Below are 56,870 nucleotides of genomic sequence, written 5' to 3'. Positions count from 1 at the left end.
AATTAAAAACCTTTAAAAGCATAAACAGCATAGTTATTACTAATAAAGTCACCATACTACTTATAATGCTAGAAATTAATATATTTCTTTTTGGAAGATCAAAAAGTGTAGAACCATACTTCAATTCATTCCCTCGTTTCTATGTCTTAATTTCCCCCGCATCGAAAGAACTATTTCTATTAAAATAACATATATGACATATTTCGTCTGCATAGTTGATTCTATCATAAATGTATTGTCTTAATATTCCCTTAGTAAACAGTTAAATTATGGCATACAAATTACTCATTCTTGAAAAACTTAATTTCAGCATTCCACTTTATGATATAATAACTATGTTTTGGAAATCCTTAATACTATTAAAGATTTCACATGAAAATACGAAAGAATTAATAAAAAAGGAGTTGCTCATTTTTGCTTACTAAGTTTAAGAGTTTGCCTAAAGCGGTATATGCAATTTTGGCGCTTTCTTTCCTGTTGCACGTTTTTTGTTTAGTAAAACAGCCAGGATTAGATGGAGAGTTAGTCAAAGTAACATATGGTGCAAATGATGCCTTTAACTATTCGTTAACAGCTGAACAACTATTAAAACATGGTGTATTTGGTTATGTGTATTTAGAACCTAGTGAAGTTCCAGGGAAAAATGCATATATCACACCAGGTCAGCCATTACTATTAGCTGGCGCTATGATTATTTCTGATATTACATCAATTCCTTACTATTACGTAGCAACTGTTATTAACATGATTATGAACCTATGCACAGTGCTATTAGTATTCTTAATAGGAAAAGAATTGTTCGAAAAAAACATTTATGGAATTGTTGCAAGTATTTTATATGCTATTTATCCAAGTAACTATACATACTTCCGTACATTGCTAACAGAAGTTCCATCCATATTCTTATTAGCGTTATGTGTATATGTATTTGTTCTCGCATGGAAATACAATAAAGTGAAATTCCATATATGGTTTGGAATTGTCGTTTCAATTTTACTTATGTTCCGTCCAAATCCAGCTCCAATGATGCTCATTCCTGTTCTTGTTGTGTTATTTACATATGGATTTAAAGACTCCATTCGAATCGGATTGTTATGGTTTATCGGACCTTTCTTTATTATTGGTGCATGGGTTGTTCGTAACTATTTAGCACTCAACCAATTTATTTTATTCTCAACCCAAGGTGCTGATCCACTAATTGCGGGTGCTGATCCATTTAATAAAATTGGATATGAAAATATAGTAAATGAAATGAGAGCCAAAGGCTTAGATGACAAAGGGGCATACGCAAAAGAATTAATCAAGAACGGCTTTAAGACGGACTTCACTTATTGGTTCTCTTGGTTCACTGTCGGTAAAACAATTGAATTATTCAAAACAGCTCCTGCTGTAGACCAATACCGTATTCACAACTTTATGCAACTATGTCATAGAGTGTTTATCATCGGTACATTCTTGAGCAGCTTCTGCTTCATGCTAAATTCATTTAAACATAAACGCGTTATGATGCTAGTAGCAAGTTCTATTATTTACATTATCTTCTCAAACTTATTCTTAGCAATTAATCGCTATGGATTTTTCATTAATCCTCTTATGTGCTTAATTCTTGCATACGGATTAATTCACATTGTGCAGAAGCTTCCATTCTTCCGCACGAACCAAGCATAATAAGAAAGAGGTCGTCCAACGGTGGACGACCTCTTTCTTATTACCCCACACTTTGCACACAGCCAATTTGTCCATTCTGTAATCACACTTTAATTCCGTATGTATATGTTTCTGTATTTGTCAAAATATCTTTCACAATACTACTCACTATTTCACTTATAAATGCAAGTTTTTTACAACTATTACTATAACGAAAAGAACCCGCCACAAGACAGGTTCTTTTCGTTATTTTATGATAAAAGAAAAAATCATTAGCATGTGTATTATATAAAAGGAAACAGCCATATTTTCCATACGATACATACGAGTACAATAACTACAAAATCAAAAAAATCTAATCTCGGACCCTTTTTCATATTCATCTCTAGCCACATATGAATCCATTTTGTTTTTGTATATTTTTGGATGTTTTTCTTTGCAAATCGGTAAATGAGCACTTGCATAATAAAAAATCCCACTACAAAAATGAATAAGAAAATGAGAAAATCGACCACAAAATTCCTCCTTATTTTTGCAGCGATTTTTCTACTATATGATTTTTCAAAACCCACTCTTCAAATTGAGCACTTCCAAATTCCCAACTAAGATCACGAGCATGTACAGAAAAAACGTAATAACCAGCATATTCGTCCATAAATTTCCCCGTCTCAATCCCATCTTTCTGAAGACCATATGCTCCAAAATTAAAATATACATCCCACACGTCTTCATTCTTCCGTTTATAAGCAATCGATTCCATATCACATTCTGTTCCGAAATAGTCAAGATGTAAATGTACGCTATCATCATATTCGTACTCCATTTTATCACCCCTTATATTTGTACTTCTTTATCACCAAAAAAATTCCTGCTATCTACACTCACATGTGGGCACTTACCTACATATCATGCTTGTAGAGTGACTTCTAGGAGGTGTTATATAGTGAAAAAATTAATAGCTTTTTTTTGTATCATGTTACTAGCTGTCTTCACACTTGTTGCTTGCAGTAGTAAAAAAGAAGATACGAAAGAACAAACTCAAAATGTTCGAGTCGGCGAAGTTACCCACTCTCTCTTCTATGCCCCGTTATATGTCGGGATTGAAAAAGGATTTTTTAAAGATGAGGGATTACATGTTGACCTCCAAACAACAGCTGGAGGAGATAAAACGATGACTGCCTTATTATCTGGCGGGATTGATATTGCCCTCGTCGGTTCTGAAACGTCCATTTACGTTCATCAACAAGGCGCAAAAGACCCCGTCATTAACTTCGCACAACTTACACAAACAGATGGAACATTTTTAGTTTCACGTAAAAAATTAGACTCTTTTAATTGGAATGACGTAAAAGGTGTTACGTTTTTAGGACAGCGTAAAGGCGGTATGCCGCAAATGGTTGGAGAATACGTTTTAAAGAAAAATGGCATTGATCCTCACAAAGATACAAACTTAATTCAAAACATTGAATTTGCTAATATTGCAAATGCCTACGCATCTGGTACGGGAGAATTTGTCCAGCTCTTTGAACCGACTGCAAGTATATTTGAAAAAGAAGGTAAAGGTTATATCGTCGCTTCGTTCGGAAATGAATCTGGTACTGTTCCGTATACATCGTTCATGGCAAAAGAAAGTTTCTTAAAGAAAGATAAAGCTGCTGCTGAAAAGTTCACACGTGCTCTCTATAAAGCGCAGCAATGGGTTGATACTCATAGTCCAGAAGAGATTGCTGATGCCGTTTCTCCGGTATTTAAAGACACTTCAAAAGACATTACAGTAAAAGTAATTGAACGGTATAAAAAGCAACATTCTTATGCGACAAATCCGCTATTAGATGCTGAAGAATGGAAACAGCTCCAAACGATTATGAAAGACGCTGGCGAATTACAAAAAGAAGTTCCACATGAAGCGCTCGTCAATACAAAAATTGCCGAGAGCGTTATTAAGAAATAGAGGCGAAGTGTATGAGCTTTTTACAAATACGTAACGTTTCTCACTGCTTTTTCGCAAAAGAGAATGCCAAATTGATTCTCGAAGATATGAGTTTACAAGTGGAAGAAGGCGAATTCATTTCGATACTCGGTCCAAGTGGTTGCGGCAAAACGACACTCCTCTCCATTATTGCCGGGCTGCTTGATCCAATTGAAGGTATCGTCTTTTTAGATGGTGAGCCCATTACAACGAAAACTTCATCTATGGGGTATATGTTGCAGCAAGACTACTTGTTCCCTTGGAAGACAATTGAAGAAAATATTATGCTTGGACTTCATATCCGAAACATTTACGATGAACAGACGAAAGAACATACTTTACAGCTTTTAAAGCAAGTCGGTCTACATGATGTAGAGCAGCAATACCCTCGTGAACTATCCGGTGGTATGCGTCAACGTGCCGCCCTCGTTCGAACGTTAGCGACCGATCCAAAAATTTTATTGCTAGATGAACCTTTTTCGGCGCTCGATTATCAAACGAAATTGAAACTAGAAAATCTCGTTTTCAGCTTACTACACAAATATAAGAAAACTTCACTACTCGTAACACATGATATTGAAGAAGCAATTGCGATGAGTGATCGTATTTATTTACTACAAGCGAATCCTGGAAAAATTGCAAAAACATTTATCGTCCCAGAAAGCATCCGTTCCTTATCACCGTTAGAATCACGCCACCACCATGACTTCCCATCCCTCTTCCAAAATATATGGAAGGAGTTGGAGCGCCTTGGATAATATAAAGCAACTACATGAACAATTTCGGAAAAAAGAACGCAGGCGCGCATGGTTAGCACGCTCTTTGCAGCTTTTACTGCTCATTCTTTTCTTTGCACTATGGGAAATCGCTAGCAAAAAAGAATGGATTGATCCTTTACTCTTTAGCTCTCCTTCAAGCATTTGGGATCTCTTCCTTAATAAATGGATGGACGGTTCGCTTTGGGTCCACATATGGACGACATTACTTGAAACGGGAGTAGGCTTCATTCTTGGAACAGTGCTCGGAGCCATTATCGCTACTTTCCTTTGGTGGCTACCACTTCTCGCCCGCGTACTTGATCCATATCTCGTCGTCCTAAACGCCATGCCAAAAGTGGCACTTGGGCCAATTATCATTGTAATCTTCGGTCCAAATATTTCTTCGTCAATTGCAATGGGGGTAATCATTTCCATCATCATTACCATTCTCGTTATTTACAGCGCATTCCAAGAAGTCGATTCTAACTATATAAAAGTGATGGACACATTTGGTGCAAATAAATGGCAATGTTATAAACAAGTCGTTCTCCCTGCATCTTTCCCAGCCATTATTTCAACGTTAAAAGTGAACGTTGGTTTATCATGGGTCGGTGTTATATTCGGCGAACTTCTCGTCTCTAAACAAGGTCTTGGCTACTTAATTAGCTACGGATTCCAAGTATTTAATTTCACACTTGTCTTACTAAGCGTACTACTCACATGCGTCCTCGCAACACTTATGTATGTGTTTGTTGAGACATTTGAAAAACTTCTAATTGGGAAACGAAAAAGAAGCTGACTTAGAGCGATAGACTATAGTCAGCTTCTTTCTTTTACTTTTTATCACACATCTTTGTTTCATTTTTAACGTTTCCATCCGCAACCGTAACTGTATGGAAACAATCTTTCACACGTACTGTAACGACATTATCTTTTCGATCTATCACATGATAATCATTAAACTTTTTATCCAATGCACTACGAATTTGCTCCCCTTCAAAAATCGGAAAACCGTGAGACATTACCCAAATGAGACCAGCGACAGCAAGAATCGTTTTCATACGTTTCATTACCTCCTCGAGAGTAAACTTATAGTCCCTATAACACGCGCATTATAATTGTGTCTAAATTGTGACATTTTTATACTAATTCTATTTTATAATGGTAGTTCCTTCTTCTTTTTAATGAAAATACAGAATTTTCAATTTTATCAACATAAAAAACGTAAAGAACTACAATTCTTTACGTTTTCTTAGCTAACATATATAACTCGCATTAGTTTCCACTTCGTTGTTCTATCGTTTTCGAAACATCATATAATCCTGCCAACACTTCCGCCCTCATTTTTACAAGCTCAGGGAATTGATAGAAAAAGGCAATTTTTTTATACTTTAACTCCGATCCTTCTTTCACCTTTTTTGAATCTTGCAAAATAAATGCTGTAAATGTATCTGCAATATCTTCTGCTACATTTGTCGTTCCATACTGTGAGACAAACTCATCATGCTTTTCTTTAAAAAATTCAATTTGCGTTTCTTCACTTTCTTCTACTTTCTTTTCTGTCCACTCCTGCTCAATAGGCTTCCAGAAAGAATTATAAAATTGATTAATATAAGAGTTTTCCTTCGCACATCCCTCTTGTAAGAAAAGATTTCCGCATTTATTTCGGTACGTCGAAATATCTTTATCCTCTTCAAAATCCTTTACATAGTTTTCATCTACTGGTATTTGCTTATGCCCGAGCGTCAACACGTGAGCCGTCTCATGAATTAATGTTTTCATCACTTCATCAATATTTACCGCGGAATCAAGCGTATCTAAGCTAAGAGTCCATTCTTTCGGATTCTCTATACTAGGCATAACGTGAGCAACAACACCATCATAACCATCCGTTATTAAATCAAATTCTGTTATATTCCCGCGATATTTAGCTGGAATAAGCGTGCGATACATATCCCATAAATCCTTATGATACTCTCTATCTTGACGTTGTTGTAGCACCTCTTCTTTCGCTTCTTTCTCTTCAGCAAATACTTTATTTAAACGTTTCCGTTCTATTTTTTCAAAATAAGGATCTACAATTTCATCACCATCAATATAATAAGAAGCTAAAAAGAAATAATTTTCATCATCATCTTCTTTTTTCTGCTCTGCCTCTTTCATATCCGCACTTTCATGCTCTTCTATTTCATAATCTTCTACTGCTTCAAGCTCAGATAATCCATCTATTTTTTCATATACTTTTTGAAGTTTCTTATCTCCTATTTCCACACATTCTTCGTCTGTTTTACACACTTCTTTTTCTTTCACACTCTTCATAGAACTTTCACACCCTGCTAGTAAGCCGATTGCAACGATAACCCCTACTAACTTGCCATACAGTCTCTTCATACAATCCTCCATTATTCCATTCTACAAAATATCATAATCATTTTTTAACGAATATGCGATAATGAATTATAAAAAATGTAAGGAGGTTTCCTATGATTCGGGCAGTCTTATTCGACTTAGATGGAACACTATTAGATCGTCGTCAATCTTTAGAACAATTTATTCATGATCAATATAATCGCTTTGCCTCTCATTTAATGAACATAGAAAAATCCGAGTATTGTTCTCGATTTCTCGAACTAGATAATAATGGCTATACGTGGAAAGATAAAGTATATGCTACTCTCCTTTCCGAATACAACATTACTACTTTAACGCAAGAGCAACTGCTGCACGACTACATTACAAATTTTCAACATCATTGTATCCCTTTCCAAAACATGCATGAATTACTTCAACGTTTAACACAACAAAATATTAAAATTGGTATTATTACAAACGGCTTTACTGACTTTCAGATAAATAATCTTCGCGCACTAAACATACATACGTATACAAATACAATTCTCGTTTCAGAAGCGGAAGGAATTAAAAAACCGCATCCTGAAATTTTCGAAAGAGCTTTAAAAAAGCTAGATGTGAAGGCAGAAGAATGTCTTTACGTTGGGGATCATCCTGAAAATGATGTACTGGGTTCTGAACAAGTAGGGATTCTTGGTGTTTGGAAAAGAGATTCATTTTGGGGTAATTTTGAGCATTCGCGTGTGGTGGATGATTTGTTGGAGGTGCTTTCGTTTTTAGAGATAGAGACAAAAACAAGACAATAGTAAAAGGAGGCTTCGTTTCCCGGACGCCTCCTCTTCCTTTATAATTCATATACTGTAAACTGCGGTTTACTCGGATGATCTTTAACTAGCGCATCATCTGGAAACTTTGAAACTTTTTGATATAAGGCAATGTCACCCATCCAACCTGCTGTTAGTAGAATTCCTAAAAATGAGAGTGGCTCCAGATTCATAGCTAACCCCAATACAATTGGCAAAATTCCAGTCGGTAAAAACGGCAGCATTAACACTTTCTTCATTTGCTTTACTGTAATTTCTTTTTTAGAATGAGCGTATGCAGCACCTAATTTCCAATTGACGCCCCATGTTAGTTCACTCCATGGAACACCTCCGATATAACGAAATCCAATTAAATGTATTGCCTCATGAATACAAACGAAAACAATCATTCCAATAATCAAAAGAAACATAACGGGCAATGTAAATTCAAATTGAACCCCGCCTGAAAGAAATATATGCAAATAACCAATTCCAAACGCCAACGCAAATATTATAAGTAATGAATAGATATTTAACTTAACCATCGAAACAGTAACAGTCGTTTCTTTTCTGTTATCCATCTTCCTCCTCCTAAAATATAAAAAAAGAAATCGGCCACTTTACTTCGTAAAACAGCCGATTTCTTCTATATGTTTCATCGTACGCGCCAATACATCGTCGCGCATTATAAAGCTAAATTTTCTATCCGTTTTAATGTTGTCAGGAATGTCTGTTAATAAAACAGATCCTTTCGTTTCTTCGTAATGCGTATGTTCTTCTACCGCACTAATTGTTGCAAAATAAATGTTTTTAATGATTATTTTGTCTTTTCCAGATACTTTATATTGTCCTAAGTAAGTTAAATCAGAAACTATGCCGCCGGTTTCTTCATGAACCTCTCGAACTGCCGCTTCTTCCGGTGTTTCCCCTAGTTCTACTTTTCCACCTGGAAATTCAAGACCGCGACGTAAATGATGCGTTAATAACCATTGATCCCCGTACCGGCATACAACCCAAACATGCTTTGGCTCAGGAGAAAATGGATAACGTTCAAACGATAATTGTACAGTGTTGTGGTAATAATCTTTAAATTTGTACATGCCATTACTCCCCTATTGATGGTTACAAGTTTTTCCTACCACAAATTGTAGCATATTCTCGCTTTTCTGCATAATATTATCCAATTATAATCCATTGATTATTCCCATTTGCGCGACTAATTCTTTCGTCTCATGATTTCCTAAATCGTAAATCATTTTATATGCTTTTTGTAGTTGTTCATCATATCGGTCATTATTTGAATCATGATGATACTCAACAAATGGAACGTGGGAGCGTACAAATGAACCTAAATCCTCTACATACGCTTGATCAAAGTACTCTCTTAACTCCGTAATTTCCTCATCATTTGCGGAAATCTCAAAATTATACGTATCCGCTGTCTTCACTTGTGAAATTTGACCGTTTGCTATTGATATATAATATGTTTTTTTCTGCTCCATGTAACACCCTTCTTTCATCCTTTTTATTTCTATTGTTTTCATCAATTACAAAATTATGTAAAATAAAGAAAAGGAGGGATTCCATGTTTAAAATATTAATTATCGGTATTATAATTGTCCTAGTCATATTAGTACTCTCCGTCATGACGATTAATAAAGGCTACGCTTATAAACATTCCGTCGATAAACCAGAAGATAACCCGTATACAAAAAACAGCAAGAAGAATTCATAATACGCTTCGTATACTACTACTTATTTTAGGCCACATCATATCCAGTATTCGTTTACTAGCAGGTCAACATAACTTTCTACCACTTTCACAATTTCTATTAGGAGCTTTACTATTCCTTATTGCCCTTGAACAAATAAAGAAAAAAGATTCAGGAACCGGATTTATTTAGATTTTCCTCATCATTAGCTATATAAAATAACAAGGGGGATATATATGCTAAAGGGATTACAGATTATTTTTGCACTCATTGCATTATGTATAGTAATTTACGGATATTTTACTGGTAATAGAGAAATGATGCCTTATATGTTCATTTTCTTAGGATTAATGGCTTTCACTATAGGACTAGGAGAAATAAAACAAGACAGAAAATCTAGTGGTATATTTGCTTTCATAGCTGGAGCTGGTGCTTTATTTCTTAGCTTCTCAGAAATATTCCGATAAATAATCTATTTAAGGGGGAATTACATGCTAATTGGATTACGGATTGCTTTAGGACTTTTCACGCTTCTCATACTCTTTCTTTGCACTTATATCCAGATTACCGATCATTTCTCACTTCTCCCATACGTACAATTTATTCTCAGTTTTTTCTTTATTCTTGTCGGAATTAACGAATTTATATCCGGACGAAAATCAATGAGCATTCCGTTTTTTTTTCGTTTCTATTCTTACACTCTTCGTTCTCATATCAAACTACCTTCGCTACATATAGAATGAAATCTTGAGCAATTTCGCATTTACAAGCACGTAATAAAATAGGGATGATTTTTTTGTCAGTTTTTGTCGGTAAGTCGATATCCAGTGTCGAAACGTCGATATATTAAAAAAATCGTTGATATATTTCAAGTTACGGTCGATATATTCGAAAAATCGTCGATATAATTTTATTTATTATCATGACAAAAAAAACTGCCCTTTTACAGGCAGTTTTCTTTCTATCCAAATACTTTCTCAAGTTCATCTTTATCTTGGCTTAACCAGAAGTTCATTAAGCGTTTTGCTCCTTCTAAATCGTGAAGCTTCGCTTGACCACATTGCGTTTCATTTGCAGCTGGAATTTCTGTAATTTGAACCGCATCTTTTAATGTTAGTTCTAATAAATCAATGATTTCTCGAACTGTCGGTGTTCCGCTTACTACAAGGTAATATCCTGTTTGGCAGCCCATTGGTGAAATATCGATAATATCGAAATGCGGATAACGATCAATATATTTACGTAAATTAAATGCTAATAAATGTTCTAACGTATGAATAACATCTGGTTTCATCGCTTGTTTATTCGGTTGGCAAAAACGAATATCAAATTTATTTACAATACCGTCACTACCTACATTGTGAACTCCGCAATGTCTTACATAAGGTGCCTTTACAATCGTATGATCTAATTCAAAGCTTTCTACTGATGGCATACAACATCTCTCCCGCTTTTAATTTAATTCCGTTATATCCAATATGATATAACGGAAATGCACATTAGTAAAGTATTATGTACAGTCGTGCTATAATACTTTAAGAATATGCTGAAAAGGAGATCGTTATGAAACAGATTTTTATTGGGATTATACGCTTTTATCAAAAGTTCATTTCTCCGATGACACCACCCACTTGCCGCTTTTATCCGACTTGTTCTCATTACGGATTAGAGGCGTTTCAAAAGCATGGTGCACTCAAAGGCTTTTGGCTTACTTGTAAGCGTATATTAAAATGTCACCCTTTCCACCCAGGAGGATTTGATCCTGTCCCAGATAAAAAGGATGACAAAGTACATTCTTAATTATCGTAACCATTCACAACTAAATCTAATTTTCCTGTATCAGGATCGATAACAAGACCGTGAACAGGTACTTCTTCCGGAAGTAATGGGTGGTTGCGAAGTACTGATACGCTATGTTCTACACTTTCTTCTACACTAGAGAAACCGCGCAAGAATTGTTCTAAATCAATTCCAGAATAACGAAGCATATCTAATTTCTCTTCTGTTATACCGCGCTCTTTCATTTTCTCAATCGTACTACTTGCTTGAATTTTTGCCATACCACAATCATGGTGACCAACTACACATACTTCATCAGCGCCAAGTTCGTATACAGCGACTAAAATACTACGCATAATACTTCCAAATGGATGTGAAATAACAGCGCCTGCTACTTTAATAATTTTCACATCGCCGTTACGCATATTCATCGCTTTCGGCAATAGTTCAACAAGTCTTGTATCCATACAAGAAATAATTACCATCTTTTTGTTTGGAAATTTCCCCGCTACAAACTCTTCATACTTTTTCTCTTCCACAAATTTCTCATTGTATTGCAAAATCTCTTCTAATGACTTCATAGTAAAAGGCCCTCTTTTCTCTCGTTTACACTACATAATTAGTGTACCAAAATATGAAAAACTCAAAAAGGATATCGCTTTATAGTAAAAATAAGATATTTTCAGATAATCGACATAATTCTTTCAAAATATACACACAGCTTTGTAACAAGTCTCACATACTTTAAACGCATTTTCACTATAAACTGATTGTAGATAATGTAAAAAAGGAGTGAATATTTATTATGTCCGACGTTCTGTTACTGAGTCGTTTTCAATTTGCAATTACTGTTTTTTATCATTTTTTATTTGTACCTTTGACAATCGGACTTGTTATTTTAGTAGCGTGTATGGAGACTCAATACGCCCGCACATTGAATCCAACATACCGCAAAATGGCAAATTTCTGGGGTAAATTATTTACAATTAACTTCGTAATGGGGATTATAACCGGGATTACGATGGAATTCCAATTTGGAACAAACTGGTCTGAGTACTCCAAATATATGGGAGATATTTTCGGATCACCTCTCGCAATCGAAGCACTCGTTGCCTTCTTCTTAGAATCTACTTTCATGGGAATATGGTTATTCGGTAAAGACAAAATTTCACCAAAGTTCCGTGCCTTCTGTATGTGGATGGTTGCACTTGGAACAAATATTTCCGCCCTTTGGATTATTACAGCAAACGGCTTTATGCAAAACCCTGTTGGCTACGTCGTACGTAACGGCCGCGCTGAATTAAATGATTTCTGGGCACTCGTTACGAATCCATACGCTTGGAATATGTTCTTCCATACTGTAGTTAGTTGTTATATTGTTGGTGCTTTCTTCGTTATGGCAATTAGTGCCTATCACTTATTACGTAAAAATGAAGTTGAATTCTTCAAAAAATCATTTAAGTTTGGCTTAATGTTAGGCTTATTTGCCGCAACAATTACACCGTTTATGGGACATCAATCTGGTGTATCCGCGGCTAAATATCAACCTGCTAAAGGTGCTGCAATGGAAGCTGTTTGGGAAACTGGGAAAGGACAAGGCTTCTCGATTGTTCAAATTCCTGATGTGGAAAATGAAAAGAACTTTGAATTCCTTACGATTCCAAAGTTAGGAAGTTTCTTCTATACAAATTCATTTGATGGCGAAATTGTTGGTTTAAAAGATATTCCGAAAGAAGATCGTCCAAACGTTAACCTTGTGTACTATAGCTTCCGCTTAATGGTTGCACTTGGTATGTTCTTTATGGCATTAACTTGGTACGGTTTCTACTTAAACCGAAAAGGAAAACTGGAAAACTCAAAACGTTACTTAAAAATTACAATATGGTCTGTTTTACTACCATATATCGCAATTAATGCTGGTTGGATTGTTGCCGAAGTAGGTCGTCAACCATGGACAGTATATAAACTCATGCGTACCGCAGAATCTGTATCACCTATATCTGTCCCGCAAATTTGGTTCTCATTAATTAGTTTAATCTTGTTCTACACTTTACTTTTAATCGCAGACGTATACTTAATGCTGAAGTTCGCCAAAAAAGGACCAGCAGCATTAGAGGAACCTGCTACTGAGGGAGGCGTGGCTCATGTCTCATGATATGCTTGCGATTATCTGGTTTGGTTTATGGGGCGTGATTTGGACAGTTTACTTTATTCTTGATGGATACGCACTTGGTAACGGAATGATTTTTCCTTTCGTTACGAAAGACCGACAAGAACGAAATCAATTACAAGAAGCAATTGGCCCGTTCTGGGGCGGTAATGAAGTGTGGTTAATTACAGCTGGTGGCGCAACATTTGCTGCCTTCCCAGTCACATATGCAAATATGTTTAGTTATTTATATACACCGTTATTCTTAGTATTACTTGCACTATTTGCTCGTGCTGCTGGACTTGAGTTCATGCATAAAGATGATTCACCAATTTGGCAAAAAACTTGTAAATGGGCATTTGCAATTGGTAGTTTCTTAATTGCTTTCCTATTCGGTGTTACATTTGCTAATCTTTATTACGGACTACAAATTGGGAAAAATGGCTATGAAGGAAATTTACTTAGCTTACTAAATCATTACGGTATTTTAGGAGGGCTGTTCTTCACTACTATATTCGTCGTATCTGGTGCCCTTTGGGTTATGATTAAAACGACTGGTGAAGTATCTGACCGTGCTTATAAAATCGCAAGACCATTTTCAATGGCAGCTGCTATCATTTTAGCTATTTTCTATGTAGCAACTGCAAATCGTACAAATTTATTCCAAAACTTCACAGAGTACCCGGTACTATTCATTCTTCCAGTACTTGCAATGTTAATGAGTGTACTCGCACTTATTATGGTGTACAAACATAAAATCGGTCTTGCATTCACATTCGTTTGCTTAACAATCGCAATGTTTATGACAACTGGCTTTGCGGGTATGTTCCCAAGAATGTTACCATCTCGTATTAATGATGCTTATAGTACAACGTTATACAACGCAGCTGGTAGTCAATTAAACTTAAAAATTATGTTCTTCGTTGCAATGGTTATGGTACCAATTGTTATTGGATATCAACTTTGGAGTTACAGTATCTTTAAAAATAAAATTCATAAAGACTCTGCTAAAGGGTATCACTAAAATGAAAAAAGACACTTCGTTTGAAGTGTCTTTTTATACGTATGATTTTCGATAAGATGTTATATTTCTAATCTAACAACTATAATACAGAAGAATCATTAACAGCTCACAGCTAGATTGTAGCACAGGACAAGTTCATCATTTTATGCAATTTTACATATTTCTCTATAAAGTAAACTGTATTCCTTGATCATTCACATCGCTATCCCCTACATCTGATGTACTAATCCCGCTAAATGTTTGTACTTTAATCCCCGTATTCGATGATCCCGATCCATTATAAGCTTTCGTTTTTTCAATCGGCTGCACGTTATATTTATCTCCTAAATTAATCGTTCCATTGCAGTTTTCAATAATAACGCCTTCCACAACTGACGGCATTTTGTCACCTACTTTCATTTCCTTACTTTCATTTTATGAAAAGCGCCTAAAAAAATAGCATGTTTCCATAAGAAAAAAGCACTCAGACTGAGTGCTTTTTTCTTATTTACCTTTTTTCTTTTTCTCACAAGCAATTCCATCGCCATCACGGTCTAAATGCTTACCATAATACGGGCTATCTCTTGTAATGTCATAATATCCCGCATCGTTTGCTTCTTTACAGTTCGCAAAACGTTTCGGATCTGGCTTTACTTCTGGTTTCGGTTCTGGTTTCGGCTGTGGTTGTTTTGCTCCTGGTCTTTCTTCAAATGGTAACGTTGCATTATATAAGAACTGAACGTATTGCTCACGACTTACATGCATTTTAGGTGCGAATGTACCATCACCAGTTCCAGCCGTAATATAATTTGATTTAATTGCAGTAATCGCAGGATTCGCCCATCCATTTCTATCTACATCCGGGAAATTATGATCCCCTCTAATTTGCAATTGGAATCCTCTTGTCAAAATTTGTGCCATTTCTTCACGAGTTAACGAATCTTTCGGTCTAAATTTTCCTGTGTTATCTCCAACAAATATACCCATCTCTGTTAAAGCAAGAATCTCTTTTTTAAACATAGTTGAACGATCCGTAATATCTTTATATGGATTGTTATACTGTTCTTTTACTGTCGGTTTTAAATGGCGGAACATAAGAGCTGCAACTTGCTCACGCGTTACATCATCACCAAATCCAAAAACCCCATTTCCGTATCCAGCAACAACGTTTTTATTTGCTAAATCCATAATTGCTTTATAAGACCAATGATCGTTTGGAACATCTTTAAAACCTGCGCTTGCCTCCGCTGTTCCAATTGAAGTAAATGCTGTAGTTGCAACAAGTGCACCTGTTAAAATTAATTTTTTAAATCTCATACTTAAGTCTCCTTCTCTTTCCATAATAACCATTTAACAATATAACAAATTATTCAAATGTACTTTATTATATTCTGTCGAACACAAAAAAGAATCCTGCAGGATTCTTTTTTGCTAAGCATGAATGGCAATTTTGGAGACAGTTGACTTCTTCAAAAATTTATTAGGGGTAATATTTTGAAAAAGAAAGCCTTTCATATGTAGGTTAACACTACTGGAATATATAGTAAATTGATAATATTTATACGGAAGATTGCTAATGTTTAGTATAGATACTTTCCACTATACCAACAGTGAAAAGCATCTACATGAAACAACAAAAAAGGCGCCTTCAAAGAAGATGCCTTTCATAAACAGACACTATAAAACAGAATTATTTATTGTTATACGATTGTTAGATACAAAAAGTAGAGGGAAATGTTTGTATTACATTCTGTTTTATAAAGTATGTCTACCACTTATATTTTAATCCTCTTCACTTGAAAATAAATATAATATGCATAATTACATATGAAAAAGAAAAGACACTCCATAGAGTGCCTCTTCAACCATTTTACTTTTAATATATCGCTTTACATACATTGTAACATATGTATCCATATATTTTATTGAGAAAATTCAAAATCCTTTTTTTTTCATTTTCAATTATAAAATCATGTAATATAAAAGGTATGTCAAATTCTTATACAAGTTGAGGTGTACTATATTTATGTCTTTCGGAATCATTCCTCTTATATTGTTTATTATTTTTCTTATCTCCTATTTAAAAGATCCACGAAAAATAATAAATGGGTTTTTATTTAATACTTTTATCTGTTTTTTCCTTCTGTTTTGTATACTTGTCTCTTGGAACTCAAGTAATACTATCCTAGGCTACATAATAGTCTTACCTATTTTAGCACTTATCGTTATGATTCCTTTTGGTATTGTTGCTTTAATGTTTGGACTATTTCTGAATGCGAGAATTTTAATGAAACGAGAAGGCCGACGTTTTACTAACTGTTTAACACTTATTGCTGCTTTAGGTATTTTATTCTGTATATTATTCCTTTTCATAAGTCCAGCAAGTTTCTTCTCATCACATTTCCAGCCTATTTTCGCTGGTATTTCTCTTATAACCGTATATTTCTTTATACACTTATCTAACTTCTTAAGCGCTTATTTTCTATATCAATTCAACAGACCAAGGCGTAATCAAGATTTCATTATCGTTCTCGGTAGCGGCTTAATTAATGATAAAGTACCACCTTTACTTGCAAGTCGTATTCATAAAGCGATCGACTTTTACTGGAAACAAGCCGCTGTGAATACGCCACCAACAATTATTTTCTCTGGTGGACAAGGTCCAGATGAAGGCCTTCCTGAAGCAGAAGCGATGCAAAAGTACGCTGTTGAAAAAGGAATTCCGCTTGAACATACAGTGCAAGAAAATCGCTCTGTAAACACATATCAAAATATGTTGTTCTCTAAAGAAATTATGGATTCTTTAAAACCAGACGGTAAGTATAAAAGTATTTTTACAACGAATAATTTCCACCTTTTCCGCGCTGGTATATATGCAAGACAAGCTGGTCTTAATAGCCAAGGAATTGGATCAAAGACAGCCTTTTATTATTGGCCTAATGCAATGATTCGTGAGTATGTTGCAATCGTTGTGATGGGACGTAAGCGCCATATGAAAGTTTGCGGAGTTATTTTAGGATTTTCTTTATTCCTATCCTTACTTAGTTTTATCATTTCTTAATAGCATCCCATCCTTTGAAAGGATGGGATTTCTTATACTCATTTCAAAAATATTTTAAAGTTAATATGGTCATAATATTTCCTGCATACATCCATTAAAGGAGAATTTTTTCAAATAAAATGTTAAAATAAAATTTAAGTGTGAATGACGTAACAAATAAGAAACTAGTTTGAAACGAGGAAATCATATGGAGAAAATTATCAAAAACAAGCCCAATAAGCTTAAAATCGCTTCAAAAGCTTTGATGATTATTATTGGGGCATTTATTACAGCGTACGGATTAGAGGCAGTATTAATTCCAAATAACGTATCAGACGGTGGTGTAACTGGTTTAAGTATCGTTAGTTCAAGATTGTTTGGATTACCATTAGGAGCTCTAATCGCAGTTATTAACATTCCTTTCGTTTGGTTAGGGTATAAGCAAATCGGTAAAAGCTTTGCTATTTATTCCATTATCGGGATTGCTTCATTAGCAATCGGTACCGTTGTCATGCACGGAATACCAGCTATTATTGAAGGCGATACATTATTAGTTACAGTTGTTGGTGGTATTATCATCGGTTTTGGTATGGGACTAGCATTACGTAACGGCGGAGCATTAGATGGAATCGATATGCTAGCCGTATTGCTTTCTCGTAAGTTACCATTTGGAACGAGTGACCTTATTTTATTCTTAAACATGTTCGTATTTATTTTCGTATCAACCGTATTCGGTCTTCAAGGAGCTATCCTTTCGGCAATTGCTTACTTTATTGCTTCGAAAGTGATTCATATCGTTGAAGTTGGTTTAAGTGGTTCGAAAGCATTTAAAATCATTACGAAAGAGCCTGAATTGATGGTAGAAACAATTCGTGATCGTTTAGGCCGAAGTGCAACATATAACGAAGTATACGGCGGTTATTCTAGAGAGAAATTCAAAGAAATTTCTTGTGTAATTAACCGTTTAGAAGAAAGTAAAATGAAAGAACTTATTAATGAAATCGATCCACATGCCTTTATTACAGTTTATGACGTAGCAGAAGTAAAAGGCGGTAACTTTAAGAAACGTGATATTCATTAATCATTATGAAAGAAGAGGGTGTGCCAATATGTTGGCACACCCTCTTCTTATTATCTGTCAGTAAGTCGATATATTCCAATAATCGTTGATATATTTTTACTCGCCCCATCTTCCTCCGTTTTTAATCCATGCTACATACTTTTGAAAAGCCGGCACTTCTTGTTGAAAACGTAGCGGAACATATAGAAAGAGCGTACATGTACATAGTATCCATAGAATACCTACTACAAAGTGAAATTTCATCGTTGTGCTAATAAACAAACTTAAGAATAATACGAGGAACATCATTACACTAAATCTTTTATACATAGTCATACTATCCCCTCCTTATAACTTAATTGTACCAGTTACAAGGAATTAATTTCCAGAATAAAAAAAGACCGAAAAGCCACTTCCACTTTTCGGTCTCTACACTATCTTCTCTTCGTAATCTTTCCTGAACCACCGACCCTCGTTTTCGGAGGAGATGTATTCCTTGGTGGCGTTTTAATAGATGATTTCGGCTTCACATCTGATCCGCTCGAACCACCTGGTGTTTTCGTTATTTTCCCTTTGCTTCCAGTAGAAGGCGGAGGCGTGCTGCTTCCTTTTTTCGTAATACTTCCTGTATCTCCTACAGAAGATTTCGAATCTACATTATCGCCACGCTTAATGATAGACCCTTTCCCTTCCTTCGTAATTGGAGGCGGGGTTTTCTTTTCTTCTTTCGTAGGCGGTCTCTCTGGAATAACTGGTTTATGATTTTGTCTGTCATTATATCCGCGATAATCACCGTACGATGATTTTCGTGAACCGAATATATCATTTAATATACTACCCATAATATATCCTTGCAGGAAGGACGGTTGGTAATTTTGACGGACAAACTCTTTATTACTTATTTCAATTAACGTATCAGATGGCTTCTCTTTATCCTTTTGCAGATTATAAATCTTATCAGAATAAACGAGGAACATTTGATTTTCATCTTCTTTAGATGCTTGCTTCGGTTCTCTTTCATTCATGAGTTCCTTCGCGACTTCAGGAACTGACCGATTGGCGGCCCTATACACGTAAGATTCTTGTTTACCTTCTTTTGCGACAGATTCAAGTGGATAGCGGTCTTGAATCGACTTTGTCTGTCCGCCTTGGCAACCTGATAAGGCATATCCAGCAACAACAAGTAATGTAACGATAGCAAGTATAGGGATCACGAACGATTTAATCATGGTAAACAATCGGTTTGACATGATTACGCCCCCTTACGTTGCTCTTATAATTTGTACATCAGCAGGAATAATTGCTTCTCCCTCATACATCATTGTGCGACCATTTTGCCATTCAATACGTAATAATTTTCGATTATCCGATTGGAACTCCCATACATACTGTTCTTCTGAAGCTGAGAATGGTGTTTTCCCCATCACAACAACACGTCCGTTATATTGCTCTTCCATATGGTACTCTGTATCATCCATCTCAATTGTCGTCGGAATTTCATCAATCGAATCTAAACGACCATCAATTGGTGTATATAATTTGTAATACTTATTCTCACGGTCTTCAATTTTTAAATAACGAATATCTTTCCCGTCTTGCAGTGTTAAAACAATTTCTTTACGAGAATGCATACTCGTTTTCCCAATTAATTCATACATGACTAATGAAACTTCAACCATATCGCCAGGAGCTAACGTTAACAAACTTTTCTCTGGTTTCGGCGGTTCTGGGCTTTTCATTATATTTTTAATTCGTTTAAATAAACTCATGAGCTACCCCTCCTTCTCTCTTTATAAACAAGCACCTAAAATAAGTGCACCCACAATATGTAATGATCCGGCCAACATCGCGTGCGCAACACTGCCTTCTTTCGTACCTTCTTCTAAATCTAAACCAGCCATTTTCTTTAACACAAATTCGATAAACATTTCTACCACTAATAAAATAACGAAAGAAACTGCTGATGCAAGTAGCGCTTGCCATAAGTCATTTGCTTTCGTTATCGATTGAGATAAAATGTACCCTTGTGCGAATAATTTCATAACGAAACGAGTTGTTACAGCTGTATTCCCATTTTTTATTTCTTTTAAATCATTGTATTTTGTAAAAATCGAATCAACCCACATAATTGCAAATAAAAGTACTGCACTCGCTCCAGTCCATACAAGCATGGCTAATACATTTGTCCATGTCATTGCAAAACCTCCTCTAAAAAGTAATAGAAAACCGACATGAATTTGTTTAGACATGTCGGTTCATTTGTCTCTATTCTATATTATTTCTCATACTGCTTCATAATACGAGCTAATTCATCGTCAACAGCAGAGTTTTTGTTTAAGCTTGCGAATTCATCATCTAATGATTTTTCTTTTTTGTACACTTCACCGCTTGCTTCTGCTTCAGCCTCTAATTGAAGAGCTTTCTCTTCCATACGGCTTAAACCAGCTTTCGCTGAGTTTGAATCAAATCCAGACATCGCCTGATTAATATTCTTTTGTGCTTTCGCCGCATTTACACGTGCTACAAGTGTCTCACGTTTATTTTTCAGCTCAGTTAATTGCTTGCGCATTTCTTCTAGCTTCAGGCGAAGATTATCAGCAGCAACTTTATTTTGCTCATAGCTTGCTTTATATTCATTCATCTTTTGCTCTGCGCTTTGTTTTTCTTCAAGAGCACGGCGCGCAAGATCTAAGTTGTTAGCTTGAACAGCCATATGAGCTTGCTCTTCACGTTTTTTCACAAGTGCTTCTTGCTCTTCAAATAATATTTTGAATTTCTTCTCAAGTGCGATTTGAGCTGCTACACTTTTCTCAGCTTCTTGTACATCCGCTTGCATATCGCGTAAATATTGATCCGTCATCTTAACTGGATCTTCCGCTTTTTCAATTAATGAATATACATTCGACATTGTTAAATCTCTTAATCGTTTAAATACAGACATCTAAATTCCTCCTATGATATACCTCATATTTCAAATTCACTACTTGGAAAACTGAAAAATCTCCCTTTACAGTAAAGAATATTCATTTTTAAAGCCTATGTGTTTATTATAACAAAACTAATATGTCCTTACATGTTATTTCCAAAATACATCCATTATAATATGACATTCTATATATAACATTGTATTTCTAATATATTCTCATTATCCCTCTTTGAAATTAACTTACTTTTGTGCGATTTCACTAAATTACATAAGTGTAATGTTACTGTAAGCTAACTCGATAGTTGCGTCTCCCTATTTCTTATACACTAATACCAGAAGCAACAAACAAGCTTCTCATCATTTCAAAACTAATACAAAAATTGTATTTACTATAAAACATATAAAAGGAGAAATCATCATGAAAAAATTAGTAGGAATCGGTTTAGCAGCAGCAATTTCACTTGGAGCATTATCAGGTTGTTCTTTATTAGGAGAGAAAGCGAACGGTTTTGTACTTTATGGATCAGAAGAACAAGTTCAGCAAATTACAGATAAAAACAAAAAAGAAGTGAAAGAAAAAGACTTCTATAAAATGAAAATGACAACATTAGAAGGTAAAAAAGTTCTTGTCATGGATAAGAAAACTGGTGAAGAACTGGTGAAGAAAGAATTACTTAACAAAGTGGATGCAAAAGACAACACGAAGCCACTTGATAAATTACCAGCTGTAACAGCAGAACAAGGTGTATTATTTGCTAAAGAAAAAGTAGAAAATGCTACACTTGATGGAGCAAAATTAAAATATGAAGGCAACACAATTATCGGAAGTGGCCGTGCATATGCCGACATGTTCGCAATTGTTGATGATGCAACTTACGGAAATGTAAAAGGTGAAGAAAAATCTGTAGGTGTATTAAAATTTGATAAAGATCCAAGTAAAGAATTCCCTGGAAAGAATGGTGTAGAATCATCACAACTTGTAAAAATTAAAAAGTAAAAAAAGCTTTGCGACATTCGCAAAGCTTTTTTCTATTTATGAGCAATTTGCTCCATATCCGGACTACAAGTATTCGACTGACATGACTTATTTAAAGAACATGCCGCGCATTTTCCTTTTTTACTTCTCTTTACAAAATTAACTAACGTGTATGCTGCATAACCAAAAATGATAGCTCCAATTATAATATTGACCATCATCACAATACATCTCCTTCTAGAATCCGAGTAGGGATCCAACTTGGTATATAATGAGCGTTAATACATAAGCAACTACGAGTGGATACACGACTGAGAAAATCGTCCATTTCGCTGATCCTGTTTCACGTTTAATAACAGCTACCGTCGCTAAACACGGAACATATAATAAAATAAAGAACATAAATGCATAAGCTGATAATGCTGTATAATGTGCTCCCATTACATTTCCAAGCACATCTTCTTTCACCGCATAAATAATGGCCATTGTAGAAACGACAACTTCCTTCGCTAAAAATCCTGTTAAAAGGGAAGCTGCAGCTTGCCACGTTCCAAAACCAAGCGGTGCAAATAGTGGTGCGATAAATCCACCAATCATTGCTAAGAAACTGTCTCCCATATCAACACCAAATCCTGATGGCCCTGCATAATTTAATAGCCAAATGACAACAGAACCACCAAAGATAAATGTACCTGCTTTACGAACAAATCCTTTCCCTTTCTCCCACGTACTTAGCCATAACGTTTTCGCTTGCGGCACGCGGTAAGGCGGTAGTTCAATAACGAAAATAGATTTTTCCGCTTTTAAAATGGTAAGAGACATAATTTTTGTAACTAATAACGCAAGGACAATCCCTGCAACATATAGGGAGAACACAACAGTTGCCTGACTATGAGGGAAGAATACTCCCGCAAATAACGCATATACAGGTAAACGTGCCGAACAAGACATAAATGGTGTTACAAGAACTGTAAGTAAACGTTCTTTTTCTTGTTCAATCGTTCTCGCTGCCATAATACCTGGAACATTACATCCAAAACCGATAATCATCGGAATAAACGCTTTTCCATTTAAACCGAAGAACTCCATAATTCTATCCATAACAACTGCAATTCGCGCCATATATCCTGAGTCTTCTAATAATGAAATGAAAAAGAATAGTGCAAAGATTTGTGGAACGAATACTAATACGGCACCAACACCAGCAATAATACCTTCCGTAACGAGTGCTTGAATAAAATCAGAAGCTCCAACACTTGTAAGCCCAGCTGTCACCCAATCCGTAAGCTGTCCAGCAAAAAACTCATCTAACATATCCGATAAAGGTGTCCCAATCCACGTAAACGTAACCTGAAAAATAAAAAACATAACTGCTAAAAAGATTGGAAGTCCTAAAATTTTATGTGTAATTAATCTATCAATTTTTTCTGAAAAAGGAATTTTTCCTTCTTTCTCATGCTTCATAACATTTGTTTTTAACTTTTCAATATACGCTTCACGAGTTTTGTAAATGTGCTCTTCCAACGTACAATCAAGTTTTTCTTCTAAGCGAGATCGAATGGCTATGAGTTCCTTATAGATTGGTAATGCTTTCATTTCTTTTTCTACTACTTCGTTATTACTTAAAAATTGAAGAGCTAACCATCTCGGATGCTCATAATTCGCTTTCTCTAAAAGAGAAATTACTTCTCCAATTCCTTCATCCATTCGTACACCATATGAAATAATGAATGGCTTTTTCTCGTTTTTGTCATTTTCTTTAAGAGTCGCAAGTAATTCTTCACAGCCTTTTCCACTTCTTGCAACGACAGGAACGACTGTTACACCTAATAGTTCTGATAATCGTTTTACATCAATGACAATTCCTCTTTGCTTCGCCACATCAATCATATTTAAACCAATTGAGACCGGCTTACCAAATTCAAGTAATTGCAACGTTAAATGCATATTTCGTTCGAACTGCGAAGAATCTACAATATTTAACATATGCTGAAATTCTTCTGTTAATAGAAAGTTTGTTACAACACCTTCATCACGCGAAACTGGATTTAAATCATACACACCTGGTAAATCAATTAATGTTCCTTGCTTATCTTTTAATTTACCAACCTTCTTTTCTACTGTTACACCGCTCCAGTTTCCTACGTATTCATAAGAACCAGTAAGCGCATTAAATAATGATGTCTTTCCTGTATTCGGATTCCCTAGCAAAGCTACCTTATTCACGCTAATTCCACCTTTATCATTTTCGCGTCACAATGACGAATGCTAATTAACTGTCCACGACACTCCAATGTACAAGGACCTTTGAACATCGCTTTCTGCTTCATACGAAGTTCGCTTCCTTCAGAAAGACCAAAAGCAGCCAGTCTTCTCTTTAATAATTGATCTAACGACTGAACGCTTTTTACTAACACTTTCTCACCAATTTTAATATCTACTAAGCTCATAACCTTCCCCCTCAGAAGAGAATGATAATTATTTTCAAAAAAAATTATAGCACACTCTATTTCTCTTGTACTATACCCTTTCGCTTCATATTTATTAACATTTCGCTACAATTCTATTTCAATTATTGTCATACTGTATTCGTTTGCCATTCTCATCCATTTCGCTTACAATAAACAGTAGCAAATAAAGAATCTCATTATCACAGGGGGAGCCATGCCGCTGAGAGGGAACACTTCGTTCCGACCCTTCGAACCTGTTAGTTAATGCTAACGCAGGGATTGTGCAAACGTCCGAAATACATACCTCTTTTTTTATTTACGTATTTCGTATCCTCCTATGATATCTATTCTTTTTTGTACAACTTGGATTTAGGGGGAGACAACATGCGTAACACCAATTTACAAGCGATGATCGAATCTGCTATTCTTGCAGCCTTCGCCATGGTCATCGACATTTTACCATTATCAATCAAACTTCCAACAGGCGGTTCCATTTCATTTGCTATGATTCCTATTTTTATTATTGCATACCGCTGGGGCTTTAAATCAGCTTTCTTAGGTGGTTTAGTTTGGGGACTATTACAAATAGTCGTGGGAGATGCTTACATTTTAACACCTGTTCAAGCATTCATTGAGTACTTCATTGCCTTTGCTTTTATCGGATTTGCTGGCTTATTCTATCGTCCAATTCAAAAAGCACTTTTAACTTCTAATGAAAATAACTTAGAACAATCAAATTTAGGTAGCCGTAAAGACAAACCTTCATCAAAACAAAACGAAGGAAAGAAAGTCCTTGCTTATATTATTCTTGCTACATTTATCGGTAGCTTTGCTCGCTACTTCTGTCACTTTATTGCCGGTATTATTTTCTGGGGACAATATGCGCCGAAAGGTCAATCAGCTGTGCTTTATTCATTAATCGTAAATGGTAGTACAATGATTGGGTCTTATATTTTGTGTACCGTTTTACTTATATTTTTATTCCTTACTTCACCACGCTTATTCAAGAGCATCAATGCTTATCAAATAAATGCAAACAAAAAGGGCGCTTAATAAGCGCTCTTTTTTTCATATCGTAATATCAATTAAAAATACAATAAATGCGCAAAGAAAAATAAATACTACCATACCTAGTAAATTGCTATTCACGGCTAATCTACTCCTTACATAACCTCATTTTCTAACCAGATTATATCGTTTAAAAATAAAGATTAAGTAAAGATAATATGAAAATAAATTAAAAAAGCGTAGATTATATTGTCTACGCTTTTTTCTGTAAATAAAAATAAAATAACACACCATCTTCTGTATTCTTTACTCCATATTCAGCATCATGTAGTTCTAAAATATTCTTTGAAATGGCAAGTCCAAGACCTGTTCCTCCTTGCGAACGCTGGCGAGCTGCATCCACGCGATAAAAACGATCCCAAATTTTATCTAATTGCTCTTCTTCAATATGAGTACCTTTATTTTCAATACATACTTTTATACAATCTTTTTCATCTATTGTAGAAATAATAATATCTTCTTTATTTGGTGTATAACGTATGGCATTCGTAATGAAGTTCACGATGACTTGTTCAATCCGGCCTTGATTTGCGACTATTTCAAATGGACCTATATGTTTATGAACACGAAGTTCTTTTTTCTCTATTTCTACAGAAAGGTGTTCACATATATCTTCAATTACTGCATCAATATAAAATGAATCCTTTTTCATTTTATATGTGCCTGACTCAAATTTAGCTAACTCCAGCATATCCAAAATTAACGTATCCATTTTGTCTACTTCTCGTTCCATCGCTTGAAAATAATACTCCTTTTTATGCTCAGCTACTCCATCTTTTAAAATAGAAATACAGCTTTTCATAATACTCAGCGGTGTTTTTAGTTCATGTGAAACACCAGAAATAAATTCTTTCCGCGTCTTTTCTAACTTTCTTTCCTTTTCAATATCTTGTTCTAGCTGTCCAATATGTGAATTGAGTTTATTCGATAGCACATTAATATTTTTCGATAAATCACCAATTTCATCTTTTGAAGTAATCGGTATTTGTTCTGTGAAATCTAAATGCGCTATTTTCTTCGTTGTATCATTTATTTTTAATAACGGCTTTGCGATTTGTTTAGAGTAATAGAACGAAGCTAGAAAAATAAGAACAACTACAAATGCAATGATGTAAATGTAGTAATCTTGCACCATTTGTACAGCTTCATCTACAGGCTGTAAAGAAGCCATCGCATATATATATGTGACGGATCCATCTTTTTCTTTTATTGGTTTGATTAATAATTTATATTTAATATCATTTTTTTCATAGTCCATTGTTTGTATAGTAGATTGTATGGGCTTGCTCTCTTTTAATAATAAATCCGTTTGAAATTCTTTTATGTTATCTAAAAATATACTATTTTTATAAATTGGATTTACAAGACCTTTTACATCGGGAAATTGGACTTTCGTAACACGCCCTCTTATGTAAACATCTGATTCTTGGGCAGCTGGCTCCTGAACGACCGGCTTCTTTTCCTTACCATCTTGTTCCCCAGCTGCTTTCTTTTTCTCCTGATCTAATTTACTCATTTTTTCTTTAAATGCTTTTTCTAACGGTTTATTAAATCCATTCAAATTTTGCTTACCTAGCGAAAAAGAGAATGGAATAAAACTTTCTTCTTTTTTCACTCCAGAAAAATAAATTTCTTGTCCTAAAAATGGATCTGATGATTTATTATCAATCTCTTCTATATTGACGAGATTGTATAAGGGAATTTTGAATATTTGTTGTCCAAAGCTCTTTTGTTGCCTACGATCTATCGTTACCTCAAAATAAAAATCATCCGCATGTTTTAAATTCCCATTTTGATCTAATGTCGTAATCCACGTATTATTTTCTCTTAAAAAGTCTTGCTCTAGCTTCTGAATTCCTTCTGCACTTCCTACATAGTTCAAATAATTCTTTTCGAAGGAATTTAAATTCACTTTAATATCTTCCACTTTTCGATTCGCATAATATTGTTTAAAAAATATCGTTTGTCCAATAAATATCGTCGCTAAAATTAACATACATAATGCTGTTGTGAGGGTAAATAATTTTAGTACAATCCCTTTTCTCATACATTCCCCTCAAATTTATAACCCGTTCGTACTACAGTTGTAATGTACTTTGCTTTCTCTCCTAATTTATTTCGCAAATTACGAATATGACTATTAACCGTTCGATCGTCACCAGCAAATTCATATCCCCAAATTTTTGAAATGAGTTGCTCTCGTGTTAAAACAATCCCCTGATTTTTCATCAAGTACGCTAATATTTCAAATTCTGTATGAGTTAAATTAATGTCTGTTTTATCTACCGTAACAGTACGCGATGGAAAATGGACATGAATACCATGAATTGATAATATATCATCTTCATTCTCTAAAAGTTGTTTTGTTATTTTTCTACTTTCTAACAACCGTTTTGCTCTTGCTAATAAAATTGGTGGACTATACGGCTTCGTCACATAGTCATCTGCCCCAAGTTCAAAACCAAGTAACGTATCATCTTCATCAACACGTGCCGTCAGCATAATGATAGGAACCTCGGATGTTTTACGGATTCTTCGGCAAACAGACCATCCATCAAGTTCCGGCAACATAATATCTAAAATAACTAAATCAACCTCTTCTTCCTCAAATACAACTAAAGCTTCTTTCCCGTCCCTTGCTTCAAACACTACATATTGCTCACTTAAAAAATAATCTTTTAATATTTCACGTAATATATCTTCATCTTCTACAATTAAAATGTTTTTTGCCATAACTTATATCCCCCTCTCGCTTTCAGAAACTATAATTTCATTTTGAATAACTACCAGTTAACTTCGCCTCGATAATATATCTATCTGGCGCATCCCCTATATAATCAAATGGGTAACAAGTCGTCAGTGTTAGTATCGGTTCTTCTTTTTTTATAATAACAGTACGATCATCCGCATGGGTAATCCATATTTTTTGAATTTCATATGTGTACGTTTTATTATCATACTCTAAAACAAGAGTGTCTTTTTCTTTCAACTGTCCTAAATCTGTAAAGACAGTATCCCTATGCCCACTTAGTACAGTATGTCCTCCTCCAGATGGCGTTGTCGTTACATCACTAACGAACATTCCAACTCCTTTTTTCAAAGTTGCATCATCCGCTCCCCAATATATAGAAAATTTCTTCTTTAATTTCGGTATATTTAACATCGCTACCTTTTCTCCTTCTTTATGTTCTGTTTGAGAAGAAGGCACTTGAGAAGTTACCAGTGTTTCATAAGGAAGTTGATTATGTTGTATATTTTTAAAGCTCTTTATTTCCTCATTCGTTAATTCTTGCGCAGAACTTTTTCCTTTATACCATTCCACAGCGTAATAAGATCCCATAAATAGTCCTATAGCCATCAATATGATACCGATATAATTGAGTAACTTCATTCTTCATTCCTCCATGTCAAAAATGGTAGGAATAACCTACCATTTTTAATATATGAAATTATTCCATTCTTTATAGGAGAATATTTTATTTACGCCTTAACTTTATTGCGACGATTCAAACCAAATAATGTCCCTACCCCTACAAGGCATGCGCTTAGTGCCATCATTGCTACATTATTAGAAGCTGTATTTGGTAATTTTTCACCTTGTACAACTGGCTTTGCTACTTCTTTTTTAGTTGCAGCATTTTTTTGTTGTACTTGTGCTGCTTCCTTTTTCCCTTCCTCACTCTTTTGCTGAGCCTTTATTGCTTCTTCTTTTTTTACCATATCATTTTTCAGCTGTTCTTGTGCTATTCTCTTTTTCTCTTCTTCATTTTTTTGCTGTTCCTTAATCGCTGCTTCTTTTTTCGCCTTATCTTGTTGCAGTTGCGTTGCTTCTTCCTTCGTTACTGTTCCAGTATCCGCACTTGCTACTGAAGAATAGCCTACTGTTAAAAGTGCTATTGCACAAATCGGTAATAGTTTCTTTTTCATTTTATTTCTCTCCTTTTATACGTTTTACATCACTTCGCATCGGATGTATCACTAGAATAAACAAGAGATATAAATATGAAATGCAGATGAAATATATTTTATTTAAAGATTTCATTGTAAAAAATAAAAAAACATCGCAATATATACGATGTTTTTTCGGGTGTGTGTCTCAATATTTACATGTTACTTTCGCGTGATTTAGAAGTAGAACGGGCCGGAGCGATAACTAATTGTCTCGGCTCAGTTTTCTTTAAGTGATTTTTGACGTTACACTTACGACGTTGAACAACCCACGCTTTAATAGGGTTTGTCAAAATAATTTTTTGCTCTTCGTTAGGGGCCTCTTCTTCCAACCTACAACTTTCGCTCCATTTATTCCATTTCATTGTAAATTTAGAAGAAGAATGATCGTCTTCTCGATCAAACAAGTGCAAAAAATCCATCTCGCCAGCTAGCATTACGGTGTTGCTAGTTGCTAAAAAAGAAAAGGTCGTCCAACGTTTCTCCATGCCCTCCTACTCCTTTTTCACATATAGAGTGCCTAAAACTTAATTTACCTAAAATATGCTTGCCTTTTACCTTACACCCATAGTTTATCCAAAACACTACTATGCAACTATCGATTTCCCTTACAACTACCTTACATTTTTGTAAGAAACAAAAAAACCTTCACTATGCCTATGTGAAGGTCTCTTATTTCTTATCTATATGATCTTTCATATCATCAAGTCCAGCTTCTTGTAGCTGCGACATCATACCATGAGAAATTGCGCCTAATACTAAAGTCATTCCAATTAGTGAAATCCGAATCGCTGGTACATCAATTATATAAGCCAACAATCCAAGAACAATTGTTAATAGTAATGCTTTTATAAATGTTACAGTTGTGTACTGTTTCTTCTTCATTATCATCACCCTTTATGGAAGCGTTTTCTTAATATAATTAGTATATCATATCATCAGACGATTTTGTTCGTATTTTGTAAAAAATTACTATCTCCTTTGACTTTTTCCTTTCTATCCTTTACAGTCGAAATGTTCACAAGTTTTACACTGTAGGAGGACTCCAATGAATATTGAAATAAAAGACACTTTAATTTCTGAAGAACAATTACAAGAAAAAGTAAAAGAACTAGCACTTCAAATCGAACGTGATTTTGAAGGAGAAGAAATTGTAGTAATCGCTGTATTAAAAGGATCTTTCGTATTTGCTGCTGATTTAATTCGTCACATTAAAAACGATGTAACAATCGACTTTATTTCTGCATCTAGCTACGGAAATCAAACAGAAACAACTGGCAAAGTAAAACTATTAAAAGATATCGATGTAAACATTACTGGCAAAAACGTAATTGTCGTAGAAGACATTATCGATTCTGGCTTAACACTTCACTTCTTAAAAGACCACTTCTTTATGCATAAACCAAAAGCGTTAAAATTCTGTACGCTACTTGATAAACCTGAGCGTCGTAAAGTGGACTTAAAAGCTGAATATGTTGGCTTCCAAATTCCAGACGAATTTATCGTTGGCTACGGCATCGACTGCGCAGAAAAATATCGTAACTTACCATTTATTGCTTCGGTTGTAACGGAATAATCGTATAACTTAAAAAATCGATAGTACATGAAATTTATATCGGCGATTTGCAAAATATATCGACTTACCGACAATAACCGACAATCTTAGCACCCTATTAATAGGAAGAAGCTGTTCTGAAATACATCGGAACAGCTCCTTCTTTCCATTACAAAAAAACAGGGAGAGATGAAAAATGACAAAGACAAAATTTGAAAAAGTACTCCTCATCGTAAATCCAAAAGCTGGACAAGGCGACTTACATACAAATTTAACGAAAATCGTACCACCTCTTGCCGCAGCTTTTCCTGACTTACATATCCTTCATACGAAAAAGCAAGGTGATGCAACGAAATATTGCCAAGAGTTTGCTAGTAAAGTAGATTTAATTATCGTCTTTGGTGGTGACGGCACTGTATTTGAATGCACAAACGGCTTAGCACCTCTTGAAACTAGACCTACACTTGCGATCATTCCAGGCGGAACTTGCAATGACTTCTCTCGCACACTAGGCGTTCCGCAAAACATTGCAGAAGCAGCAAAACTTATCACAAAAGAACACGTAAAACCAGTTGACGTTGCAAAAGCAAATGGACAACATTTCTTAAACTTCTGGGGCATTGGACTCGTATCTGAAGTATCAAACAATATTGATGCAGAGGAGAAAGCAAAGCTTGGTAAAATTGGTTACTACTTAAGCACAATCCGAACTGTAAAAAATGCTGAAACATTCCCAGTTAAAATCACTTATGACGGACAAGTATATGAAGATGAAGCTGTCCTTGTTATGGTTGGAAACGGTGAATATCTTGGCGGCATCCCGTCCTTTATTCCGAACGTAAAATGCGACGACGGAACACTTGATATTTTCGTAGTCAAATCAACAGGTATTCAAGCATTTAAAGATTACATCGGAAAGAAACTATTTGAAGACTCAAACGAAAATGACATCTTCCACGTAAAAGCGAAATCCATTCATATTGAAACAGAAGAAGAAAAAGAAGTAGATACAGATGGAGAAAGTTCGCTTCATACACCTTGTAACATTGAATTATTACCAGGACACTTTACGATGATTTATAATCCTGCGGTTGTGTAATACAAAAAGACGAGCTAAAGTTTTAACATTTTAGCGCGTCTTTTTTATTACAAAGATATTTCAATATGAATTTTCGTAATCAAACTCCACCCAATTTTTCCAGTGGGTATTAGCATCCTTCTTCACAATAATACTTGGATCTTTCTTCTCTATTGCAGCGGCTACTGATTGGAAGAATTCATTTTCACTTACTTTTTCATCTTCAACATGTTTCCATTCTTCCGTTTCATACGCTACTTCCCAGTCGCCTTCTAAATCAAACTCTTCTAAAATCTCTTCTTTACTCCACCACAATAAATTTCGTGCTTCATTATTAGTAGCAAGCATACGCATGAAGTATGTTGGATAAGAATCTGTCGTTTTTACTTCTATTCCATTATTCACATAATCCTCTTCTGTAAATTCATACTCAAAATGATGATTACGAATTTTCACACTGTCATTATAAATATTTGGCATAAATTCACCTTCATCATCAAACAACTCATACTCTCCATCATTTAATTGTAAAATACCATCATCACCAATTGAATGATTTATTCTATCACCGTATACTTGAATATCATTACATACACCTAATGATCCTACACCGACAACCTGAAATACCATTAACCAATCTTTATTATCTTTAAAGAAAAGAGAGAATTTCACTTGTGAAATATCCATATATTCATTATCAAAGGCAGGAAATTCATAGTTACTTTGCTTTTTATCTAATAGTTTCAAAATATCTTTTTGCATCTGTAGCATCTTCACCTCTATATAAACTTTTCAAATTTACTAGAGTATAACATAGCTATACTTACCTCTGACATTATAATAATCCTACTTAAAAATAGCAGAATGGTCTATTTGCATCCTCTAGTTATTTTTAGATACAATTAAGAAAAGAAGCACCTTCATATAAGGGAGAGGACAACCTTTGTTCAACCAACAATTAGTGAATTTACGCATTGATTTTGCATTTAAAAAATTGTTTGGTACGAATGGTAGTGAAGATATTCTCATTGCCTTTTTAAACGCGATGTTACAAGAGTCTTTAGAGTCACCTATTGCTTCTCTACAATTAGAAGATCCACATTTACACCGAGAACACGCAAATGATAAATTATCAATTCTAGACATTTCAGCAACATTAGACACAGGGAAAAAGGTAAATGTAGAAATACAGCTTAATAATAATCACGATATGATGAAACGCAGTTTATATTATTGGGGAAAATTATACACATCCCAGTTACAAAAAGGTATGCCCTACAGTGCACTTCGTAAAACCATCACCATTAATTTATTGAACTTCATAATGTTTTTAGATCACAAAGAATTTCATACAAAGGGCACATTGTGGAATACACAACAACAGAAACTCTTGAGTGATGACATAGAAATTCACATTGTAGAAATTCCAAAGTTAACAGAACAGTGGCATGAAGAAAAAGTAAATCCGTGGAAAGACCCATTTGCTCGTTGGCTTTTATTGCTTTCAGCAAATGAGGATGAGCACTTAACTAAACTATTGGAGGATATTGCTATGAACCAAGACCCTATTTTACAAAAAGCAATAAACAAATGGGAACGTATGAGTCAAGATTCCTCTTTCCGACAAGCCTATGACGCAAGGGAGAAAGTTTTAATGGATGAAGCAGCAAAATTCGCCCACGCAGAGACAGAAGGTATGAAAAGAGGCATGGAAAAGGGTATGGAAAAAGGTATGGAAAAAGGTATGGAAAAAGGCTTAGAACAAGGTATAGAAAAAGGTCGAAAAGAAGGAGTTCAACAGGGAAAAATCCAAATGATTAAAAGTATGTATGATCTTGGTATACCACTTGAGACGATTGCTAAGGCAAGTAAATTAAGTGTACATGATGTTGAACGAATTTTAGAAAATAAATAATGATAAAAAGCGAAAGAGAACATAATTTTCACTATGCTCTCTTTCTCTCTTTTCTATTTACTAACGATCCCAAAATAAGCACGAACCGTCAACAAATAATAACCAATATAAATAACACTATACACGCCGATGCTAATTAACAACGGAACTGCAATTTCATACGGAAGTACTGTCGCTAATCCTGTTAATGCAAATAAAGTGTGTAATATGCCAACTACTAAAGGAATGAAGAAAATAAATCTCATTTGTTTTGCGATTGCCCTTTTCATTTCTTTTTTCGTGACACCTAGTTTTCGAAGAACGATGTAACGCTCACGATCTGCATGTGCTTCTGTTAATTGCTTGAAGTAAATGATAGACCCTGTTGCGAGTAAAAATACAAGTCCTAAGAACATACCACTAAACATCATTAAACCTGATACCTCAATACCATCACGGAAAATAGTATAGAAATCACTGAATTGTTCTTTACCTTCTGCATCTTCTTCCGGTATTACTTTCTTTAAATTCTCCGTTAATACTTTACTATTTCTTTCATCTTTCACATCAATATTTTTTACAGTATGAGAGCCAATTGTCTTCTTTGCTTGCTCATACACTTCGTCCGGAACGACAACTAGAAGTTCATATAAGTTCGTAATGTTTTGCGCTTGTACTGCTTTCACTTGTAATGGTGCTACTTCTCCAATAGGGAATATAGCTTTTCGATTTTTATATACGCCACTATCTCTCTTACCTTTACTGTACATGCCATCAAATGCATACAATTCGTTCTTCTTTAAATCTAAAGTTTCTTCATTTAAATATTTTGCAATTTTATTAAATGATGATTGTGCGATAAGTTCTGTTGTTCTTGATTGTAATGAAGTTCCATCATCGTATTCTCCTACTACTTTTACTGTCTCTAATTCATATTGATGAATGACTTCATTCTTTCCTTCTTTTAAAATCCCACTCACTTTACGATCCAATTCTATATCTTTCTTTTCATATGAATAACTAACTGGGTGATATTTCTTCGCCTGCATATATGTGTTGTAATACATCGTAACAGACATTCCAACCGCTGTTAACGTTACTGCGCTTAATACAGCAATTGTCGCTAACGATTTTGCATTTCCTTTAATGCGGTATAGTAATTGAGATGTCGTCACCATTTTCATTCCATTATAAAATGAAGATTTTATATCTCGCGCTCTTTTTAATGCAAAAACAGTAAAGAACCTAAATAATAAATACGTTCCAAGTACTGTTGCTAATACAATATAAAGCGCAAGTGGCATAAAGTTATCGCTGCTTGCATTTTTAATAGCCGTTACTGAAAAGAAATAACCTGATCCAATTAATAATAAAGAAATGATAGCCATTATTTTAGAATCTTTTGGCATAACTTCGCCTTCGTTATCTGCACGAAATAGCTCGATTAACTTAAATTGATAAATAACGCGGTATCCTTTAAATGACGTATATAAAATAATGAAACAAAAAATAACTGCTGTATCTATAATAGCTCCAATTGGTACTTCAAAATGAACATTTACATGTAGCTCTAACATATTTACAAGTAGCTTTAGGAATCCTTTTGAAAGTAAGCTACCAATTACAATTCCGATTACTAACGATAATAAACCCATTAACATATTTTCATAAAAAAGCATTTTACCTATTTCTTTCTTTCGAATACCGAGTAAAGAATAAAGACCTATTTCCTTCTTACGCTTTCGTGTAAAGAAACCATTCGAATATATAATAAATACCGCAACGAAAATAATGAGCATAACACTCGCGAGCTGGAATCCTCGTCCGATGTTATCTCCAGCTTCACTTATTTGTGAATTGTATTGCAACGCCTTAAACGTAAAATAAATGACGATGCTAAAAATCATAGAGGCAAAGTATATAAAATAATCTTTAAAATTTCGTTTTATATTACGAAGTGCAATGCTAGATAAGCTCATTTGTCGTGCCTCCAGATATGGAAGACATCATATCAATAATTTGCTGGAAGAACTGTTTTCGTGTCATCCCTTTACGATGTAATTCTTTATATAACTTTCCATCTTTAATAAATACAACACGTTTACAATAACTTGCCGCAAACGCATCATGCGTTACCATTAAAATCGTTACAAGATCTTTTTCATTTAATGTCTTCATACTTTCTAATAAATCCGTCGCTGACTTTGAATCAAGCGCACCAGTTGGCTCATCTCCAAAAATCATACTTGGACTTGTTACAATTGCCCTTGATGCTGCGCAGCGTTGTTTTTGTCCACCGGATACTTCATACGGATACTGATTTAAAATATGATCTATTCCAAACTTCTTCGCAATCTTCTCAACGCGAGATTCTACTTCTTTCGCCTTCACTTTTGACAAAGCAAGTGGCAATGCAATATTTTCTCGTACCGTTAACGTATCTAATAAGTTATAATCTTGAAAAATAAACCCTAAATGATTACGTCGGAATAACGCCAATTCATCATCATTCATCTTCACAATATTTTTTCCATCAATTAAAATCTCACCCTTCGAAACTGTATCAATAGTAGAAAGGACATTCAAAAGTGTCGTCTTACCAGAACCAGACGGTCCCATAATGCCAACAAATTCTCCCTCTTTCACCTGTAAATGAATATCCTTCAACGCTTCAAACGTATTACCGCCCGTATCATATATTTTCGAAATCCCTTTCGCTTCTAACATTGTTTTCATCTATTTGTACCTCCTGTTATAATTCGTGATGTTCTCTTTAAGCAACAGAATTCAGTATAGATACATTTTCTTAACAAATAGTGCTAGGGTTTCTTAATATTTTCTTAAAAAGAAATTCCATAATCAAAAAAGTCTGCAGTTGTTACACTGCAGACTTTCAAATGTTTAATAAATTGATTAAGCTAAATATGTTTGTTGTAACGCCTCTAAACCATCTTTATAAATGCCATGGAATAGATTAATTGCCTCTTCATCAGTAACCGCTACAGGAGTGAAGCTACCAGACCATTCAACTAATGATGTGTTAGCATCTTTACCTTCTTTAACACGGATTGTAGATAAATAATTCGTCACAGGGAATGGTGCTTGCATAATTGAATATGTGTAGTAACGTTCTTTCTCATTAAATGCTTCTAAGCGCTCTACGATTGCATCGCCATCAGGATTAGCTAAATGACGTACACGTCCACCTTCCGTTACTTTACTGCTAGGGATATATGGTAACCAATCTGGAAGTGCATCAAAACCTCCGATTAATTGCCATACTTGGGCAGGTGAAGCTGGAATTTCAATAGATGTAATAGTATTTGCCATTTTCATTACTCTCCTTTTTATTTAACGTTAATTGGTAGTGGTGCATTAACTGCAACTAATTTTTGTTCACGCATTTCTTCCCAGAACGCTGCTGGAATCACTGTTTTCAATGCAGCTTGGTCTTCTGCAATTCGTTCCGGTTTACTTGCACCTGGAATAACAGCAGCAACCGCTGGGTTAGCCAGTGAAAACTGTAAAGCAGCAGCTTTAATACTGATTCCATGACGATCGGCAAGGTTTTTCATTTTATTAACTTTTTCAATGATTTCTGGTGACGCTTTTTGGTATTCAAAGTGAGTACCTCCAGCAAGAACACCTGAGCTATATGGTCCACCAACAACAATGTCCATATTGTTTTTTACAGCCGCAGGCATTACGCGTTCTAACGCATGCTCGTGGTCTAATAATGAATAGCGACCAGCTAATAAAGATACATTTGGTTTTGCTTCTTCTAAGTCCAGCATAAGTTCAATAGCTTCTACTTTATTTACTCCAAGGCCCCAGCCTTTAATTACACCTTCATCACGCAATTGAGTAAGTGCACGGAATGCTCCTGTTCGAGCAATCTCAAATTGTGAAATCCACTCATCTCCATAAAAATCTTGTGCTACGTCATGAATATAAACAAAATCTAGACGATCTGTTTTTAAACGTTTTAAACTATCTTCAATAGAACGAAGAGTTGCATCCGCACTGTAGTCGTTGATGATTTTATTTTTACGACCAAATTCGAAAAGTCCGCCTTTTTCACCTAAATCACGTGTAGATGGATCTTCCAATTCATCTGAAATAATTCGACCTACTTTTGTACTTAAGAAGTACTCATCACGATTTCTTTTCGATAGTGCTTCACCAAGACGAATCTCTGCTAAACCAGATCCATACAGTGGAGCTGTATCAAAGTAACGAACACCATTATCCCAAGCAGCATCCACTGTTGCGATTGCTTCTTCCTCTGGAATATTACGGTACATATTACCTAGTGGTGCCGTACCAAAACCAAGTGTACCTTTTAATAAATCTTTCATTTAAAAACTCCTCCTAAAATCTATTTAAAAATGATGAATGAATATCAATTAATGTGACAAGGGCTGACCGATTAAAGCACGATAGTTATGAAAAATAACGTATATGCTTTTTAGTTCTACACTACTCATTTCCCTCTCACGTATGTAATTATGTCTTATCTACAACACAATAAAAAGTACGCACTTTAAAGTGTTATAGATACTAATAAGTAACAATTTTATGTTTCAACGTCTGTAGCTCCAAAATAAAATGATTTTATAAAAAAAAACTATTTTTGCGGAGATAACCGTAGAAATTATGAGTGGAACATAGAAAGTTGTTATTACTCTTCATTCAAAAAAGGCCAAAACGAACTGAAATATGTTCGTTTTGGCCTTTTTATCTTCTTTAAAAGATTACATTACATTTTGAACAAAAAGGAGCAGCATTCCCACTTCTAATTTTCGCATCACATTTTGGACAATATACGTATCGTTCTTCTATCTTTTCTCGTTCTATCATATGTAATGATACTATTCTCATACTACACATGATTCCAATTAAAATAAGGCTAACAATGAGTAGCATTCCTCTCACTCCTCCCCTTTAAATTTTACCATAAAATAACAAACCCGATTCTCTCATCGAGAATCGGGTTTATATTTACAATCCTAACTTTGCCTTTGCACCGTCAGGAATTATTTCTTCTTCTATTTGTACCTTATCGTGTACAGACTTTCCTCTCGTAATTACATGCCAGTATGAACCTTTTTGCAATGTATCCACTCCATCAATTGTTATCTCTTTTTTATTTCCATCCTTGTCATATGTGTTCACTGTGTATGCACGGCCTTTATTTCCACCTAAATCTTTTCCATCATTATCAATTACCGCATAACGATATTCTAATTTAAGAAATGGGTTCATGGAATCTACTGTAGCACTCCCATTTAATAAATATGCCGCTCCTGCGACAATAACAAGTAATGATCCAAAAATAAATCTTTTCATCTATATTCCGCCTTTCATTATGTTTTCTTGAGAACATTTCTAAGTATAGAGCGCATTTCTTAATAAAAACTCGTACTGTTTCTTAACTTTTTCTTAATGTAGAAGAAATGTGGCGTTACATCTAGGTACATGAAATTATATCGACGATTTTTCAAATATATCGAACACAACTCAAAATATATCAACGATTTTTCGAATATATCGACGTTTCGACAAGGAATATCGACTTACCGACAAAAACTGACAGTAGAAACAACAAAAAAGGCTGTCCAAAATGTATTTTGGAACAGCCTCCGCTACTTACTCACTACTGCACTTCTTTTTACATAAAACAAACTACCAATTAAAACGACAATTACGCCAAAATACACACCATACTCTATCGCAACTGCTACAATTCTTTCAATATGTTGTCCGAATAAAGAACCGAGCACAAAATAAATGAGCGTCCAAACAAATCCTGTCGTATAGGAATACAAAGCATATACCCGAAATGACATGTTATTCATTCCAACTACATACGGTACAATATGTCTTACAACTGGTATGAAGTAACTTGTAACTAACGCATAATGACCATATTTCTCTACCATTTGTTGAGATTTCAAAAGATATTTTGCCTTTTTCTTTTTCATTAGTTTATGAAGTACTTTTGTACCAAATATTTTCCCTAGTATATAACCTAAAGAAAGTCCGGATACAACTCCTAAATATGTTAATAAAAATGCAGGAATGATACTTAATATCCCTAGTGAAGAGACAAATCCGCCACTCATTACAATCATTTCGTCTGGAATTGGCATACCGATAATACCCAACCATAAACAGAAAAATAACGCCCAATAACCATACTGCTCAATATAGGATAATAATTCATGCAATTCCATTATGCATATACTCTCCTTAGCTCTTTTTTACAGCTAAAGACGTACGCTGGCGGGAAATTGAGCCACACTTTTTCTAATGTAATTTGAGGAAAGAAATGCTGTATAAATCCTTTTTTCACAAGTGAATATTGAAATGTTATGAATTCCCCATTCTCATGTATTGCTTCCATTGCATTATTTAAAATGCGTTTTGAAACTTCTTCTGGTAAAGAGGTAAAAGGTAATCCCGATAAGACATAATCCACGCATTCTATATGGAACTCTTCCATATACTTCTTTATATTTTCAGCTGAACCGTGTACAACAATAACGTTCTGCTCATCTTTATATTTTCTCTTTAACTCATTGCAGAACACTTCATTAATTTCAATAAGAAGAAATATTGTTCCCTTCTTTTTTCTCTTCATAATCTCCTTCGTAAAAACCCCTGTACCAGGCCCTAACTCTACGATGCATTTTGCTTTATTAAAATCAATTACATCTACCATTTTCTTTGCTAATATTTTTGAACTTGGCGCAACTGCACCAGTATGTTTCGGATGTTTAATAAATTCATGTAAGAATGTTATGAGCTGCATGTAAACCTCTCCTCATTCGTTCAATAGTTTTTAACTTGTTTTTAAGTATAACTATCGTTTCTTAACAAAAATTGAGGAGATTTCTTAAGATTTTATGAAGAATATATCATTTGTTCTTATATATAAACATCTCTCTTATATTTATTAATTCGGTATAATGGATATAAAAAAAGAACTTTATGGAAGGTACTATCACTACGTCTATTTTCATACAACATCTGTAGAAATAAATCTGTCAATTACCTTTCATTATTATCCAACATATGTAATTATTTTGTATGAGCAAAGAAATTCAAATAATAAGAAATTTATATTTTGTAGAAACGAATATAGGTTCAAATATATTTCAAAACGATTTAAAAGGAGAAGATTATGAATAATTATATCGACATACAGCACTTATGCGACCTTGTACATAGCACTTTTCATGTACCTGTTCAATTTTTAGCTACTAATAAAAAAATTGTATATGAATCTACTTCTCATACGATTGGTAGTCCTTTTTATACTTCTAAAGAAGAACATCTGAATGAACTTTATCAAGAAAATGCTCCTTGTAATTTTCCAATTTTCAAAGGGAATAAATATCTTGAGAATTTCATTAGCATTCATATAACAAATCATGAACATATAAAAGGAACGATTATAATCGGCCCTACCACTTACCCAAAAGTATCAGATGAAATGGCTATTAAACTTATGAAGTATTTCAACTGTAATGATAAAACGCAGCAAGGAATAGACTACTATCAATTTCTACCCGAGATGAAAAAAAGTACGCTAATTGATATAAGTATTTGGTTACATTACGTCATTTTCAATGAAAAATTAGATCGCGATATTGTTTGGAAAAAAAATAAATTGCTCGAAGATGTTTCTTATAAAATCGTAAATCCTGATCTATACATTTCAAAACGTCTTCGGCATGATCCGCAACATTATGACATATCATTGGAACGTAAATTTTTTTCTGCAATTAAAGAAGGCAATAAAGAAAAAGTCATACAATATGCATATTCCTTCCCGCAAGAAGATTCAGCAATTTCATCCAAAGGAGATCAACTAAGAAACCAAAAAAATAATGGCATTATCGCCATTACGCTAGCTATTCGATATGCGATAGATGGTAATCTTCCATCACATGTTGCTTTTTCACTCGGTACTTTATATATCCAAACCATCGAAAAACTAGATAACATGTATTCCGTAAACAGATTAATTGAAGATGCATTATGTACTTTCGCAGAACGTGTGAAGGAATATAATAATCAAGCATATTCTAATTCCATTACTACATGCCTAAATCATATTCACAAACATATTTACGATGAAATAACTCTCAATGATCTTGCTAACCTTTTACATATTTCCCCTACTTATTTATCAAAGCTATTTAAAAAAGAAGTGGGAATTCCTTTAAGTGAATACATCCAGAGGGAACGAGTAGAAGAAGCCAAAAAGTTATTAACATTAACGACCTACCCACTATCAGATATTTGTGCCTGGCTCAACTTTAATGATCAAAGCTATTTCACGAGAGTCTTCAAAAAAATTACTAACATGACTCCTAGACAATATCGTGAAAATCATACCGTTATATAAAAACGCTTTCTTAATAGAGGGTGAGATAGTTGTCATACTTGCTCACCTTCCTCCATTTGATTTCCTCTTCTTCATCCAAAATAAAGTTTTAATCCTCTTCAAAAAAGTACAAAAATGACAAATAAATTACTATAAATAAGTGAATGAATTTGATAATTTTTTAGTACTAAGCAAATTCGGTTCCCAATCAGACATAATAAAACTAACACAAGGTACTTCGGAATGATCAGCAGTAGTTACTTCCATAGTGATTAACCTTCCTATATAGAAAATATATTGTTAGGAGAATAGAAAGCATGAGTAGTACAAATATATCAAAATCGGTTCAATTGACTAGTATGTCTAAACAATCTGCTCACATGAAAGAATCGGGAAAAGTATCACCATACGATGATAGAGAAAGAATTGAAGACACTTTATTACGCTCATTCATTTCAGAAAAACAAATATTGGTCACTTATTATAAAGATAATTATTTCCCTACAATGTATATGACTGTAATTGAATTAAACCCTTTGAAACGTTCTTTAATATGTATAGATACCTTTGGCCGTAAACATACCTTTAGTTTCATCGACATAATTGATGCACGTTAATTATTTCTATACAAAAAAGCCACTCACCTATAAAAATTAGGTAAATGGCTTTTTCCTTCCTCACAGCTTCACTTATTATTTCGCACTCACAATCTTATAATAAGAACGAACTGTTAAGAAGTAATATCCGATATAAATAGCGCCGTATACTCCAATACTAATTAGGAGTGGGATCATGATTTCATACGGTAATATGTTCCCTAAACCTTTTAGTGCAAACAAGCTGTGCAAAATTCCGATTACTAACGGAATAGCGAAGATAAAGCTTACTTGTTTTGCGATAGCTTTCTTCATTTCTTGCTTCGTTACACCAACTTTATGAAGGACAATGTAACGATCACGGTCAGCACTTGCTTCTGTTAATTGTTTAAAGTAAATGATTGAGCCTGTCGCTAATAGGAAGACTAATCCTAAGAATAACCCAATAAACATCATTAAGCCTGTCGTTTCAAGCCCCATTTGGAATCCTGTATAGAAATCGTTAAATGGTTTTAAAATTTCTGATTCACCAGCTGGCATAACGCTTGCTAATTTCGCTGTTAACTCTTTACTATTTCGCTCACCTTTTACATCAATATTTTTTACAGTGCGCGTTTCGTTTACTTGTTTCGCCTGCTCATATGTTTGATCAGGAACGATTACAAATAGTTCATTTAAGTTTGTAACACTTCTACTATTTACACCTTTAATCTTTAACTCTTTCGATTCATTTCCAACAGGGAATACAGCTGTATTTCCTGTGTAAAGAGGACCAAAATCAAGTGTTTCAATATATAAGCTATCATATACAAAAGCTTCATTCGCACTTAAATTTACAGGTTCTATATCTAAATGTTTCGCGATTGTATTAAAGTTTGATTGAGAAATAAGCTGGTACTGCTTCGTCACATTATAGTGTGTGTTCAGAACTTGATCCGCTCTTTCACCTTTAAATGTTCCTTTCACAGGAATCATTTCAACTTCTGATTCATATGTGACTGGATGATTATTCTTTTCTCCAGCAAGTATTTCATTTACTTTTTTATCTAATGCTGCATCTTTTTTCTCATATGAATAACTATACGGCGCAGCAACTTTTGATTGCGTAAATGTGTTGTAATACATCGTAACTGACGTACCAACCGCCGTTAATGTTACTGCACTTAAAATAGCGATTGTCGCCAGTGATTTCGCATTTCCTTTAATGCGATAGAGTAACTGTGATGTCGTTACCATATTCATACCGTTATAAAACGCTGATTTATTATTTCTCGCACGTTTCAATATAAATACTGTGAAGAACATGAACAATAAATAAGTTCCTGCTACTGTCGCTAATAAAATGTATAATGCAACGACCATAAAGTCTGCATACATAACTGCTTTCATGTACATTAGCGCTAAGAAATAACCTGAACCGATTAAGAAAACTGAAATGAATGCCATAATAACAGATCCTTTTGGCATTGCTTCTCCTTCACGTTCTGCACGGAAAAGTTCAATTAGCTTGAATCGATAAATTAAACGATATCCTTGAAGTGATGTATATAAAATAATCACAAAGAAAATAATTGCTGTATCAATAATGGCAGCCATCGGTACTTCAAAATGAACATTTAAATTTAATCCCATCATATTTACTAATAACTCAAGGAATAATTTTGAAAGGACACTACCAATCGCAATCCCGATAATTAAAGACATTAACCCCATTAACATATTTTCATAAAAGAGCATTTTACCAATTTGTCTTTTACGAATACCTAATAAGGAATAGAGTCCAACTTCTTTTTTACGTTTTCTTGTAAAGAAACCGTTCGAATATATAATAAACACCGCTACGAAAATAATAAGCATCACACTGAAAACTTGGAATGCCCCGCTAATTTTTTTAGAAGCTTCCGCTGCTTTTTCCATTTGTGAATTATATTGCAGTGCTTTAAATGTAAAGTAAATAACGATACTAAAAATCATAGATGCAAAATATACAAAGTAGTCTTTAAAGTTCCGCTGTATGTTGCGGAGGGCAATGCTAGATAAGGTCATCAGCCATACCTCCGGAAATAGAAGACATTACATCAACGACTTGTTGGAAGAACTGTTTACGCGTTAACTCGCCGCGGTGCAATTCTTTATATAACTCACCATCTTTAATGAAAATAACTCGTTTACAGTAACTTGCCGCAAACGCATCGTGCGTTACCATTAAAATTGTAGAATTATCATATTCATTTAGCGACTTCATACTTTCAAGTAAATCTGTCGCTGATTTCGAATCAAGTGCTCCCGTTGGCTCGTCCCCGAAAATCATACTTGGATTTGTAACGATTGCACGTGATGCCGCACATCTTTGCTTCTGTCCACCAGATACTTGATATGGGAACTGACTTAAAATATGATCAATACCGAATTTCTTTGAGATTTCAAGAACGCGGCGATCAATCTCACTCGCTTTCACCTTTGATAACGCAAGAGGTAACGCAATGTTCTCTTTTACAGTTAACGTATCTAATAAGTTATAATCTTGGAAAATGAAACCTAAATGATCGCGGCGGAATAACGCTAACTTATCATCATTCATTTTCACAATATCTTTTCCATCAATTAAAATTTCACCGTTCGTCGCATTATCAATTGTAGAAAGAACGTTTAGTAAAGTCGTCTTTCCAGAACCAGAAGGTCCCATAATTCCAACGAACTCACCTTCTTTTACTTGTAAGTTAATACCTTTTAACGCTGCAAATTTATTACCACCCGTGTCATACACTTTTTCAATATTTTTTGCTTCTAACACTGTTTTCATCTCGACATCCCTCATTTCATCTATTCTCTATTTTCACTATATACATTCTCTACTTTTTCCACTATCGATGTTTCTTACACAAACATGACAGTTATGTAAGACCAGTAAGCAAAGAAATCAAAATTTAACCTAATGAATCAAAGTACTTTGTTACTATAACATTGGGATATCATGCCATCCATTCATTCTCCTTACAGGAACATTACAATTTTGTAAGGTACAAAATGTACCCTACAAATTTGTGCACGAAATGTCGGATGGAGCTATTTCGTTCCTGCTATTCTATGTACAGAGGAGGTCATCATATGGATTCACTTAAAAATATGAATGCTGCAATGCACTATATTGAAAACAACCTAACAAATGAAATTAATTTTAAAGAAGTTGCGAAGCTAGCTTACTGCTCGGAATATCATTTCAAAAGAATGTTTTCTTTTCTAGCTGGCATATCACTATCAGAATATATTCGTTGTAGACGTCTGACTCTCGCTGCTTTTGAACTAAAAAATAGCGATGCAAAAGTCATTGATGTAGCTATCAAATATGGGTACAACTCACCAGATTCTTTTGCGCGTGCCTTTCAGAACTTGCACGGCATAACACCTTCAGAGGCCCGAAATAGTAGTCATTCCTTAAAAGCCTATTCACCAATGACCTTCCAATTATCCATTCAAGGAGGAAATGAAATGAATTATCGAATTGAAGAAAAAGAGCCATTTCAAATTATAGGTATTACAAAACGCGTACCGATTGTATTTAACGGTGTAAATGAAGAAATTGCTTCTATGTGGAAAAGTTTAAATCCAGATGTTATTCAAACTTTAAAGTCACTTTCAAATATGGAACCTACTGGAATTATTAGTGCTTCTACTAACTTTTCTGAAGGAAGAATGGAGGAAAAAGGAGAACTTGATCACTATATTGGCGTAGCCACAATGAAAGATTGCCCAGAGCAATTTGCGCAACTTGAAGTTGCAGCTTCAACGTGGGCTATATTTGAAGCTGTTGGTCCATTTCCGGATGCACTACAAAATGTATGGGGACGCATTTATTCCGAATGGTTTCCTTCCTCAAACTATGAACTAGCGGAAGGACCGGAAATATTATGGAATGAACAGAAAGATATATCTTCTCCAAACTTTAAAAGTGAAATTTGGATACCGGTTTTGAAGAAATAAAAAACAAAGCTGCTCTTCCCTAAAAGGAAAAGCAGCTTTGTTTTACATTTTTAGTTCTTTTTTATAAGCAACATATGAATATCCCATCGTTAATCCTACTGCACCAATAATAACTACAACCATTACGAAAGATTTCCACGTTACTGGTACAAAAACACTTAGAATCATAATAATTCCTAATACAACAAACACCTTTCCGCTAAAACGGTGCGTTTTTCTCCATACTTCTTCGTTGCTTAACGTCCACGGTGTTTTTATACCGACAAAATAGTTTGGTTTGCACTGTGGTAAATAGTTTCCGATGACTATAAATAAAATACCAACTAATAATTCCGGCACACGGTTAATGAATAAGTTGTATCCTAATCCACTTGTAATAATATCTATATTCCCTACAAATAGTAGCAGTAGTATCCCGTTATTCATCATCATAAAAGCTTTAGAGAACTTCTCGTAATTTGCTTTCTTTGGGTCAATCTTTGGTAACACGTTTAAAAAAATATATAAAACAATCATAATTCCAACCATAGAAAGCATTCCATATAATTTAGAAGAATATCCATCTACCTTACCTCCGCTCCAATGCGTTGCAATTGTATCCGGCAAATGTGGCCAAGCAAACGCCCAAGCTAAACAAGTTATAACAGTTAATAAGATTGCAAAAAGATGTTTTTTCATTTCCCCTCTTCCCCCTTATTCGTAAATGTAAACACCCAAGTCAATAAATCTTGAAAGACCGTTGTGTTTAAAGAGTACATAACGAATTGACCTTTCTTCTCATCTTGAATAAGTTCAGCATTTTTAAGTGCGTTTAAGTGGTGTGAAATACTTGGTTTTGTCATATTGAAATGTTCAGCAATCTCACCAGCGGTTAGATCACCTTCTTTTAATAAGTCTAAAATTTTTCGCCTTGTTGGATCTGCTAATGCTTTGAACGCTTGATTCAATGTCTTTCTTCCTTTCACTAATTAGACATTTAGATATTTATCTAAATGTTAAAATGTTTTCAGTTAATTGTCAATTATATACGAGGCCCTTTTTACTTTCTCCGCTTTTGACCTATACTGTTTATTAGCTTATCTTTCAACATAATGAAAAGACTTGAAACACATGATACACTATATCTACAATTGTTTTTTAGGAGGAATATACATATGTATAAAATTTTAATCGTTGAAGACGATCCAAATATTTCATCATTACTACAATCTCACATTCAAAAATATGGCTATGAAGCTGTTGTTGCAGAGAACTTCGATGATATTATGGAGTCTTTTAACGCTGTAAAGCCACATCTTGTTTTACTTGATGTAAACTTACCAAAATTCGATGGATTTTACTGGTGCCGCCAAATTCGTCATGAATCTACTTGTCCTATTATTTTCATTTCAGCTCGTGCTGGTGAGATGGAACAAATTATGGCGATTGAAAGCGGTGCGGATGATTATATTACAAAACCGTTCCACTATGACGTTGTAATGGCAAAAATTAAAGGTCAATTACGCCGTATTTACGGTGATTATGCGCCAAATATTTCTGAACGTATCGTTGAAGTAGAAGGCTTAAAACTATTCCCAGAACGTCCTGAAATTCACTTCGGATCTGAACAAGTTCTTTTAACGAAGAAAGAAGCTATTTTAGCAGAAATGTTATTATCTAAATTCCCTCGTACAGCGAGCCGTGAAGATTTACTAGCCGCTCTTTGGGATGACGAGAGCTTCGTTGAAGAAAACACATTAAACGTAAACATTACGCGTCTTCGTAAAAAGTTCAATGAGCTTGGTATTGAAAATGCTATTGAAACAGTGCGCGGACTTGGGTATCGTTTTAACGCAACTTGGAGTGAATAAGCATGAAGCTATTTTTACGTGATCATTTTGCATTTTTTCTACTGTACGTATTAAACTTCGGTATCATTTTCGTTCTGTATGATGCAGTAGATGGATTTCAAAATAATAAATTTTACTTCGTCGTTTTAAGCTTATACTTATTTATTTGTTTCCTCGCTTACCGTTACGTTCGTAATCGTAGAATGTACCATAGATTAAGTGAACAACCAGAAAAAATGGAAGATGCATTTATTGAAAGAGCAACTGCTCCGATGCCTCACGGTGTAAATGAACTCGTGCGCACGCAGTATCGTCTATTCCAAAAAGAACTACAATCGTACGAAGTAAAACAACAAGAACATCAATTATTCATTAACCACTGGGTGCATCAAATGAAAACGCCCGTTTCTGTTATGCAACTTATGGTACTCGAAATGGAAGATGAACATTTAATTCCGAAATTCAAAAAAGAATTAGAACGTCTAAACCAAGGGCTTGATATGGCTTTATACATGGCAAGGTTAAATAACTTCCATGAAGACTTCCATGTTGAGACGATTTCATTAAAAGATACGGTAACGAAAAATATTAATGGATTAAAAGAACTATTTATCCGAAACGGAGTCTTCCCTGTTTTAGAAGTTCATTCTGATTTACAGGTTGCTTCTGATGCGAAATGGCTAAAATTTATCATCTATCAGTTAATGACAAATGCCGTTCGTTACTCTGGTGAGCGCGGAAAGAAAGTATTCTTATCCGCTTATCGAAACGGAAAAGATATTATTTTAGAAGTTCGTGATGAAGGTGTTGGTATTCCGCAAGAAGATATTCGACGAGTATTCGAACCGTTTTACACTGGGAAAAATGGTCGTACATTCGGAGAATCTACTGGTATGGGACTTTATATCGTAAGTAAAATTTGTGATTATTTAGGTCACTCTGTCAAACTAGATTCTGAAGTTGGGAAAGGAACGACGATTAAAATCATCTTCCACAACGCTGCAAATAATCAATCAGAACATACGGAGAAGGTGACCGAAGCATGATCGTGACATATGCAAGCAAAATGTATGAGAACTCACTCTCATACATTTTTTGCAATAAAACTACTTCTATATCTTCTAATCGGAGGTATAATTTATGACATTTTGGCAATTTGCATTTAAAAACGTCACGCGCAACTCGAGAGCTTATTTTGCTTACTTTGTAAGTAGTTCTTTTTCGATTGCCGTTTTCTTTTCATTTGCTGTTTACTTATTCCATCCGAAATTACAAAACTTTGGCACGGTCTCTGAAATTTCAGGATTAATGATATTTTCAGAAGTAGTAATTGTATTTTTTTCTTTCTTCTTTTTACTATATTCCATTGGCACTTTTTTAAAAGTTAGAAAAAAACAATTCGGCGTTTTGACCGTTTTAGGAATATCGAGAAAACAATTACACCGTCTCGTCTTCATGGAAAATATGTTAATCGGTATTTTATCTATCTTTTTCGGCATGCAGTTTGGACTTGTCTTCTCGCAATTTTTCTTATTAGTGACAGCAAAAATTACGCATGTACCGGGCATATATTTATACTTGCCTATTAACGCGTTTATTTTAACGACAATCGTCTTCCTTAGTCTTTTTATCGTTGTATCTACATTGACACCGATGCTCATTCGTACAAAAAAAGCGGTACACCTGTTAAAAACAAAGAGCGGAAAACAAAAAGAAAAAAAACCATCCATACTCGTTTCTTTATTTGGTGCGATTTGTTTATTTGGTGGCTATGCGTTAGCTGGAAATCCTAAATATTTCGTATCAGTAAGCCCACAAATAGGTGTTATATATATGGTTTCAAGTATTTTCGTCATTCCAACGCTCGTTACAATCGGTACATATTTCTTCTTTTCACAAATTAGTTTCTTACTTATTCATATTTTAAAGAAAAGAAGAAAGTTTTATATGAAACAGATTAATATGCTTTGGATTTCTGATTTAGCAAACCGTATTCGAACGAATATTAATATGCTTTTTATTGTAGCAATGCTATCTACTATCGCTTTCACAATGATTACGTTCCTATATGGGTTCGGAAAATTTATTAAGCTAGACGTTAATCGAACTTCGCCTTTCCCAATTTCTTATTTTTCTTATGATGCGAATCCTTTTGTTACAGAGCATTTAAATTGGCTTGAGCAACAATTAAAAAAAGAGCATTTTCCTTATGAGAAAATAACAGCTGATATGTATGAAACACCGCTAGAAGAAGATAAAGGTATAGCTATTTATAATGACGTATACGCAATTAAGCAAAGTGACTATAACAAACTTGCGAATTCTTTACGAATGAAACAACTATTTATAAATGATAACGAGGCATATGTTTTAACGGGGACGTCTTATATCACTATATTCAATGAATTTGAGCAAAGCTATAAAAGAGATTACATTACACTCTCTAGTACAAATACGAAATTAAAAGTAAAAGGCTATGAACAGATCCATGCAATTCCATCTGACTTTTCATATCAAACGATCGTTTTGCCTGATATTGTTGTGAACAACTTACCTAACTCGGTAAAGCATATATCGGCATATAATTATAAAATTCAAAATTGGGAACAGACATATGAAATTGCTGATACTTTTATAGAAAAAGTGCAAAAAGATCGCAACAACTCCCAATATGAAGGGACTCTTATTCGACTATTTGAATCAGCAGGATCGTTATACAGAATAACATCTGGTAGTGCCGCATACTTCCTAATTGGAACATTTTTAGGAGTTATTTTCTTCATTGGAGCCGGTAGCGTTCTTTACTTTAGAATGTATACAGATTTGACGAACGAACAAGAGAAATATATAACGATTTCTAAAATTGGTGTAACAGGTGCAGAGATGAAACGATCTGCAACCATACAACTTAGTATTTTATTTTTCGTTCCGTACATTATGGCATCCATTCATACAATGTTCGCAACGAAAATGCTACAAGATGTAATTGGCTTATCTTTGTTCAAAGAAGTTTCAGCCGTTCTTATTATTTTTGGATTCGTTGAAATTGTATTTTTCTTATTCATTCGCTCACTTTATATGCAGAAGTTATCACAATATACTAATACACATTAAAAAGGTTATTACATGAAAAAGGTGGGATCTCTTCCCTCCTTTTTCATGCCCATTATATTAGGAGGTTTAGGTGAATGACATTTTGGCAGTTTGCATTTAAAAACGTCACAAGGAACGCCAGAGCTTATTTCGCCTATTTTGTAAGCAGTGCATTTTCCATTGCAATTTTTTTCTCGTTTGCAGTTTATTTATTTCATCCTAAATTGCATATGACAGGCGTGAATGCTGCTCTGAACATATTAATGACAATTTCAGAAATTGTCATCGTATTCTTTTCATTTTTCTTTTTACTATATTCAATCGGTACTTTCTTAAAAGTGCGAAAAAAGCAATTTGGGATTTTAACAGTACTTGGCATATCCCAAAAACAATTAAAAAGACTCGTATTTCTAGAAAACATGCTAATTGGTGTTCTTTCCATCTTTTTCGGCATTCAACTTGGACTTGTTTTCTCGCAGTTCTTTTTATTAGTTACCGCCAAGATTACACATGTTCCTGGTTTATATTTATATTGGCCAACAGCTGCCATTATTTTAACTATGATCATTTTTCTAGGACTCTTCATTCTCGTCTCATCGTTTACGCCGATGCTAATTCGGACGAGAAAGGCTGTACGTCTTTTAAAAGAAGGAACAAAACAAAAAGAAAGAAAAGCATCTGTGCTCATCTCTCTATTTGGTGCGATATGTTTAATATCTGGATACGTGCTAGCAGCCAATCCGCTATATTTCATGTCGCTCGGCGACGTAGTTGGGCTTTTGTACGCCGCCACCAGTATATTTCTCATTCCGTCACTTGTTACAGCTGGAACATACTTTTTCTTTTCACAAATTAGTTTTTTACTCATTCGTATATTAAAAACGCGAAGAACATTTTATATGAAGCGAATTAATATGCTTTGGATTTCTGATTTAGCAGCGCGCATTCGAACAAACATTAACATGCTCTTTATTGTAGCGATGCTATCAACACTTGCTTTTACTATGATTACATTCTTATATGGATTTGGTAAATTTATGAAGTTTGATACAGTAAGAGAAAATCCTTTTCCTTTTACATATTTATCACATACTGAAAATACGTTGGCGGATGAACATTTAAACTGGTTAGAACAAAAATTTAATGAAGAGCACTTTACTTATACAAAATTTAAAACGGATATATATGAAGTATCTTCAGCTGAAAATAACACGCAGCTCTATTATGCCATTAAGCAAAGTGACTATAATATACTTGCTAAAGCTTTAAATTGGGAGACACTCACGGTAAATAAGAATGAATCTTATATTCTTATGAAAGACTTAGATGATCAAGTTATTGGAACGCTTCACAATAAAGACAAGAAAAATGCTCTTACACTTACGCAAAACAATTTACAACTACAAGTGAAAGAATATAAAAGTTATAATCCATTCCCAAATCGCTTAATATACCAATTGCTCATACTATCTGATGAAAATGTAGAAGCATTATCCACTGTTTCAAAACAGATGAGTGTATATAGCTTTAAAGTTAAGGACTGGGAAAAAGCTAATAACATCGGCGCGGTATTCATAGACAAAATTAATACCGACGGGAACAACATTCAAGCAGAGCACCCGCCTTTCCATGCAAGTGAAGCGAGCGATTCTCTATACACAACAAAACAAAATGTCGCTTCGTTCTTCTTAATTGGTACTTTCTTAGGTGTTATTTTCTTTATTGGTGCTGGCAGTGTTCTTTACTTCAGGATGCATACAGATTTAACAAATGAACAAGAAAAGTATGTAACGATTACAAAAATTGGTTTAACAGAAGCCGAAATGAAACGATCTGCTACAATTCAACTTGCGATTCTATTCTTTGTCCCGTACATTATGGCATCAATTCATACGATGTTTGCGACAAAGATGCTGCAAGAAGTTTTACATCTCTCGTTCTTCGCTGAGATTACAGTCGTACTGATGATTTTTGGAACAGTTGAAATTTTATTTTTCCTTTTAATTCGTTCCTTCTATATGCAAAAATTATCACACCATATTAAGTTTTAAAGGATAGAAAGGTGATTATTATGGAAGAAGTATTACACATTAAAAATGTCTCAAAAGTGTATGAAGGAAAGGTCCCTCATACAGCTTTAAAAAATATAAATTTACATGTAGATAAAGGTGAATTCGTTGCGATTATGGGACCATCTGGTAGCGGTAAATCTACATTTTTAAACGTTATTTCTACCATTGATTCTCCGACTGCTGGTGATGTCGTGATTAATGGAAAAAAACCGCACACATTTCGTAGAGAGAAGTTAGCTATTTTCCGCCGCCAAGAGCTAGGATTTGTTTTCCAAAATTTTAACCTACTAGATACACTAACAATCGGTGAAAATATCGTACTACCTTTAACATTAGATAATGTTCCTTTAAAAGAAATGGATGAAAAGCTTGATAACATTTCAAAGAAACTTGGAATTGATCATATTTTAGACAAGCGTATCTTTGAAGTGTCAGGAGGACAAGCACAGCGTACCGCAGTAGCACGTGCTGTTATTCATCATCCTTCACTTTTACTTGCCGATGAACCGACAGGAAATTTAGATTCAAAAGCGGCAATTGACGTGATGGAACTATTTACGAAATTGAACAAAGAAGAAGATGCAACAATTTTAATGGTTACGCACGATCCATTCGCAGCAAGTTATTGTAACCGCGTCATTTTCATTAAAGATGGCGAACTTTACAATGAACTACACCGCGGATTGTACCGTGAGAAATTTTATCAAGAAATATTAGATGTTTTAGCATTACTAGGAGGAAGACGTGGATGACATTTTGGCAATTCGCATTTAAAAATGTCTCCCGTAATTCAAAAGCATATTTCGCCTACTTTGTAAGTAGTGCGTTTTCTATCATGGTTTTCTTTTCATTTACTGTATACGCATATCATCCGCGGTTACAAAGTGTACAAAGTTTCCAAGAACGTGATCCTCTAATGAACTTAGCTAGTACAGCGCAGTTGGTTATCGTTATGTTCTCGTTCTTCTTTCTCTTATATTCAATTGGAACATTTTTAAATGTACGGAAGCAGCAATTTGGCGTTTTAACTGTTCTCGGTATATCTCAAAAACAATTAAAACGTCTTTTGTTTACTGAAAATATGATCATTGGAATGCTTGCTATCTTTGCAGGTATTCAAGGCGGTCTTGTTTTCTCTAACTTTTTCTTACTCGTTACTTCTAAATTAACAAGTGCAAAAGGCCTCTATTTATATTGGCCAACAGAAGCTATTATCGTTACAACCGTAACTTTTATTATTTTATTTTTCATCGTATCTACGTTTACACCAATGTTTATTCGTACTCGAAAAACAACGCAGCTTATTAAGGGAGTTAACAAAGAAAAGAGCGAAAAAAGACCATCTATACTCATTTCACTATTTGCTTTAACTTGTCTAGGACTATGTTATTATATTGCCGGTTATCCGCAAGGCTACATAACAGAAAAAAATGCCCAAAATGGATCTGTATTCTTAATTATGTTATCTATTTTACCGCTTGTAGTAATTGGGACGTATTTATTTTTTTCACAAACATTTCTTCTCTTTATCTATATTTTAAAGAAACGAAGAAAGTTTTATTTGAAACAAATAAATATGTTATGGATTTCAGATTTAGTTTCTCGTACCCGCAGTAATATTAATGTACTCTTTATCGTTTCTATGCTATCTGCACTTGCATTTACGATTATTATCGGGTTATTTGCTGCAAACAATCATACGAAAGCACCCATACTAGAACGATATCCTATACCATTCACCTATACATCAGAAGGTATTAATGTATTTGAACAAAAGCATATTACTACGATTGAAACTGAACTTACAAATGCTAATTTTCAATATGACAAATATAAATTTACCGTTTTAAAAGATACAGCTTCAAAAGAATCAATTGCCATTATGAAAATGAGTGATTATAACGCAATAGCAAAGCAATTAAACAGGCCAGAAATCACTCTCGAATCTTCACAAGTTTATAATATTTCTCGCTATTCACCAGCGTTATTAAATCTCGTATCTAACCCATTTGCGAAGCAGGGCACGATTACACTTGGCTCTAATAAAAAGGAATTTCAAATTAAAGGTTTTATTAATAGAGGAATTGAGCCCCCCTTTGCATTACCTCACTTAATAGTGATGCGAGATGAAGTAATTGAAAATATGGTTCCTCATATTGAAACAATTACAGTTTATAACTACTTCGTGGAGAATTGGGAAAATGCAATTGTCCCAACAAAAAATATATTAAAAAGCTTAAATCATGATGAAGAAGCTTTGTATGAAGCACATAAGGGTGAAGAAGATTTCATTAAACCATTTCATATTTATACAGCTACGGATGAACTGGTTCATAGTAAAGGAAATGCAGTTGCTCAATTCTTTATTTGGGCATTTCTCGGCTTTATTTTCTTTATCGGTGCAGCTAGTGTTTTATACTTCCGTATGTATAACGACTTAACGAATGAAAAACAAAAATATATTACGATTACAAAGCTTGGATTAACTGAGTCAGAAATGTTTCGCTCCGCAACGATTCAATTAGGAATTTTATTTTTCGTCCCTTACATTGTTGCTGGTGTTCATACATTATTTGCGGTTAAGTTTTTACAAAGCATGCTCGCTTTTTCTTTACTAAAAGAGCTATTAATTGTACTCACTTTCTTTGGGATTATCGAGATTATTTTCTTCTTCTTAATCCGATCTCTGTACATTAATAAATTATCACAACACATAAAAATATGAATAAAATGGCCT

Annotated in this window: 66 protein-coding genes, 1 pseudogene and 1 riboswitch (1 of these 68 running past the window's edge); of the genes and pseudogenes, 27 read left to right on the top strand and 40 right to left on the bottom strand. The window is 34.5% G+C overall.

The genetic code is table 11. The features are described from left to right. Positions 1 to 124, bottom strand: the start of a protein-coding gene (locus BAQ46_RS28860) for an LTA synthase family protein (protein ID WP_071743419.1). The gene continues 1,946 nt to the left of window position 1, outside the view; 124 of the gene's 2,070 nt are visible here — the first part of the coding sequence; the start codon lies at positions 122 to 124; the stop codon falls past the left edge of the window. Positions 125 to 414: 290 nt separating this feature from the next. Here BAQ46_RS28860 and BAQ46_RS28855 point away from each other — a divergent pair, with 290 nt between their 5' ends. Continuing rightward, entirely contained in the window at positions 415 to 1,668 is a 1,254-nt protein-coding gene (locus BAQ46_RS28855) for a glycosyltransferase family 39 protein (protein WP_000956217.1), read from the top strand. Between the two features lie 82 nt (positions 1,669 to 1,750). On the opposite strand, the pseudogene BAQ46_RS31790 reads toward BAQ46_RS28855, so the two are convergent. From BAQ46_RS31790 to BAQ46_RS28845, 3 genes and pseudogenes are all read right to left on the bottom strand, one after another. Further along, a pseudogene (locus tag BAQ46_RS31790) lies at positions 1,751 to 1,825 on the bottom strand (YwbE family protein); the annotation flags it as partial. Between the two features lie 106 nt (positions 1,826 to 1,931). Beyond that, positions 1,932 to 2,162, bottom strand: a complete 231-nt coding sequence (locus BAQ46_RS28850; protein WP_000227427.1) for a hypothetical protein — start codon at positions 2,160 to 2,162, stop codon at positions 1,932 to 1,934. Between the two features lie 11 nt (positions 2,163 to 2,173). After that, a complete protein-coding gene (locus BAQ46_RS28845; protein ID WP_000455572.1) occupies positions 2,174 to 2,470 on the bottom strand; it encodes a DUF3986 family protein in 297 nt (98 codons plus the stop codon). A gap of 120 nt (positions 2,471 to 2,590) precedes the next feature. Between BAQ46_RS28845 and BAQ46_RS28840 the strand changes: the two genes are divergently transcribed. The 3 genes from BAQ46_RS28840 to BAQ46_RS28830 are packed head-to-tail and all read left to right on the top strand — an operon-like array spanning position 2,591 to position 5,173. Continuing rightward, positions 2,591 to 3,598, top strand: a complete 1,008-nt coding sequence (locus tag BAQ46_RS28840) for an ABC transporter substrate-binding protein (protein WP_071743417.1) — start codon at positions 2,591 to 2,593, stop codon at positions 3,596 to 3,598. An 11-nt stretch (positions 3,599 to 3,609) separates the two neighbouring features. Beyond that, entirely contained in the window at positions 3,610 to 4,374 is a 765-nt protein-coding gene (locus tag BAQ46_RS28835) for an ABC transporter ATP-binding protein (protein WP_000009050.1), read from the top strand. Next, positions 4,367 to 5,173 (top strand): ABC transporter permease, encoded by an 807-nt coding sequence (locus tag BAQ46_RS28830; RefSeq protein WP_061132004.1) that lies wholly within the window; start codon positions 4,367 to 4,369, stop codon positions 5,171 to 5,173. The genes BAQ46_RS28835 and BAQ46_RS28830 overlap by 8 nt, the downstream gene beginning before the upstream one ends. Before the next feature lie 34 nt (positions 5,174 to 5,207). Here BAQ46_RS28830 and BAQ46_RS28825 read toward each other — a convergent pair whose 3' ends face one another. Together BAQ46_RS28825 and BAQ46_RS28820 are read right to left on the bottom strand one after the other, a co-directional pair. Next, positions 5,208 to 5,435, bottom strand: coding sequence for a hypothetical protein (locus BAQ46_RS28825; RefSeq protein WP_000849109.1), 228 nt, complete (start codon positions 5,433 to 5,435; stop codon positions 5,208 to 5,210). Between the two features lie 214 nt (positions 5,436 to 5,649). Continuing rightward, entirely contained in the window at positions 5,650 to 6,765 is a 1,116-nt protein-coding gene (locus BAQ46_RS28820; protein ID WP_071743415.1) for a hypothetical protein, read from the bottom strand. A gap of 92 nt (positions 6,766 to 6,857) precedes the next feature. Here BAQ46_RS28820 and BAQ46_RS28815 point away from each other — a divergent pair, with 92 nt between their 5' ends. Then, the gene (locus tag BAQ46_RS28815; protein WP_061132002.1) at positions 6,858 to 7,532 is read left to right on the top strand and encodes an HAD family hydrolase; all 675 of its coding nucleotides are present in this window, start codon (positions 6,858 to 6,860) and stop codon (positions 7,530 to 7,532) included. A 38-nt stretch (positions 7,533 to 7,570) separates the two neighbouring features. Here the strand turns inward: BAQ46_RS28815 and BAQ46_RS28810 are convergent, their stop codons facing one another. From BAQ46_RS28810 to BAQ46_RS28800, 3 genes are all read right to left on the bottom strand, one after another. Beyond that, positions 7,571 to 8,110 carry a DUF3267 domain-containing protein gene (locus BAQ46_RS28810; RefSeq protein ID WP_071743414.1) on the bottom strand — a complete coding sequence of 180 codons (540 nt, stop codon included), beginning with the start codon at positions 8,108 to 8,110 and terminating at the stop codon, positions 7,571 to 7,573. 39 nt (positions 8,111 to 8,149) lie between these two features. Next, positions 8,150 to 8,629 (bottom strand): antimutator 8-oxo-(dGTP/GTP)ase, encoded by a 480-nt coding sequence (mutTA, locus tag BAQ46_RS28805; protein ID WP_000276386.1) that lies wholly within the window; start codon positions 8,627 to 8,629, stop codon positions 8,150 to 8,152. An 84-nt stretch (positions 8,630 to 8,713) separates the two neighbouring features. Then, positions 8,714 to 9,031 (bottom strand): hypothetical protein, encoded by a 318-nt coding sequence (locus BAQ46_RS28800; RefSeq protein WP_000435818.1) that lies wholly within the window; start codon positions 9,029 to 9,031, stop codon positions 8,714 to 8,716. Between the two features lie 83 nt (positions 9,032 to 9,114). Here BAQ46_RS28800 and ytzI point away from each other — a divergent pair, with 83 nt between their 5' ends. From ytzI to BAQ46_RS28790, 3 genes are read left to right on the top strand one after another with little or no spacing between them, the layout of a single operon-like run. Further along, entirely contained in the window at positions 9,115 to 9,264 is a 150-nt protein-coding gene (gene ytzI / locus BAQ46_RS28795) for a YtzI protein (protein ID WP_000472802.1), read from the top strand. Next, positions 9,257 to 9,433, top strand: coding sequence for a DUF3953 domain-containing protein (locus BAQ46_RS31300; protein ID WP_219993374.1), 177 nt, complete (start codon positions 9,257 to 9,259; stop codon positions 9,431 to 9,433). Before ytzI ends, BAQ46_RS31300 begins: the two co-directional genes overlap by 8 nt. Before the next feature lie 44 nt (positions 9,434 to 9,477). Further along, positions 9,478 to 9,708, top strand: a complete 231-nt coding sequence (locus tag BAQ46_RS28790; RefSeq protein WP_000911960.1) for a YczI family protein — start codon at positions 9,478 to 9,480, stop codon at positions 9,706 to 9,708. Positions 9,709 to 10,202: 494 nt separating this feature from the next. On the opposite strand, the gene luxS is transcribed toward BAQ46_RS28790, so the two are convergent. Next, complete coding sequence (gene luxS / locus BAQ46_RS28785; protein ID WP_001141369.1) at positions 10,203 to 10,676, bottom strand: S-ribosylhomocysteine lyase LuxS; 474 nt, start codon at positions 10,674 to 10,676, stop codon at positions 10,203 to 10,205. 128 nt (positions 10,677 to 10,804) lie between these two features. Between luxS and yidD the strand changes: the two genes are divergently transcribed. Continuing rightward, complete coding sequence (gene yidD / locus BAQ46_RS28780) at positions 10,805 to 11,041, top strand: membrane protein insertion efficiency factor YidD (protein WP_000809333.1); 237 nt, start codon at positions 10,805 to 10,807, stop codon at positions 11,039 to 11,041. Here the strand turns inward: yidD and BAQ46_RS28775 are convergent. Continuing rightward, positions 11,038 to 11,601 carry a beta-class carbonic anhydrase gene (locus BAQ46_RS28775; protein ID WP_000838159.1) on the bottom strand — a complete coding sequence of 188 codons (564 nt, stop codon included), beginning with the start codon at positions 11,599 to 11,601 and terminating at the stop codon, positions 11,038 to 11,040. The two genes, yidD and BAQ46_RS28775, sit on opposite strands and share 4 nt — an antisense overlap. Before the next feature lie 224 nt (positions 11,602 to 11,825). Here BAQ46_RS28775 and cydA point away from each other — a divergent pair, with 224 nt between their 5' ends. Beyond that, positions 11,826 to 13,175, top strand: coding sequence for a cytochrome ubiquinol oxidase subunit I (cydA, locus tag BAQ46_RS28770; RefSeq protein ID WP_071743412.1), 1,350 nt, complete (start codon positions 11,826 to 11,828; stop codon positions 13,173 to 13,175). Next, positions 13,165 to 14,193: a cytochrome d ubiquinol oxidase subunit II gene (gene cydB / locus BAQ46_RS28765; RefSeq protein ID WP_071743410.1), complete on the top strand. Its 1,029-nt coding sequence runs from the start codon at positions 13,165 to 13,167 to the stop codon at positions 14,191 to 14,193. The genes cydA and cydB overlap by 11 nt, the downstream gene beginning before the upstream one ends. A 165-nt stretch (positions 14,194 to 14,358) precedes the next feature. Here cydB and BAQ46_RS28760 read toward each other — a convergent pair whose 3' ends face one another. Beyond that, positions 14,359 to 14,592 (bottom strand): spore germination protein, encoded by a 234-nt coding sequence (locus tag BAQ46_RS28760; protein ID WP_001998505.1) that lies wholly within the window; start codon positions 14,590 to 14,592, stop codon positions 14,359 to 14,361. Positions 14,593 to 14,676: 84 nt separating this feature from the next. Beyond that, positions 14,677 to 15,489 (bottom strand): S-layer homology domain-containing protein, encoded by an 813-nt coding sequence (locus BAQ46_RS28755; RefSeq protein ID WP_071743409.1) that lies wholly within the window; start codon positions 15,487 to 15,489, stop codon positions 14,677 to 14,679. Positions 15,490 to 16,198: 709 nt separating this feature from the next. Between BAQ46_RS28755 and BAQ46_RS28750 the strand changes: the two genes are divergently transcribed. Next, entirely contained in the window at positions 16,199 to 17,233 is a 1,035-nt protein-coding gene (locus tag BAQ46_RS28750; protein ID WP_071743408.1) for a YdcF family protein, read from the top strand. A gap of 187 nt (positions 17,234 to 17,420) precedes the next feature. Continuing rightward, on the top strand, positions 17,421 to 18,293 hold the full coding sequence (locus BAQ46_RS28745; RefSeq protein ID WP_000411240.1) for a YitT family protein: 873 nt from the start codon (positions 17,421 to 17,423) through the stop codon (positions 18,291 to 18,293). Between the two features lie 96 nt (positions 18,294 to 18,389). Here BAQ46_RS28745 and BAQ46_RS28740 read toward each other — a convergent pair whose 3' ends face one another. From BAQ46_RS28740 to BAQ46_RS28720, 5 genes are all read right to left on the bottom strand, one after another. Next, positions 18,390 to 18,608 carry a hypothetical protein gene (locus BAQ46_RS28740; RefSeq protein ID WP_071743406.1) on the bottom strand — a complete coding sequence of 73 codons (219 nt, stop codon included), beginning with the start codon at positions 18,606 to 18,608 and terminating at the stop codon, positions 18,390 to 18,392. A gap of 98 nt (positions 18,609 to 18,706) precedes the next feature. Further along, the gene (locus BAQ46_RS28735) at positions 18,707 to 19,522 is read right to left on the bottom strand and encodes a DUF4247 domain-containing protein (RefSeq protein WP_000071211.1); all 816 of its coding nucleotides are present in this window, start codon (positions 19,520 to 19,522) and stop codon (positions 18,707 to 18,709) included. A 12-nt stretch (positions 19,523 to 19,534) separates the two neighbouring features. Beyond that, positions 19,535 to 20,041, bottom strand: a complete 507-nt coding sequence (locus BAQ46_RS28730; RefSeq protein WP_071743404.1) for a DUF4178 domain-containing protein — start codon at positions 20,039 to 20,041, stop codon at positions 19,535 to 19,537. Positions 20,042 to 20,062: 21 nt separating this feature from the next. Continuing rightward, a complete protein-coding gene (locus BAQ46_RS28725) occupies positions 20,063 to 20,467 on the bottom strand; it encodes a DUF350 domain-containing protein (protein ID WP_000220322.1) in 405 nt (134 codons plus the stop codon). 80 nt (positions 20,468 to 20,547) lie between these two features. Beyond that, complete coding sequence (locus tag BAQ46_RS28720) at positions 20,548 to 21,213, bottom strand: PspA/IM30 family protein (RefSeq protein WP_000110284.1); 666 nt, start codon at positions 21,211 to 21,213, stop codon at positions 20,548 to 20,550. Between the two features lie 403 nt (positions 21,214 to 21,616). Between BAQ46_RS28720 and BAQ46_RS28715 the strand changes: the two genes are divergently transcribed. After that, positions 21,617 to 22,195, top strand: a complete 579-nt coding sequence (locus BAQ46_RS28715; protein WP_046198253.1) for a lipoprotein BA_5634 family protein — start codon at positions 21,617 to 21,619, stop codon at positions 22,193 to 22,195. Between the two features lie 32 nt (positions 22,196 to 22,227). On the opposite strand, the gene BAQ46_RS28710 is transcribed toward BAQ46_RS28715, so the two are convergent. Genes BAQ46_RS28710 through BAQ46_RS28700 form a run of 3 tightly spaced genes read right to left on the bottom strand, consistent with a single transcriptional unit; the run spans position 22,228 to position 24,624 of the window. Then, positions 22,228 to 22,395 (bottom strand): FeoB-associated Cys-rich membrane protein, encoded by a 168-nt coding sequence (locus tag BAQ46_RS28710; RefSeq protein WP_000989595.1) that lies wholly within the window; start codon positions 22,393 to 22,395, stop codon positions 22,228 to 22,230. A 16-nt stretch (positions 22,396 to 22,411) separates the two neighbouring features. Beyond that, a complete protein-coding gene (feoB, locus tag BAQ46_RS28705; protein ID WP_071743402.1) occupies positions 22,412 to 24,400 on the bottom strand; it encodes a ferrous iron transport protein B in 1,989 nt (662 codons plus the stop codon). Next, positions 24,397 to 24,624: a FeoA family protein gene (locus tag BAQ46_RS28700; protein ID WP_000060519.1), complete on the bottom strand. Its 228-nt coding sequence runs from the start codon at positions 24,622 to 24,624 to the stop codon at positions 24,397 to 24,399. The genes feoB and BAQ46_RS28700 overlap by 4 nt, the downstream gene beginning before the upstream one ends. Positions 24,625 to 24,819: 195 nt before the next feature. Continuing rightward, a riboswitch (TPP riboswitch) is annotated at positions 24,820 to 24,921 on the top strand. A gap of 87 nt (positions 24,922 to 25,008) precedes the next feature. On the opposite strand from BAQ46_RS28700, the gene thiT reads away from it, so the two are divergent. After that, the gene (gene thiT, locus BAQ46_RS28695) at positions 25,009 to 25,677 is read left to right on the top strand and encodes an energy-coupled thiamine transporter ThiT (protein ID WP_071743400.1); all 669 of its coding nucleotides are present in this window, start codon (positions 25,009 to 25,011) and stop codon (positions 25,675 to 25,677) included. 208 nt (positions 25,678 to 25,885) lie between these two features. Here thiT and BAQ46_RS28690 read toward each other — a convergent pair whose 3' ends face one another. The 6 genes from BAQ46_RS28690 to BAQ46_RS28665 all read right to left on the bottom strand — a co-directional run bounded on the left by BAQ46_RS28690 (position 25,886) and on the right by BAQ46_RS28665 (position 30,528). Beyond that, entirely contained in the window at positions 25,886 to 27,739 is a 1,854-nt protein-coding gene (locus tag BAQ46_RS28690) for a sensor histidine kinase (protein ID WP_071743398.1), read from the bottom strand. Further along, the gene (locus BAQ46_RS28685) at positions 27,736 to 28,425 is read right to left on the bottom strand and encodes a response regulator transcription factor (protein WP_061131994.1); all 690 of its coding nucleotides are present in this window, start codon (positions 28,423 to 28,425) and stop codon (positions 27,736 to 27,738) included. Before BAQ46_RS28685 ends, BAQ46_RS28690 begins: the two co-directional genes overlap by 4 nt. Positions 28,426 to 28,462: 37 nt before the next feature. Beyond that, a complete protein-coding gene (locus BAQ46_RS28680) occupies positions 28,463 to 29,083 on the bottom strand; it encodes a class D sortase (protein WP_061131993.1) in 621 nt (206 codons plus the stop codon). Positions 29,084 to 29,172: 89 nt separating this feature from the next. Further along, on the bottom strand, positions 29,173 to 29,619 hold the full coding sequence (locus BAQ46_RS28675; protein ID WP_071743396.1) for an LPXTG cell wall anchor domain-containing protein: 447 nt from the start codon (positions 29,617 to 29,619) through the stop codon (positions 29,173 to 29,175). Positions 29,620 to 29,795: 176 nt separating this feature from the next. Further along, complete coding sequence (locus BAQ46_RS28670) at positions 29,796 to 30,128, bottom strand: hypothetical protein (RefSeq protein ID WP_000415599.1); 333 nt, start codon at positions 30,126 to 30,128, stop codon at positions 29,796 to 29,798. Between the two features lie 184 nt (positions 30,129 to 30,312). Beyond that, positions 30,313 to 30,528, bottom strand: a complete 216-nt coding sequence (locus BAQ46_RS28665) for a hypothetical protein (protein ID WP_002156638.1) — start codon at positions 30,526 to 30,528, stop codon at positions 30,313 to 30,315. Positions 30,529 to 30,688: 160 nt separating this feature from the next. Between BAQ46_RS28665 and hpt the strand changes: the two genes are divergently transcribed. Both hpt and BAQ46_RS28655 read left to right on the top strand, forming a co-directional pair. Continuing rightward, positions 30,689 to 31,216, top strand: coding sequence for a hypoxanthine phosphoribosyltransferase (gene hpt / locus BAQ46_RS28660; protein ID WP_001019304.1), 528 nt, complete (start codon positions 30,689 to 30,691; stop codon positions 31,214 to 31,216). Positions 31,217 to 31,391: 175 nt separating this feature from the next. Continuing rightward, positions 31,392 to 32,294: a diacylglycerol/lipid kinase family protein gene (locus BAQ46_RS28655; RefSeq protein ID WP_071728724.1), complete on the top strand. Its 903-nt coding sequence runs from the start codon at positions 31,392 to 31,394 to the stop codon at positions 32,292 to 32,294. A gap of 60 nt (positions 32,295 to 32,354) precedes the next feature. On the opposite strand, the gene BAQ46_RS28650 is transcribed toward BAQ46_RS28655, so the two are convergent. Further along, positions 32,355 to 33,035, bottom strand: a complete 681-nt coding sequence (locus BAQ46_RS28650; protein WP_071743394.1) for a DUF7003 family protein — start codon at positions 33,033 to 33,035, stop codon at positions 32,355 to 32,357. A 181-nt stretch (positions 33,036 to 33,216) separates the two neighbouring features. Between BAQ46_RS28650 and BAQ46_RS28645 the strand changes: the two genes are divergently transcribed. Next, complete coding sequence (locus BAQ46_RS28645; protein WP_071743392.1) at positions 33,217 to 34,188, top strand: Rpn family recombination-promoting nuclease/putative transposase; 972 nt, start codon at positions 33,217 to 33,219, stop codon at positions 34,186 to 34,188. Between the two features lie 53 nt (positions 34,189 to 34,241). Here the strand turns inward: BAQ46_RS28645 and BAQ46_RS28640 are convergent, their stop codons facing one another. From BAQ46_RS28640 to BAQ46_RS28605, 8 genes are all read right to left on the bottom strand, one after another. After that, positions 34,242 to 36,146, bottom strand: a complete 1,905-nt coding sequence (locus BAQ46_RS28640) for an ABC transporter permease (RefSeq protein WP_071743390.1) — start codon at positions 36,144 to 36,146, stop codon at positions 34,242 to 34,244. Next, entirely contained in the window at positions 36,133 to 36,903 is a 771-nt protein-coding gene (locus BAQ46_RS28635; protein ID WP_071743388.1) for an ABC transporter ATP-binding protein, read from the bottom strand. The genes BAQ46_RS28640 and BAQ46_RS28635 overlap by 14 nt, the downstream gene beginning before the upstream one ends. A gap of 177 nt (positions 36,904 to 37,080) precedes the next feature. Continuing rightward, positions 37,081 to 37,497 carry an SRPBCC family protein gene (locus BAQ46_RS28630; protein WP_000024113.1) on the bottom strand — a complete coding sequence of 139 codons (417 nt, stop codon included), beginning with the start codon at positions 37,495 to 37,497 and terminating at the stop codon, positions 37,081 to 37,083. A 17-nt stretch (positions 37,498 to 37,514) separates the two neighbouring features. Beyond that, complete coding sequence (locus BAQ46_RS28625) at positions 37,515 to 38,525, bottom strand: aldo/keto reductase (RefSeq protein ID WP_071743386.1); 1,011 nt, start codon at positions 38,523 to 38,525, stop codon at positions 37,515 to 37,517. A gap of 388 nt (positions 38,526 to 38,913) precedes the next feature. After that, a complete protein-coding gene (locus BAQ46_RS28620; RefSeq protein ID WP_071743384.1) occupies positions 38,914 to 39,093 on the bottom strand; it encodes a hypothetical protein in 180 nt (59 codons plus the stop codon). 75 nt (positions 39,094 to 39,168) lie between these two features. Continuing rightward, entirely contained in the window at positions 39,169 to 39,516 is a 348-nt protein-coding gene (locus BAQ46_RS28615) for a YxeA family protein (RefSeq protein ID WP_071743382.1), read from the bottom strand. Between the two features lie 296 nt (positions 39,517 to 39,812). Beyond that, positions 39,813 to 40,403: a DedA family protein gene (locus tag BAQ46_RS28610; protein ID WP_061131988.1), complete on the bottom strand. Its 591-nt coding sequence runs from the start codon at positions 40,401 to 40,403 to the stop codon at positions 39,813 to 39,815. Beyond that, complete coding sequence (locus BAQ46_RS28605; RefSeq protein ID WP_071743380.1) at positions 40,403 to 40,981, bottom strand: class I SAM-dependent methyltransferase; 579 nt, start codon at positions 40,979 to 40,981, stop codon at positions 40,403 to 40,405. The genes BAQ46_RS28610 and BAQ46_RS28605 overlap by 1 nt, the downstream gene beginning before the upstream one ends. A 372-nt stretch (positions 40,982 to 41,353) precedes the next feature. Here BAQ46_RS28605 and BAQ46_RS28600 point away from each other — a divergent pair, with 372 nt between their 5' ends. Then, positions 41,354 to 42,583: a helix-turn-helix domain-containing protein gene (locus tag BAQ46_RS28600; RefSeq protein ID WP_071743378.1), complete on the top strand. Its 1,230-nt coding sequence runs from the start codon at positions 41,354 to 41,356 to the stop codon at positions 42,581 to 42,583. Positions 42,584 to 42,879: 296 nt separating this feature from the next. Continuing rightward, complete coding sequence (locus BAQ46_RS28595; protein ID WP_061184986.1) at positions 42,880 to 43,179, top strand: YolD-like family protein; 300 nt, start codon at positions 42,880 to 42,882, stop codon at positions 43,177 to 43,179. A gap of 75 nt (positions 43,180 to 43,254) precedes the next feature. On the opposite strand, the gene BAQ46_RS28590 is transcribed toward BAQ46_RS28595, so the two are convergent. Together BAQ46_RS28590 and BAQ46_RS28585 are read right to left on the bottom strand one after the other, a co-directional pair. Beyond that, positions 43,255 to 45,204 (bottom strand): ABC transporter permease, encoded by a 1,950-nt coding sequence (locus BAQ46_RS28590; RefSeq protein WP_071743376.1) that lies wholly within the window; start codon positions 45,202 to 45,204, stop codon positions 43,255 to 43,257. Next, positions 45,191 to 45,961, bottom strand: coding sequence for an ABC transporter ATP-binding protein (locus BAQ46_RS28585; RefSeq protein WP_000859654.1), 771 nt, complete (start codon positions 45,959 to 45,961; stop codon positions 45,191 to 45,193). Before BAQ46_RS28585 ends, BAQ46_RS28590 begins: the two co-directional genes overlap by 14 nt. 305 nt (positions 45,962 to 46,266) lie before the next feature. Here BAQ46_RS28585 and BAQ46_RS28580 point away from each other — a divergent pair, with 305 nt between their 5' ends. Then, on the top strand, positions 46,267 to 47,139 hold the full coding sequence (locus BAQ46_RS28580; protein WP_071743374.1) for an AraC family transcriptional regulator: 873 nt from the start codon (positions 46,267 to 46,269) through the stop codon (positions 47,137 to 47,139). 42 nt (positions 47,140 to 47,181) lie between these two features. Here BAQ46_RS28580 and BAQ46_RS28575 read toward each other — a convergent pair whose 3' ends face one another. Together BAQ46_RS28575 and BAQ46_RS28570 are read right to left on the bottom strand one after the other, a co-directional pair. Beyond that, positions 47,182 to 47,817: an SdpI family protein gene (locus BAQ46_RS28575; protein ID WP_061131982.1), complete on the bottom strand. Its 636-nt coding sequence runs from the start codon at positions 47,815 to 47,817 to the stop codon at positions 47,182 to 47,184. Beyond that, the gene (locus tag BAQ46_RS28570) at positions 47,814 to 48,086 is read right to left on the bottom strand and encodes an autorepressor SdpR family transcription factor (protein ID WP_001070523.1); all 273 of its coding nucleotides are present in this window, start codon (positions 48,084 to 48,086) and stop codon (positions 47,814 to 47,816) included. Before BAQ46_RS28570 ends, BAQ46_RS28575 begins: the two co-directional genes overlap by 4 nt. 207 nt (positions 48,087 to 48,293) lie before the next feature. Between BAQ46_RS28570 and BAQ46_RS28565 the strand changes: the two genes are divergently transcribed. The 6 genes from BAQ46_RS28565 (at position 48,294) to BAQ46_RS28540 (ending at position 56,858) form a co-directional block, all read left to right on the top strand. Beyond that, positions 48,294 to 48,989, top strand: a complete 696-nt coding sequence (locus BAQ46_RS28565; RefSeq protein WP_000276737.1) for a response regulator transcription factor — start codon at positions 48,294 to 48,296, stop codon at positions 48,987 to 48,989. Between the two features lie 2 nt (positions 48,990 to 48,991). Continuing rightward, a complete protein-coding gene (locus BAQ46_RS28560) occupies positions 48,992 to 50,014 on the top strand; it encodes a sensor histidine kinase (protein ID WP_000765352.1) in 1,023 nt (340 codons plus the stop codon). Positions 50,015 to 50,108: 94 nt separating this feature from the next. Then, complete coding sequence (locus BAQ46_RS28555) at positions 50,109 to 52,082, top strand: FtsX-like permease family protein (RefSeq protein WP_071743372.1); 1,974 nt, start codon at positions 50,109 to 50,111, stop codon at positions 52,080 to 52,082. A 74-nt stretch (positions 52,083 to 52,156) separates the two neighbouring features. Next, the gene (locus tag BAQ46_RS28550; RefSeq protein WP_071743370.1) at positions 52,157 to 54,112 is read left to right on the top strand and encodes an ABC transporter permease; all 1,956 of its coding nucleotides are present in this window, start codon (positions 52,157 to 52,159) and stop codon (positions 54,110 to 54,112) included. Between the two features lie 20 nt (positions 54,113 to 54,132). After that, complete coding sequence (locus tag BAQ46_RS28545) at positions 54,133 to 54,885, top strand: ABC transporter ATP-binding protein (RefSeq protein WP_000393244.1); 753 nt, start codon at positions 54,133 to 54,135, stop codon at positions 54,883 to 54,885. Then, positions 54,882 to 56,858 (top strand): FtsX-like permease family protein, encoded by a 1,977-nt coding sequence (locus tag BAQ46_RS28540; protein ID WP_071743368.1) that lies wholly within the window; start codon positions 54,882 to 54,884, stop codon positions 56,856 to 56,858. The genes BAQ46_RS28545 and BAQ46_RS28540 overlap by 4 nt, the downstream gene beginning before the upstream one ends. Positions 56,859 to 56,870: the final 12 nt, after the last annotated feature.

It is taken from the genome of Bacillus paranthracis (genome assembly GCF_001883995.1).
Lineage (GTDB): Bacteria > Bacillota > Bacilli > Bacillales > Bacillaceae_G > Bacillus_A > Bacillus_A paranthracis.
Note: the sequence above shows the minus strand (reverse complement) of the source record. Positions and strands in the feature narration are given on the sequence as shown.

Bases quoted from the DNA above. Each gene is read 5' to 3' on its own strand.
- BAQ46_RS28680 (WP_061131993.1), bottom strand. From the start codon at position 29,083: ATGAAGTTACTCAATTATATCGGTATCATATTGATGGCTATAGGACTA.
- BAQ46_RS28790 (WP_000911960.1), top strand. From the start codon at position 9,478: ATGCTAAAGGGATTACAGATTATTTTTGCACTCATTGCATTATGTATA.
- BAQ46_RS28610 (WP_061131988.1), bottom strand. From the start codon at position 40,403: ATGGAATTGCATGAATTATTATCCTATATTGAGCAGTATGGTTATTGG.
- hpt (WP_001019304.1), top strand. From the start codon at position 30,689: ATGAATATTGAAATAAAAGACACTTTAATTTCTGAAGAACAATTACAA.
- BAQ46_RS28715 (WP_046198253.1), top strand. From the start codon at position 21,617: ATGAAAAAATTAGTAGGAATCGGTTTAGCAGCAGCAATTTCACTTGGA.
- BAQ46_RS28565 (WP_000276737.1), top strand. From the start codon at position 48,294: ATGTATAAAATTTTAATCGTTGAAGACGATCCAAATATTTCATCATTA.
- BAQ46_RS28670 (WP_000415599.1), bottom strand. From the start codon at position 30,128: ATGGAGAAACGTTGGACGACCTTTTCTTTTTTAGCAACTAGCAACACC.
- BAQ46_RS28745 (WP_000411240.1), top strand. From the start codon at position 17,421: ATGGAGAAAATTATCAAAAACAAGCCCAATAAGCTTAAAATCGCTTCA.
- BAQ46_RS28655 (WP_071728724.1), top strand. From the start codon at position 31,392: ATGACAAAGACAAAATTTGAAAAAGTACTCCTCATCGTAAATCCAAAA.
- BAQ46_RS28605 (WP_071743380.1), bottom strand. From the start codon at position 40,981: ATGCAGCTCATAACATTCTTACATGAATTTATTAAACATCCGAAACAT.
- mutTA (WP_000276386.1), bottom strand. From the start codon at position 8,629: ATGTACAAATTTAAAGATTATTACCACAACACTGTACAATTATCGTTT.
- luxS (WP_001141369.1), bottom strand. From the start codon at position 10,676: ATGCCATCAGTAGAAAGCTTTGAATTAGATCATACGATTGTAAAGGCA.
- BAQ46_RS28560 (WP_000765352.1), top strand. From the start codon at position 48,992: ATGAAGCTATTTTTACGTGATCATTTTGCATTTTTTCTACTGTACGTA.
- BAQ46_RS28740 (WP_071743406.1), bottom strand. From the start codon at position 18,608: ATGACTATGTATAAAAGATTTAGTGTAATGATGTTCCTCGTATTATTC.
- BAQ46_RS28775 (WP_000838159.1), bottom strand. From the start codon at position 11,601: ATGAAGTCATTAGAAGAGATTTTGCAATACAATGAGAAATTTGTGGAA.
- BAQ46_RS28690 (WP_071743398.1), bottom strand. From the start codon at position 27,739: ATGAGAAAAGGGATTGTACTAAAATTATTTACCCTCACAACAGCATTA.
- BAQ46_RS28635 (WP_071743388.1), bottom strand. From the start codon at position 36,903: ATGAAAACAATGTTAGAAGCGAAAGGGATTTCGAAAATATATGATACG.
- BAQ46_RS28815 (WP_061132002.1), top strand. From the start codon at position 6,858: ATGATTCGGGCAGTCTTATTCGACTTAGATGGAACACTATTAGATCGT.
- BAQ46_RS28735 (WP_000071211.1), bottom strand. From the start codon at position 19,522: ATGTCAAACCGATTGTTTACCATGATTAAATCGTTCGTGATCCCTATA.
- thiT (WP_071743400.1), top strand. From the start codon at position 25,009: ATGCGTAACACCAATTTACAAGCGATGATCGAATCTGCTATTCTTGCA.
- BAQ46_RS28600 (WP_071743378.1), top strand. From the start codon at position 41,354: ATGAATAATTATATCGACATACAGCACTTATGCGACCTTGTACATAGC.
- BAQ46_RS28820 (WP_071743415.1), bottom strand. From the start codon at position 6,765: ATGAAGAGACTGTATGGCAAGTTAGTAGGGGTTATCGTTGCAATCGGC.
- BAQ46_RS28580 (WP_071743374.1), top strand. From the start codon at position 46,267: ATGGATTCACTTAAAAATATGAATGCTGCAATGCACTATATTGAAAAC.
- BAQ46_RS28625 (WP_071743386.1), bottom strand. From the start codon at position 38,525: ATGAAAGATTTATTAAAAGGTACACTTGGTTTTGGTACGGCACCACTA.
- BAQ46_RS28700 (WP_000060519.1), bottom strand. From the start codon at position 24,624: ATGAGCTTAGTAGATATTAAAATTGGTGAGAAAGTGTTAGTAAAAAGC.
- BAQ46_RS28750 (WP_071743408.1), top strand. From the start codon at position 16,199: ATGTCTTTCGGAATCATTCCTCTTATATTGTTTATTATTTTTCTTATC.
- BAQ46_RS28810 (WP_071743414.1), bottom strand. From the start codon at position 8,110: ATGGATAACAGAAAAGAAACGACTGTTACTGTTTCGATGGTTAAGTTA.
- BAQ46_RS28755 (WP_071743409.1), bottom strand. From the start codon at position 15,489: ATGAGATTTAAAAAATTAATTTTAACAGGTGCACTTGTTGCAACTACA.
- cydA (WP_071743412.1), top strand. From the start codon at position 11,826: ATGTCCGACGTTCTGTTACTGAGTCGTTTTCAATTTGCAATTACTGTT.
- BAQ46_RS28760 (WP_001998505.1), bottom strand. From the start codon at position 14,592: ATGAAAGTAGGTGACAAAATGCCGTCAGTTGTGGAAGGCGTTATTATT.
- BAQ46_RS28615 (WP_071743382.1), bottom strand. From the start codon at position 39,516: ATGAAAAGATTTATTTTTGGATCATTACTTGTTATTGTCGCAGGAGCG.
- BAQ46_RS28730 (WP_071743404.1), bottom strand. From the start codon at position 20,041: ATGAGTTTATTTAAACGAATTAAAAATATAATGAAAAGCCCAGAACCG.
- BAQ46_RS28620 (WP_071743384.1), bottom strand. From the start codon at position 39,093: ATGCTACTCATTGTTAGCCTTATTTTAATTGGAATCATGTGTAGTATG.
- BAQ46_RS28825 (WP_000849109.1), bottom strand. From the start codon at position 5,435: ATGAAAACGATTCTTGCTGTCGCTGGTCTCATTTGGGTAATGTCTCAC.
- BAQ46_RS28675 (WP_071743396.1), bottom strand. From the start codon at position 29,619: ATGAAAAAGAAACTATTACCGATTTGTGCAATAGCACTTTTAACAGTA.
- BAQ46_RS28725 (WP_000220322.1), bottom strand. From the start codon at position 20,467: ATGACATGGACAAATGTATTAGCCATGCTTGTATGGACTGGAGCGAGT.
- BAQ46_RS28835 (WP_000009050.1), top strand. From the start codon at position 3,610: ATGAGCTTTTTACAAATACGTAACGTTTCTCACTGCTTTTTCGCAAAA.
- BAQ46_RS28585 (WP_000859654.1), bottom strand. From the start codon at position 45,961: ATGAAAACAGTGTTAGAAGCAAAAAATATTGAAAAAGTGTATGACACG.
- BAQ46_RS28555 (WP_071743372.1), top strand. From the start codon at position 50,109: ATGACATTTTGGCAATTTGCATTTAAAAACGTCACGCGCAACTCGAGA.
- cydB (WP_071743410.1), top strand. From the start codon at position 13,165: ATGTCTCATGATATGCTTGCGATTATCTGGTTTGGTTTATGGGGCGTG.
- BAQ46_RS28595 (WP_061184986.1), top strand. From the start codon at position 42,880: ATGAGTAGTACAAATATATCAAAATCGGTTCAATTGACTAGTATGTCT.
- ytzI (WP_000472802.1), top strand. From the start codon at position 9,115: ATGTTTAAAATATTAATTATCGGTATTATAATTGTCCTAGTCATATTA.
- BAQ46_RS28710 (WP_000989595.1), bottom strand. From the start codon at position 22,395: ATGATGGTCAATATTATAATTGGAGCTATCATTTTTGGTTATGCAGCA.
- BAQ46_RS28800 (WP_000435818.1), bottom strand. From the start codon at position 9,031: ATGGAGCAGAAAAAAACATATTATATATCAATAGCAAACGGTCAAATT.
- yidD (WP_000809333.1), top strand. From the start codon at position 10,805: ATGAAACAGATTTTTATTGGGATTATACGCTTTTATCAAAAGTTCATT.
- BAQ46_RS28640 (WP_071743390.1), bottom strand. From the start codon at position 36,146: ATGAGCTTATCTAGCATTGCACTTCGTAATATAAAACGAAATTTTAAA.
- BAQ46_RS28550 (WP_071743370.1), top strand. From the start codon at position 52,157: ATGACATTTTGGCAGTTTGCATTTAAAAACGTCACAAGGAACGCCAGA.
- BAQ46_RS28685 (WP_061131994.1), bottom strand. From the start codon at position 28,425: ATGGCAAAAAACATTTTAATTGTAGAAGATGAAGATATATTACGTGAA.
- BAQ46_RS28720 (WP_000110284.1), bottom strand. From the start codon at position 21,213: ATGTCTGTATTTAAACGATTAAGAGATTTAACAATGTCGAATGTATAT.
- BAQ46_RS28540 (WP_071743368.1), top strand. From the start codon at position 54,882: ATGACATTTTGGCAATTCGCATTTAAAAATGTCTCCCGTAATTCAAAA.
- BAQ46_RS28650 (WP_071743394.1), bottom strand. From the start codon at position 33,035: ATGCAAAAAGATATTTTGAAACTATTAGATAAAAAGCAAAGTAACTAT.
- BAQ46_RS28590 (WP_071743376.1), bottom strand. From the start codon at position 45,204: ATGACCTTATCTAGCATTGCCCTCCGCAACATACAGCGGAACTTTAAA.
- BAQ46_RS28630 (WP_000024113.1), bottom strand. From the start codon at position 37,497: ATGGCAAATACTATTACATCTATTGAAATTCCAGCTTCACCTGCCCAA.
- BAQ46_RS28575 (WP_061131982.1), bottom strand. From the start codon at position 47,817: ATGAAAAAACATCTTTTTGCAATCTTATTAACTGTTATAACTTGTTTA.
- BAQ46_RS28545 (WP_000393244.1), top strand. From the start codon at position 54,133: ATGGAAGAAGTATTACACATTAAAAATGTCTCAAAAGTGTATGAAGGA.
- BAQ46_RS28845 (WP_000455572.1), bottom strand. From the start codon at position 2,470: ATGGAGTACGAATATGATGATAGCGTACATTTACATCTTGACTATTTC.